The sequence below is a fragment of the Streptomyces sp. NPDC013317 genome, from assembly GCF_055563155.1.
In genome coordinates, this window is sequence record NZ_JBVHDX010000027.1 from 1 (window position 1) to 49,463 (window position 49,463).

Sequence of the window (49,463 nt, forward strand, 5' to 3'; positions counted from 1 at the left end):
CCGGACTCCTCAAGCAGCCCGACCTCGCCGGCATCTACGACCTGAAGCCCCTCAACAAGGTGCTGAAGGCCGCGGGCAGCCCCGAGGTCTCCGACGCCGGCCTCGGCGTCAAGTGAACACGTCCGCCGCTCATACCCAGGAGGTGACGACCATGGCCACGACCGCGACGCTCGCCAAGGCCGAGGACCGTGCGACGGTGACGCACGCCGCCCGCATCGCCCATGTCTCGAAGTCCTTCGGCGGTCCCGCCGGAGGCCAGCTCGTCCTCGACGACATCTCGCTCGACGTCGCCCCGGGCGAGTTCGTCACGCTCCTCGGCGCGTCCGGGTGTGGCAAGTCGACCCTGCTCAACCTGGTCGCCGGACTCGACCGGCCGTCCACGGGGTCCATCGAGACCCCCGGCGGCCGTCCCGCCCTGATGTTCCAGGAGCACGCCCTCTTCCCGTGGCTGACCGCGGGCAAGAACATCGAACTGGCGCTGCGGCTGCGCGGCGTGCCGAAGTCCGAGCGGCGCCCGGAGGCCGAGCGCCTGCTCGACCTGGTCCGGCTCGGCGGCTCGTACCGCAAGCGGGTGCACGAGTTGTCCGGTGGCATGCGACAGCGCGTCGCGCTGGCCCGTGCGCTCGCCCAGGACAGCGACCTGCTGCTGATGGACGAGCCGTTCGCGGCGCTCGACGCCATCACGCGGGACGTGCTGCACGACGAGCTGACCCGGATCTGGCGCGAGACGAACCTCTCGGTGCTGTTCGTGACCCACAACGTGCGCGAGGCCGTGCGCCTGGCCGAGCGCGTGGTGCTGCTGTCGTCCCGTCCCGGGCGGATCGCCCGGGAGTGGACCATCGACATCCCGCAGCCGCGTCGTATCGAGGACGCCGACGTGGCGGAACTGTCCGTCGAGATCACCGAAGAACTGCGTGGGGAGATCCGCCGCCATGGCCAGCACTGACACGACGGGCCCGAAGGCCACGACGGCCTCGAAGGCCGACGACCTGGCCGGTCTGGAGGCGGGCCTCGACGCGCTGGACGCGGTGCAGGTGCGCCGTACGCCGGTGCGCGAGGTACTGCTGAAGAAGGTCCTGCCGCCGGTCCTGGCCGTGGTCCTGGTCCTCGCGGTCTGGCAGCTGCTCGTCGTGGCCGAGGTCACCGACGAGTCCAAGCTGCCCGCGCCGAAGGCCGTCTGGGACAGCCTGACCACCATGTGGCTGGAGGGCACGCTCCTCGGGGTGCTCTGGACGAGCGTGTCGCGGGCCCTGCTCGGCTTCCTGATGGCGCTCGCCATCGGTACGCCGCTGGGTCTGCTGGTCGCCCGGGTGACGTTCGTGCGCGCGGCGATCGGGCCGGTGCTCGCGGGCCTGCAGTCGCTGCCGTCGGTGGCGTGGGTGGCGCCGGCCGTGCTGTGGATCGGCCTCAACGACTCGATGATGTACGCGGTGATCCTGCTGGGCGCCGTGCCGTCGATCGCCAACGGCCTGGTGGCCGGTGTCGACCAGGTCCCGCCGCTCTTCCTGCGGGCGGGGCGCACGCTGGGCGCGACCGGACTCAAGGGTGCCTGGCACATCGTGATGCCGGCCGCGCTGCCCGGCTATCTCGCGGGCCTGAAGCAAGGCTGGGCGTTCTCCTGGCGCTCGCTGATGGCCGCCGAGATCATCGCCTCGTCGCCCGACCTGGGCCTGGGCCTCGGCCAGTTGCTGGAGAACGGCCGGAACAACTTCGACATGCCGGGGATCTTCCTCGCCATCATCCTGATCCTGCTGGTCGGTGTCGCCATCGACCTGCTGATCTTCAGTCCGCTGGAGCGCGCGGTGCTGCGCGGTCGTGGGCTACTGGTGAAGGGCTGACCATGAGTGCGCCTGTCCTCCTCGTCATCGCCCACGGCAGCCGCGATCCGCGGCACGCCGCGACCGTGCACGCGCTGGTGCGCGAGGCGGGGTCGCTGCGACCGGGGCTGCGCGTGGAGACGGCCTTCCTCGACTTCAACCTGCCGTCGGTGCCCGGGGTGCTGGACCGGCTCGCGGCCGAGGGGGTACGGGACGTGGTGGCGCTGCCGCTGCTGCTGACCCGTGCCTTCCACGCGAAGGCCGACATCCCGGCCGTACTGCGGCAGGCCCCGGCGGGCCTGCGGATCCGCCAGGCGGACGTGCTCGGCCCCTCGCCGCTGCTGGTCGCGGCGGTGCAGCGACGGCTGTTCGAAGCAGGCCTGAAGCCCGCCGACACAAGCTCGACGGACCTCTTCCCGCCCTCGGCGGGTTCCACGGACCCGGCAGCGACCGCCGCGTGGCGCCGGGCGGTCGACGAGATGAAGCGCACCACCGGGGTCGTCCTGGCCTCGGCGGGCTCCACAGACCCGGAGGCGATCGCAGCGATCGCAGAAACGGCGCGGGAGCTGCGGCGCACCGGTTGGTGCTCCGTGCGGCCTGCGTTCGCCTCCGCATCTCTCCCGCGGACCGAGGACGCGGTCCGCGCGATGCGTGCCGACGGCGTGCGCCGGGTGGCGGTGGCCCCCTACGTCATCGCCCCCGGCCGCCTGCCGGACCGCATCGCGGCCGGCGCGGCGGACGCGGACGTCCTGGCGGACGTCCTCGGCCCGTCGCCGGAACTCGCCCGCCTCCTCGTCGACCGTTACGAGGAGTGCCACGCATCGGCTCGGACGCGCCTCGCGAACCGCGCCGCGGGCTAGGCAGGGGCGGTCCGCCCCTGCCTGGCCCGCACAGGCGGCGGGTCGTCGTCGACGCTCGGCGGGCAGTCCTCAGGCGGCCAGCGCGCGTCGCACGACGGCGGCGAGTTCGGCCATCTGACGCTGCGAGACCTCGGCGGAGAGGATCGCCTGCGAGCCGTGGAAAGTGCCGGGCCACTGGTGGAGTTCGACCGGGACGCCCGCCCTCAGCAGACGCAGCCCGTACTCGACGGCCTCGTCGCGGACCGGGTCGAACTCCGCGGTGCCGACGTAGGCCGGCGGCAGGCCGGTGAGGTCGGCGGCGCGTGCCGGGGCGGCGTACGGAGTGGCGGCCTGCGCGCCGAGGTAGTACCGCCACACCGTGGCGAGCGTGTCCCGGTCCACCCAGGGGGTGTCGGTGAAGTTCCGCTGCGACCAGGTCTCCTGCCGGTCGTCGAGCGCGGGCTGGTTGAGGAGCTGGAAGCGGATCGGCGGGCCCTGCTCGTCACGTGCCCGGAGCGCCGTCGCCGCGGCGATGCAGGCGCCTGCGCTGTGCCCGCCGACCGCGATCCGCTCCGGGTCGATGCCGAAGTCGGCCGCGTGCTCGGCCGTCCAGTTCAGGACGGCGTACGTGTCGTCCAGGGCGGCCGGGAACGGGTGCTCGGGAGAGAGGCGGTAGTCGACCGAGATCACCATCGCGCCGGAGCCGAGGGCGATGCGGGTGGCCCACGGGTGCTCGGTGACCAGGTTGCCGAAGACGAATCCGCCGCCGTGCAGCCAGATGACGGCGCCTTGTGCCTGCTGCGGTCGGTATATCCGTACGCCCACGTCCGGATCGCCGGGGACCGTACGGTTCTCGACCTCCATGCCGGAGGTGTCCGGCACGGGGAACGTTGCGGCGCGTTCCGTGAAGGCCTTGCGCGTGGCGACCGGATCGGAGTAGTCCGGCTTCGGGACGAACGGGAGGAATGCTTCGAGTTCGGGATCCATGACGGCCATCCTCGCCCCCGTCCCCCGCCGGGCGTCAGCGCCTTTCGTCGCGCTTCCGGCCCCGTTCGCGCGCCGAACGGCGCACCCCGTCCTCCTATCCTTCTCCCATGGAGGCACTGGCCGTTCGTCTGTCAGGACTTGATCCGTACGTCGAGGGTGCGCTCAGGGTCGTCGCGTTCTACGACACGCTGATGCGCCGCCGGGTGGATCTCCCCGCCCTCGCCCGGGCCTCGGCCGGCCTGGCGGAGTGTGTGGCGGGCGTACGGCTCCACGGTACGGACCGGACGATCCGGGTCGCGCCCGACGGCGCGGAGGCGTCCGCCCGGACCGTGCCCGCGTCCACCTCGGTGCCGATCACCCTCGACGGGGAGGAGGTCGGCGTGGTCTGGCTGGAGCGGCCCGGCCCGCCGGGGCCGCTCGACGCGGTGCTGCTCGACCGGTTCGCCCTCGCCGCCGCGGCAGTCGTCGAGCGGTACGGCCCGGCCACGACCACGATGGCGGACCCGGCGCTCGTCGAGCTGGTCGTCAGCTCGGACACCGACGAGGCCGCCAGGGCGCGGGCGTTGCGTCTCCTGGGCTTCGCCGCCGATCAGCCGGTGCGTGTCGCCGCCGTACGGTCCCGGCTTCCGCTCGACCGGATCGGCGGCCTGGTCTGCCCGGCCCGGCTGGTGAAGGCGGCTCCGCTCGCCGATGTCGGCGTCGTCCTGGCCACGACCGTGGACCCCGAGCGGTTTCCGGAGGGGGTACGGGCGGGGATCGGCGGCGCCGGGAGCCCGGACCGTTCCTGGCGGGAGGCCCGCACCGCCCTCCGCTTCACCACCGGGCGTGAACCCGTCGTCCACCACGACGACCTGGGCGCCCTCGCGCTGTTGGCGGAGGTGCCCGAGGACGTGTCCCGCGGCAATGCCGACGTGTGCGCGATGGCGCGCATCACGGGCAACTCGGACGATGTGGAGACTCTGGAGGCGTACGTCGCCACCGGCTCGCTGCGTCAGGCCGCCGACCTGCTCCATCTGCATCACAGCAGCGTCGCCCGCCGGATCGAGCAGATAGGGCGGACGCTGGGCGTCGACCTCGCCACGCCGTCGGGGCGGACGCGGGCCGGCATCGCGCTCGTCGCGCGCCGGCTGCTCGACGACGGCCGGGCGGCCGAGGAGCCCACCGGCTCCCCGGTCAGCCGAGGTCGAGCCCGCCCGTCCGGGTCCGCTTGATCTCGAAGAGGTCGGAGTGGCCGGCGAGCACCCGGAAGCTGTCGAAGAGGCCGGCCGCCTCCTCACCGCGCGGGATGGCCCGCAGGACCGGTCCGAACCAGACCGTGCCGTCGACGTGCAGGGTCGGCGTGCCGACGTAGCCCTCCGCGTCGGGGTCCTTCCCGGCGTCGTGGCTGCGCCGGACCGCCTCGTCGTACGACGGGTCGTGGGCCGCCGCGGCGAGGTCGGCGGGGAGGCCGGTCTCCGCGAGGGACTCGGCGACCACGGCGTCGAAGTCCGTCCTCTTCTCCCGGTGGATCCGGGTGCCGTAGGCGGTGTAGAGGTCGCGCAGGACCTCCTCGCCGTGCCGCTCGGCCGCCGCTGCCGCCACCCGTACGGGCCCTATGGACGCGTCGACCAGCTCCCGGTACCAGTCGGGGAGTTCGTTGCCGAGGTTGTGGAGGTACAGGCTCATCACCCGGAAGCGCAGCTCGATGTCGCGGTGCCGCTCGACCTCCAGCATCCAGCGCGAGGTGATCCACGCGAAGGGACAGACGGGGTCGAAGTAGAGGTCGACGACGGGCCTGGGCTCGGTCTCGGTGGTCATGCCGGGAAGCCTAGCCAGCCGCCGACGGCGCCGTCCGGGCCATTCGGGGCCCGTCCGTCCGGGCCATTTCGAGGGGGTGGAAGAGCCCTCCTGGCCGGGCTCAGGCCCGGGTCATCTCCGCGAGCTTGACCACGGTGTTCCAGTTGCGGCTGGTGGCCACGATCCCCTTGAAGAGAGCGGGACGGGAGAGCGCCTCGCCGAGCTTGGACCGGCCGAGCCCTTCGGGGGCGTAGAGGTAGAGCGCCCGGTCTCCGAGCCGGAACTCCTCCGGCAGGAAGGCGTCCTGGTCGATCGAGGCGAACCGCTCGGGGGTGACGGGCTCGGAGAGGTAGGTCACGTGGAGCTGCTTGCCTTCGAGCTCCGCGGCCGGGAACGGGCAGGCGTCGACGACGGCGGCGAGGTAGTCGGCGTCGCGGACGAGGCAGTCGACGCGGAAGCCGAACCGTTTCTCGACGGCCTCCTCGATCGCGGTGGTCTGCTCCTGCTCGGTCGGCCGGTCGGTGTCGGTGGTGAAGACGGCGTTACCGCTCTGCAGATAGGTCCGGACATCGCGGTGGCCGAGCTCTTCGAGCAGTGAACGGAGGTCCGCCATCGGCACTTTGCGGTGTCCGCCCACGTTGATTCCGCGCAGCAGCACGGCGTACGTCGTCGTCATGGCCCCACGATAGGGCGGCCGCCGTGCCCCGTGGGGGAGGGCACGGCGGCCGCCGGGATGCGGAGCCGCCGCTACCGGGCCGCTGGATCGCGCGGCCCGGTAGCGGCATGGTGGCTCGGCTACTCGACGATCTTGAGCAGCTTGTTCGCGGTGCCGGCGGACGGGTTGCTGATCTTGTCCGCGGTGGCGCCGTCGACGAGCGCCTTGGCGACCTGGTCCGGCGTGGCGTCCTTGTGCGCCGCGAGGTAGACGGCGGCGGCGCCGACCACGTGCGGGGTGGCCATCGACGTGCCGGAGATGGTCTTCGTGCCCTCGTCGCTGTCGTTCCACGCCGAGGTGATGTCCGAACCCGGGGCGTAGAGGTCCACCACGGAGCCGAAGTTGGAGAAGTCGGACTGCTGGTCCTCCTTGGTGGAGGAGGCCACGGTGATGGCTTCCTTCACGCGGGAGGGGGAGCCCTGGCCGGCGTCCGAGGACTCGTTGCCCGCGGCGACACCGAAGGTGACACCGGCGGCGATGGCCTTCTGCACGGCCTCGTCGAGGGCGGGGTCGGCACCTCCGCCCAGACTCATGTTGGCGACCGACGGGCCCTGGTGGTTCTTGGTGACCCAGTCGATGCCGGCGACGACCTGCTCGGTCGTGCCCGAGCCGTTGTCGTCGAGGACACGGACGGCGACGATCTTCGCCTTCTTGGCGACACCGTGCGCGGCGCCGGCGATGGTGCCGGCGACGTGCGTGCCGTGGCCGTTGCCGTCCGAGGCGTCGTCGTCGTTGTCGACCGCGTCGAAGCCCGAGGCGGCGCGACCCTCGAAGTCCTTGTGGGTGATGCGGACCCCGGTATCGATGACGTAGGCGGTGACACCCTCGCCCGCGCCGTCCGGATAGGTGTACTTGGAGTCGCCGGCCGTGTCGGCCTGGTCGACCCGGTCCAGGCCCCAGGACGGCGGGTTGTCCTGGGTCGCGTTGATGGTGAACTTCTTGTTCTGGACGACCTTGGCGACGGCCGGGTCGGCGGCGAGGCGCTTGGCCTCGGTCTCCGAAAGGCCGTTCACCGAGAAGCCGTTGACGGCGGAGTCGTAGCTGCGGCGCAGGGTGCCGCCGTACTCCTCGGCCAGATCGCCCTTGTCGGCCTTCTCGTCCAGCAGAACGATGTAGCTGCCTGCGACGGCGCCTTCGACGCCGAGTCCGTGGACCGTTCCGAGGGCGGGTGCGGGGGCCGCGCCGGCGAACGGGCTGACGATGACGGTGACTCCGGCCGCTGCTGCGATCGCGGTCGAGACGGCGATGAGCTTGGTCCGGCGGACACGCTTGTGTATTGCCATGAAGAGGGGTCTCCTCGTCAGGATTTGTGGGGGGTCGAGCCTCCGGAAGGAAACTCTCCGGCGGCTGCCTCGAAACCCTTGCTCATTGACGAGTGCAAATCAAGACCTTCATACATCTGTGATTTACACAACAAGTCTTCGTAATAATCAATGGGGCATCTCGCCCCAACTCGGCTCACACGTAAGGCCCCTGGGACTTTCCCAGGGGCCTTCATCAGAGTTTCGTCACAGCAGTTCGGCCTCGATCAGGTCCGCGGCACGGTGCGTTCCGCCCTCGTTCGCCATTCGCTCCTGGACCTCCCTTGCACGGAGGGCCACTTGGGGATCGCTCACGAGGCCGAGGACGGCCTCGCGCAGGCGCCCGGGAGTCACCTCCGCCATCGGCAGGTGCCGCGCCACGCCCAGCGACTGGAGCATGTCGGCGTTGCCGAACTGGTCGGTGGCCAGCGGAACCGCGACCATCGGGGTGGCGGTGGCCAATCCCTCCTGGCTTCCGCCCGCCCCGGCGTGGGTGATGAAGGCGTCCGCCTGCCTCAGGATCGCCAACTGGGGTACCCAGGGGTGCACTTCGACGTTGGCGGGAAGCTCCCCCAGCTCGGCCGGGTCGACGAACGCGCCGATCTGGAGCACGACGTGCCAGCCCGGCAGGTCGCCGAACGCGGCGACGCACGCCCGGTAGAAGTCCGGCTGCTTGGTGAAGGCCGACCCCAACGAGACCAGGAGGACCTTCTCCGCGTCCGCCGGCCGCCGCCACTCGCCCTGGTCGGCACGGTCGCCCTGACAGGCGCCGACGAAGGTGAAGACGGACTCGTCGACGCGGTCGGCGTACGGCTGGAGGGCGCGCGGGATGAGGACGATCGCGCGGCGGGGGTGGGCGACGAGCCGGTCGGGGTGGGTGTCGATGCCGTGCTCGGCCAGCCAGTTCTCGAAGCGCGCGTAGTACGCCCTGCCCCGCTCGGAGGCCTTGAGCTCGGCGAACATGGGCTCGGCCACCTCCTCCTCGTACCCCTTCCATGGGACGAGATTCGGCCAGAGTCCCACGACGGGCACACCCCACCCGTGTGCGAGGACGGGTGCCGGGTAGGCGGTGATGTCGTGGAGGACGAGGTCCGGCCGGTCACCGTCGAACGCGGCGGCGAGCTGGGGCAGCGCCTGGATCGCGTCGCGGAGGAAGGGCTCGATGTTGTCGATGAGTTCGGTGCCCCATGCGTCCGGGTCCTCGTCGGTCGGGAGCGTGGAGGTGTAGACGACGGGGGTGGCACCGGTGGCGGCGACCTTGTCGGCGAAGGAGGCGGGGATGGCGTAACTGACGCGGTGCCCGCGGGCGACGAGCTCGCGGATCACTTCGAGGCTCGGGTTCACATGGCCGTGGGCGGCGATCGAGAACATGGCGATGTGGGCGGGGCGCGGGGTCGTGGGCATGCCCTCACATTAAACGAGACGAGACGTCTCGTCCATTCTGAAGGGCGCGCGGAGGCATCTCAGGGTCAGGTGTGACTCAAGACGGACGCCCTGGGGCCAGGCGTCGGCTCAATCGCGCTGGTAGCGGGCGAGAACGAGGTTCCCGTCCTCCTCCAGACGTTCGCGCAGCTCCGCCGCGTCGATCGCCCCGCTGTAGTACTCCTGGTAGGCCGGGGTGGCCACCTTGTCCTTCCACTCCGGGTAACCGCGGACCGACTGCGCGGGCGCGGAGCGCAGATGCTCGGCCACGGCGGCGCCGGTCGCCCAGCCGTCCTTCGGGGTGTGGAGCGAGGGGTCGGCGAGGGCCGCGGTCCCGGTGGGCAGCATCCAGTCGCCGCGGGCGAGGCGGACCATGTTCGCCGGATGGAGGAAGAAGTCGAGGAACCGCGCCGCCTCCTTCTTGTGCGGGCTGTCCTCGGCGAGGGAGAGCGTCTGCGGGCTGACGCCCTGCGCGAGTCCGCTCGCACCGGCGGGCGCGGGCAGGACGATCCACTCGAAGCCCTTCGGCGCCTGCTGGGTGATCTGCTGGCGGTACGAGAAGCCGAGCGGCACCATCGCGTACTTGCCGCCGAAGAACCCCGGCAGCGCGTCGGAGCCGCCGGTGCCGAGCGTCGAGCGCGAGGCGCTGAGGTCGGTGTTGACCTGGTCGTGGACGGTCCCGGGCACGATGTCGTCCTGCTCGGTGAAGCGGATGGTCACCTTGCCGTCCTCGCCGCGATGGAAGAGCTGTCCGCCGGCCGAGAGGCCCAGGTTGAGGCTGACCGAGACCGGCTCCTTGAGCGGCCAGGCGACCGCGTACCGCCCCTTGCCCATGACGGCCGTCAGGTCCTTGGCTATCTGCCGGAACTCCTCCCAGCTCCAAGGCTGTTCGGGCGTCGGCAGGCGAACGCCCGAGGACTCCAGGATCTGCTTGTTGGCCATGATCACACGCGGCTCCTGGAGGAACGGCACGCCGTAGATCCCGCCGCCGAAGGTCGTGGTCTCCCAGCTGCGCGCCGGGATGTCGGCCTTGAGCCGCCCAGGCAGGAGGTCGGTCAGATCGGCCAGATAGCCGCCGTACGCGAAGTCGGCGAGGTCGTCCGATGCGTCATGGATGATGTCGGGAGCCTCGCCGCCCTCGAAGGAGGTGAGGAGCTGGTCGTGGACGGAGTCCCAGCTGCCCTGGACGTAGTCGACCTGGATGTCGGGGTGGGCCGCGTTCCACTCCGCGACCAGCTCCCTGTTGGCGTCGACGGACTCCTGCTGCCAGGCCAGGGACTGGAACCGCAGCCGTACGGTTCCGTCATCGGGCTCGTCCCCTGCCGAGCAGCCGGTCAGGAGCAGCGCGACGGCGGCGACGGCGGCCGTGAACGTCCGTACGCGCATCAGGACTTCACCGCCCCGGCCAGCATCCCGCCCGTGATGCGCTTCTGGATGACCGCGAAGATCACGAGCGAGGGGATCGTGGCGAGGAAGGCGGCCGCGGCCAGGGGCCCGAGGTCGGCCACCCCCTCCGCGCCGAGGAAGTGGGTGAGGACGACCGGCAAGGTCTGCTTCTCCGGGGTCTTGAGCAGGACGAGCGCGAAGAAGAACTCGTTCCACGCGGTGATGAAGGCGAAGAGCGCGGTGGCGACGATGCCAGGGGCGAGCAGCGGGGCGGTGACCGAGACGAGCGTGCGGAGCCTTCCCGCGCCGTCGACGGCCGCGGCCTCCTCCAGTTCGGCGGGCACGGCCCGGACGTAGCCGGTCAGCATCCAGAGCGCGAACGGCAGCGACCAGACGACGTAGACCAGGACGAGCCCGAAGAGGCTGTTGATCAGGTGGAGGTTCTTCAGGACGAGAAACAGCGGGATGATCACCAGGACGAACGGGAACGCCTGGCTGACCACGACCCAGCCGGTCGCGGCGGTGGAGAGCCGGCCGCGGTGCCGGGCCATCACATAGGCCATGGGCGTCGCCACGACGACGGCGATCAGGGCCGCGGCGAGGGCGGCGGTCAGGCTGTTCGCGGCGGCCCGGAGCAGCGGCTGCTCGTCGAAGGCCTGCCGGAAGTTGGCGAGGGTCGGATCTTCGGGGATCCAGGTCGGATGGAGCGAGCCGAGCTCGGTCGCCGGCTTGAAGGCGGTGGAGATCAGCCAGAGGAACGGGAAGGCGAGGAAGACCAGGTACGCGAGGAGCGCGAGGTACTGGCCGAACCGCGCCGGTCCGCTGGTACGGAGCGTGCTCACCGGTCCTGTTCCCCCTTCAGCCGGCCGACGAGGTAGAGGGCGAGGAGTACGGAGACGACGGCGACCATGACGCAGCCCATCGCGGCGGCGTAGCCGAACTGGCCGTAGCGGAAGGCCTCCTCGTAGGCGAAGAGCATGGGGAGCCGCGTGCGGCCGCCGGGTCCGCCGTTGGTCAGCACGTAGACCAGGGCGAACGAGTTGAAGTTCCAGATGAAGTTGAGGGCCGTGATGGCGAGGGCGACCGGCTTGAGGGCGGGCCAGGTGACGGTACGGAAGCGGCGCCAGGCGCCCGCGCCGTCGAGGGCGGCGGCCTCGTGGAGTTCGTGCGGGGTGTTCTGCAGGCCGGCGAGGAGGGCGACCGTGGTCTGCGGCATTCCGGCCCAGATGCCGACGAGGATCACGGCGGGCAGGGCGGTGGCGAGTCCGGTGAGCCAGTCACGGCCGTCGCCCAGGCCGAGGTCCCGGAGGGTCTCGTTGAGGATGCCGGCGTCGGGGTTGTAGACGAGCCGCCACATGATGCCGACGACGACCTCCGGCATGGCCCAGGGGATGATCGCGAGCGCTCTGGCCAGCCAGCGGAAGCGAAGGTTCTGGTTGAGCAGGAGCGCGAGGCCGAGGGCGAGCAGGAACTGCGGGACGGTGACGCCGACGGCCCAGAGCAGGCCGATCCGGAACGAGTCCCAGAAGAGCGTGTCGTGGAGCAGGTCCTGGAAGTTGAGCGTGCCGACCCATCGGGTGGCCTGGGTCCGGCCGGACTGCGCGTCGGTGAAGGCGAGCGCGATGCCGTAGAGCAGGGGGCCGACGCTGAGGACCAGGATGGGCAGGAGCGCGGGCAGTACCAGGAACCAGGCGCCGTGGTCCCTCCCGGCTCCGGGTCTCCTGCCGGCGGCCGCTGTTCCGCCGGATCGCTTCACCGCGGTCGCCACACTCACGCTTCGACCCCTTGTGTGCCTTTTGCCACGCCGAACCGGCCTCCGTCATGGTCCTGACAGGCCGTCGGTCCGTCAAGACAACCTGCGGGGATGCGAGACTTTGGCTGATTCGCCACAGGCATCGGGGACAGCTGGGAGAGACGGATGGACGAGGCGCGGGCACGGGAGATCCTGGCCGCCACGGGGCTGTCGACGGACGCCGCGGGGATGTCGACGGACACCGCCGACGGCGCCCCGGGCGGCCGCCCGGACAGGTCCGGCGCGCGGCTCCTCGCCCTCGGGGAGAACGCGGTCTTCGCCCTGGACGAGCTCGTGGTGAAGATCGGCCGGGACGCCGACCTGCTCCCCCGTGCCGAGCGAGAGCTCGCGCTCGCGGACTGGCTGGCGGAGACCGGCATTCCGGCCGTACGGGCGGCGGAGCCGAAGCCCCGTCTGGTCGACGGCCACCCGGTCACCCTCTGGCACCGTCTCCCCGAGGCCGTGCGCCCGGCCGAACCGCGGGACCTGGCACCCCTGCTGCGGCGGATCCACGCCCTGCCGGAGCCGGAGGGCCTCACCCTGCCGCACCGCGACCTGCTGGGCGGGGTCGAGCGGTGGCTGCGGCTCGCGGGCGACGCCGTCGACCCGGCCGACGCGGCTTTCCTTCGCGAGCGGCGCGACGCCTTCGCCCCTGCGGCCGCCGCGCTCACCCCGCACCTCACGCCCGGCCCGATCCACGGCGACGCCCTCCCCCGCAACGTCCATGTCGGCCCGGACGGGCCCGTCCTGGTGGACCTGGAGACCTTCTCCTCCGATCTGCGCGAACACGACCTGGTGGTGCTCGCCCTCTCCCGCGACCGGTACGGGCTCGACCCCGCCGCCCACGACGCCTTCACCGAGGCGTACGGCTGGGACGTGCGGGAGTGGGAGGGGTGTGCGGTGCTCCGCGGGGCCCGGGAGACCGCGAGCTGCGCCTGGGTCGCCCAGCACGCGCCGACGAACCCCAAGGCGCTGGCCGAATTCGAACGACGGGTGGCATCGCTGCGAGAGGGTGACACCGAGGTGCGGTGGTACCCCTTCTGACCTCAGGGGCCCCACCACACGAATTCCCACTCACGATCGGGGTGTTGTGATGCGTGTGGAACTGTCCGAGGTGACGCTCGATGTCGAGGTGAGCGGCCAGGGTCCGGCCGTTCTGCTGGTGCACGGCTTCCCCGACAGCCACCGTCTCTGGCGCCACCAGGTCCCGGCCCTGACCGCGGCCGGATACCGGTGCGTCACTCCCACTCTGCGGGGCTTCGGCGCCTCCGGACGGCCGGAGGGCGGGGCGGAGGCGTACCACCCGGCCAAGCACGTCGGCGATCTGCTGGAACTGCTCGCCCGGCTGGAGATCGACCGGGTCCATCTCGTCGGGCACGACTGGGGCTCGGGCGTGGTCCAAGGGCTCGCGCAGGCGGCACCCGAGCGGGTCGCGAGTCTGAGCATCCTGTCGGTCGGGCACTTCGGCGCCATTCGTGACGCGGGCTTCGAGCAGAAGCAGCGGTCCTGGTACATGATCCTGTTCCAGTTCCCGGGGCTCGCCGAGGACTGGCTCGCACGCGACGACTTCGCCAACCTCCGGGAGATGCTGACCGAGCACCCGGACGCGGAGGCGGTCGTCGAGCCGCTGCGGGAGCCGGGCGCGCTCACCGCTGCCCTGAACATCTACCGGGCGGGCCTGCCCGCCGAGGTCCAGTTCGGTCCCGCCTTCCCTCTCCCTCCACTGCCGGGGCCCGTCCTGGGCGTCTGGTCCAGCGGCGACCACTTCATGACGGAGCAGTCGATGTCGGGCACCGGCAAGCACGTGGACGGCACCTGGCGCTACGAGCGCCTGGAGAGCGCGGGCCACTGGCTCCAGCTGGACCGCCCGGACGCGGTCAACAGCCTGCTCCTGGAGTTCCTGGCGGAGAACCCGATCGGCTGACGGGCCCGGCCGCGCCGGGAGGTCCGTCAGCCGGCCACGGGCGCGAGTTCGCGCAGCGGCCAGGACGGGTCGACGACCGCCTCCGGGGTGCCCTTGCGGCGCAGGAAATCCTGGAAGTCCTCAGCCCAGACGCGGTACCAGCCGATCTGGCGCTCGTGCAGCTCCGCCGGGGTCAGCGTGGCCACGCGCGCGTGCCGCTCGGCTATCGCGACCGCCACCCGCACGGCGGCGAGCGCGTCCGCGGCCGCCTGGTGGGCCGCGTCGAGGACGACGCCGTACTCGGCGCAGACCGCCTCCAGGGTCCGCTTCCCCCGTCGGTACCGGTCGACGGCCCGGTCGATCGTGTACGGATCGACGACGGGGCCTATCGGGGCGCCGCCCAGCCGCTCGCTCAGCGAGGGGAGCCCGTGGCGGCGCAGCTCGGCGGAGAGGAGCGTGAGGTCGAACGAGGCGTTGTACGCCACGACCGGGACGCCCTGGGTCCAGTACCCGGTGAGCGTCTCGGCGATCTCGTCGGCCACCTCGACGACCGGCCGGCCCTCGGCGGCCGCCCGCTCGCTGCTGATGCCGTGGATCGCGGACGCCTGCGCCGGGATGCGGATCCCGGGGTCGGCAAGCCAGTCCCGCTGCCGCACCACCCGTCCGCCGTGGACGCCGACGACCGAAGCCGTGACGATCCGCGCCTCCAGCGGTTCGGTGCCGGTCGTCTCCAGGTCGAATCCGACCAGCTCTTCCCCGTGCCAAGCCATCGGGTCCTCCTTTACGTGATCTCCCCCGTGGTGCTGAACACCCTCGCACGGGCCACTGACAACGCCCCTCGGGCAGCGGCCCCCGCTCTCAGGAGACCGGGCGGGAGTCGAGCCAGACCGACTCGAACTCCTCGCGATATGTTGCGAAAAGTCCGTATTCGCCGTCACGCGCCACCTGCCCGGAACGCACCACGTTCCGGCCGCCCCCGCGCAGCACGAGCACCGGCGCCTCCATCCCCCGCGCCTTCCTCAGGTACGACTGGACGACGGCGAGCCCGTCCGGGCCGTCCCCGTCCACCAGGTACGCCGTGAACCGCGGCGTCTCGTCGAAGACATGGATCTGGAAGGCGTCCGGGTCGCGCAGCCGGGCCCGCACCCGCCGCATGTGGAGGATGTTCATCTCCACCGAGCGGCTCAACTCGCCCTTCTTCAGACCCAGCTCCCGCTCGCGGCGCTTGACGGCACTGCTCGCGGGATTCAGGAACAGCAGGCGTATGCGGCAGCCGGACTCGGCGAGCCGCACCAGCCGCCGCCCGGAGAAGTTCTGCACGAGGAGGTTCAGGCCTATGCCCGTGGCGTCGAGGCGGCGCGCCCCGCCGAAGAGGTCCTCGGCGGGCAGCTGGCGCTGCAGCCGCACCCGGTCGGGGTGGACGGAGACCACGTCCGCGTACCGGTCGCCCACCAGGTCCTCGACCGCGTCGACCGGCAGCCGGTCGGCGGACGGGACGCCCGCTCCGCTGCCGAGGATCTCCAGGAGCCGCGCGGAGGCGCGTTCGGACTGGGCGAGGACGGTGGTCGACAGGGCCCGGTTGCGGGAGACGACGTTGCGCGTCACCTCCAGCTCGTCCAGGGCGAGTTCGACCTCGCGCCGGTCGTCGAAGTACGGCTCGAAGCAGGGCCAGTGCTGCACCATCAGCTCCCGCAGCTGCGGGAGCGTGAGGAAGCTGAGGACGTTGTCGTCGGCAGGGTCGAGGAGATAGCCCTTGCGCCGCGAGACCTCACGGACGGCGACGGCCCGCTGCACCCACTCCTGCCCCGCCGGCCCCGCCGCGGCCACGACCCAGTCCTCGCCGTGCACCGGTTCGTACACGGGCCGCAGCACGGCGGCCACCACGGCGCGGAGCCGCTGCTCGACGAGATTCAGCCAGATATAGGCCCGCCCGGCCCGCTGGGCGCGGGTGCGCACCTCGCTCCAGGCCTCGGCGCCCCAGTCGAGCTCCGCCCCGATCTCCATCGGCCTGGCGACGGAGACCGCTCCGGGCGGTACGTCCACGGGGTCGGGCGAACCCCCCTCGTGACCCGCGTCACCTGGGGGCAGCTCCAGACCTCCCGAGCTCACCCGCGCACCGCCTTCTGCTGTTGGACGCCCGATCCCACCGTCTGTCGACGATCAAGGAAGGGTACTCCCCGAGCGGGAGGCGGTGCAGCAGGATCGGCAGGCTGCTTGCTCAACTCCCGCCGATCCGAGCGTCGTTCCGCTTGACGTGATGGACCGGAGTGAGCGGATTCATACCGGTGAGGCCCCTGCGCGCGAGTGCGCTTCCCCGCCGGAGGAGCACCCGCGGGCACCGGACCCCGTCCGGGGCAGCGGGAGGGAACCCCAGGTTGACCGGGAAGCGGGCACGGGCGCCGAGCCCTCCGTAAACCTTTCGACGCGTCACACATCCGAGCTGCGATCGAACACATTACCGATGAACGCGCACCCGGCAGGGCCGGGGCGAAGTCCTAGGAGGTTGCCCCTCTTTCGGGCAGGATCTGGCCGGAGTGCACCCCCACACCCGGATCAGAATGGAAGAGTCTTACCTATGCAGGTCTGGCCGGGACAGGCGTATCCCCTGGGCGCCACCTACGACGGCGCCGGAACCAATTTCGCGGTCTTCTCGGAGGCCGCCCACAGGATCGAGCTGTGTCTGATCCATGACGACGGCTCGGAGACGGCGGTGGAGCTGCGCGAGACGGACGCCTTCGTCCGGCACGCCTATCTGCCGGGAGTGATGCCGGGTCAGCGCTACGGGTTCCGGGTCCACGGTCCCTACGCGCCGGAGCACGGGCAGCGCTGCAACTCGGCGAAGCTGCTCCTGGACCCCTATGCCCGTGCGGTCTCGGGCTCGATCGGCTGGGGCGAGGCGGTGTACGGCTACCACTTCGGACGGCCGGACTCCCGCAACGACCTCGACTCGGCGCCGCACATGATGACCTCGGTCGTGGTGAACCCCTACTTCGACTGGGGCGACGACCGGCGCCCCCGCACCGACTACCACCGGACGGTGATCTACGAGGCCCATGTGAAGGGCCTGACCATGCTCCACCCGGAGCTGCCGGAGGAGCTGCGCGGGACGTACGCGGGGCTCGCGCACCCGGCGGTCATCGGACATCTGAAGGAACTGGGCGTCACGGCGCTCGAATTGATGCCGGTGCACCAGTTCGTCAACGACCACCGGCTGGTGGACGCGGGGCTCTCCAACTACTGGGGCTACAACACGATCGGCTTCTTCGCCCCGCACAACGCCTACGCCTCCTGGGGCGACCGGGGCCAGCAGGTCCTGGAGTTCAAGTCGGCGGTACGGGCCCTGCACCAGGCGGGGATCGAGGTCATCCTCGACGTCGTCTACAACCACACGGCCGAGGGCAACCACCTGGGCCCCACCCTCTCCTTCCGGGGCCTGGACAACCCCTCGTACTACCGCCTCGCGAACGACCAGCGCTACTACACGGACACCACCGGCACCGGGAACTCGCTGCTCATGCGCTCGCCGCACGTGCTGCAGCTGATCATGGACAGCCTCCGGTACTGGGTGACGGAGATGCACGTCGACGGCTTCCGCTTCGATCTGGCGGCGACACTGGCCCGCCAGTTCCACGAGGTGGACCGGCTGTCGTCCTTCTTCGACCTGGTGCAGCAGGACCCGGTGGTCAGCCAGGTCAAGCTGATCGCCGAGCCGTGGGACGTCGGCGAGGGCGGCTACCAGGTGGGCAACTTCCCACCGCTGTGGACCGAATGGAACGGCAAGTACCGGGACTGCGTACGCGACTTGTGGCGCGGCGAGCCGCGCACGCTCGCCGAGTTCGCGTCCCGGCTCACCGGTTCGTCCGACCTGTACCAGGACGACGGCCGCCGGCCGCTGGCCTCGGTCAACTTCGTCACCTGCCACGACGGCTTCACGCTGCGCGACCTCGTCAGCTACGACGGCAAGCACAACGAGGCCAACGGGGAGGGCAACCGGGACGGCGAGAGCTACAACCGGTCCTGGAACTGCGGGGCCGAGGGCGACACGGACGACATCGGGATCCGGGAGCTGCGGGCCCGGCAGATGCGGAACTTCCTCGCGACGCTGATGCTCTCGCAGGGCGTGCCGATGCTCAGCCACGGAGACGAGTTCGGCCGGACGCAGGGCGGCAACAACAACGCGTACTGCCAGGACAACGAGGTGTCGTGGGTGCGCTGGCCCGAGCCGGGCGCCTCGGAGGAGGGCACCCTGCTGGAGTTCACCCGGGCGATGGTCCGGCTCCGGCGGGACCATCCGGTCTTCCGCCGGCGCCGCTTCTTCCACGGGCGCCCGGTGGAGGGAACGCACGACGAGCTGACCGACATCGCCTGGTTCACCCCCGAGGGTGAGGAGATGACGGCCCGGGACTGGCAGGCGGCGCACGCGCAGGCGCTGTCGGTCTTCCTGAACGGCAACGCGATCTCGGAGCCGGGGCTGCAGGGGGAACGGATCGCGGACGACTCGTTCCTGCTGATGTTCAACGCCTCGGCGCAGGAGCTCGATTTCGAGGTCCCGATCAACCACGGCGAGAGCTGGCGGGTGGTCGTCGACACCTCCCACCCGGAGGGCATCCCACCCCAGGAGGGGCCCAAGGTCGCGGCCGGCGAACGGGTGACGCTGGCGCCGCTGAGCCTGACGGTACTGAAGCGGCCCGCGTAGCCGGGCACGGCGGACCGGTGCCGGGCAGGGCCGTACAGGCCCCGCCCGGCACCTCTGTCAGGCCCGCACGCCGGTCGTCAGGCCTTCACCCCGACCTCCGTCACCGCCGGACGGGTGCCGGCCGCCGGAAGCCGGGTGCGCACCGACCAGGACAGGACCGCGCACAGGGCCGCCGCCGCGACCATCACCGTGAAGGCCGCGCCCGGGCCGTGACGTTCCGCCAGGTTCCCCGCGAGCGCCAGGGCCAGCGCCTGACCGCCGACGATGCCGCTCGTCAGGAAGGCCATGGACTCGGCGAGCCGGGCCGCCGGGACCGTCCGTTCCGTGAGGCCGAAGACCGTGATCAGGTGGGGCGCGTAGGCCGCGCCGAGGACGACGACGACCGCGTACAGCGCCACGAGCGAGTCGACGAACAGCAGGGGCACGGAGAGCACGACCAGCGCGGCGGTGGCGGTCCGCCAGCGGGTCGGCAGTCCGATCCGCGCCGGAACGGCGGCCATCGAGAGGCCGACGGCCGCGCTCATCACGCCCATGGCCGCGTAGACGAGCCCCGCCTGCTCCGGCGCCCCGAGCCTCTCGGTGAGCGCGGTGATGCCGGCCTGGGACGCCCCGAACATGGCGCCCTGCAGCACCATCGTGATCCGGAGGGCGTACGCGGACCTCGGCAGCCTAGCCCGTTCGGCGGCGCCCGTACGGGTGGTGACGGCCGTGTCTCCGCCCTCGGCCACGCGCGCGGACGGGTGCAGCGCGAACGCGGTGCCGCAGGTCGCGAGAAGGGCCGAGGCGGTCAGGAGCGCCGCCGCCGGGTGGGTGAGGGCGGCGGCGAGGCCCACCAGGGCCGGACCCAGGACGAAGGACACCTCGTCGAGGGTGCCTTCGAACGAGAGGACCGTGCCGACCAGCCGGTCGTCGGCGCCGGAGCGCCGGGCCAGGGCGACCGAACGGGTCCGGGCGAGCGGTCCGACCTGGGGCACGGTCGCGCCGGCGAGCGCGCCGAGGGCGATCAGCCAACCGGTCGCCGCGTGCGCGAGGGCCGCGAGGACCAGCGCGGCGACGGCGACCGCGTTGGCGAGGGACGCCGCCAGGACCACCCCGCGCTGCCCGCGCCGGTCGGCGAGCCTGCCGATGACCGGCCCCGCGACCGTCTGCCCCGCCGCGAGCGCACCGCCCGCGAGCCCCGCCGTCGTCAGGGATCCGCTCGTCTCGGCGACCAGGATCAGGCTGCCGAGCTGACACATGGCGGTGGGCAGCCGCCCCAGGAACGAGACGACCGGCAGCACCGGCCCGAGCAGGGACAAGGTGTCGCGATACATACGGAGCATCGCCTGAACGTAACGCGATGCACCCGAACGGACGCATGAGGCGATGACACAGAAGGCTCCGCGCCGGGTACGTACGTTCGCATGACGTCCTCGCTCCCGTCCTCGCCCACCGCCCGGACCGTGCCCACCGCCACCTATCGGCTCCAGCTCCAGCCGGAGTTCCCGTTCGCGGCCGCCGAGCGGGCCGTCCCGTATCTCGCCGGACTCGGGGTGTCCCACCTCCATCTCTCGCCCGTCCTGGAGGCCGTGCCCGGCTCGACGCACGGCTACGACGTGACCGACCACCGTGCGATCCGCGCCGAGCTGGGCGGCGAGGAGGGGCTGCGGTCCCTGGCCGCCACCGCCCGGGCGCACGGCCTCGGCCTGGTCGTGGACCTCGTGCCCAACCACATGGCCGCGTCACCCACGCACAATCACGCGCTGCGCGAGGTGCTCCGCGAGGGTCCCCGGTCGCCGTACGCCCGCTGGTTCGACATCGACTGGGAGGCGGGGGACGGCCGGCTCCTGCTGCCCGTGCTACCGGGGCGGCTCCCGGAGGTACGGGAGCGGATGCGGGTCGCCGACGGCGCACTGCACCTCGACGGTCAGACGTTCCCGCTCCGCGCGGGTACGGAGGGGCTGCCCCTGCCCGAGCTGCTCGACGCCCAGTGGTACCGGCTCGCCTGGTGGCGGCTGGCCCGTACGGAGCTCAACTACCGCCGCTTCTTCACCATTTCGGAGCTGATCGGGGTTCGCGTCGAGGACCCCGAGGTCTTCGAGGCGACACACGGCACGATCGTGAGGCTGGTCGGGGACGGGGTGATCGAGGGGCTGCGGATCGACCATCCGGACGGGCTCGCCGATCCCGAGGGGTACCTGCGGCGACTGCGGGAGGCGACCGGCGGACGGTGCTGGACGGTCGTGGAGAAGATCCTCACCGGCCCGGAGCCGCTGCCCTCCGCCTGGCAGGTCGCCGGCACGACCGGCTACGACGCGCTGCGGCAGGTGGACGGCGTCTTCGTGGACGGTGTGGGAGCGGCCGAACTCTCGGACGTCTACCGGACGTTCGCGGGTCGCGCGGCGGACCGGGGCGGCGCCTGGGAGGCGACGGCCCGCCGGGCCGCGTACGAGGTGGTGACACACGATCTGGCGGCGGAGACCGCCGCCCTGACGCGGATCGCGGAGCGGATCTGTGCCGCCGATCCCGACCTGCGCGACCACGCCCCCTGGGCTCTGACGACCGCGATCCGTGAACTCCTCGTCCGTGTCCCGGTCTACCGCTCCTACCAGGAGGGCGACGAGACGGTGCTGACCCCCGAGGCCGCCCGGGGCGCGACCGCCGCCTTCGCCGTGCCGGAGGAGGCCGCGGCCGTCGACACCGTGCGCGACCTGGCGCTGGGTCGGCTCGGCGACGGCCCCGAACACCGGTCGTTCCGGGACCGTTTCGCGCAGACCTCCTCGGCCCTGCGTGCCAAGTCCGTGGAGGACACCGCCTTCTACCGCTACACCCCGCTCCTGTCGGCGAACGAGGTGGGCGGCGACCCCGGGCGTCCGGCGATCGCGCCCGAGGAGTTCCACGCGTACTGCCGGCGGCTCTCCCGGGACTGGCCCGCGACCGGGACCGTGCTGTCCACGCACGACACCAAGCGCAGCGCGGACATCCGGGCCGGGATCGCGGTCCTCTCCCAATGTCCCTCCGTCTGGCTGGAGTTGTTGGAGGAGGTGGCCGGAGTTCCGGCGCCGGATCCGCACCTGGCGTGGACGGCGTGGCAGACCGCGTTCGGCTTCGGTACACCGGACCCGGTGCGGCTCGGCCCCGCGGTCCTGAAGTCGGTACGGGAGGCGGGGCTGCACACGAGCTGGACGGAGCCGGACCCGGCGTACGAGCGGGCGGTCACCGAGTTCGTGGCGGCCGGACCCGGCCGGATCCCGCTCCGGGCGGCCTCGGAGGCCGCCTTCGCCCTGGAGCCGCACATCCGGGCCCACCAGCTGGGGGCGACGCTGGTCCAGCTGACGATGCCGGGGGTGCCGGAGCTCTACCAGGGGACGGAGCGGGAGTACCGGGCGCTGGTCGACCCGGACAACCGGGTGCCCTTCGCGGCCGGCGAGGACGACGAGAAGACGGCGGTGGTCCGCGCGGCGCTCGCGCTGCGACGACTGCACCCCGAGGCCTTCGCCGCGCCCGACTCGTACACCCCGCTGACGGTGACCGGGAGCGCGGCGCCGCACTGTCTGGCCTTCGCCCGGGGCGAGGGCTCCTCGGCGGAGGCGGTCACCGCGGTCACCCGGCTGCCGCTGCGGCTGGCGGAGACGGGCGGCTGGCAGGACACGGAACTCATCCTGCCGCCCGGCACCTGGTTCGATCTCCTCGACGGCGTACGGCGGTTCACCGGCGGGGCGGTGAAGCCGGCCGAGCTCTTCGACGCGCGTCCGGTGGCACTCCTGGGGCGCAGCCCCGCGCGGGAGGAGTGAGCCGGACGGATGAGGGGAGGGTCAGCCGCCGGGACGGACGAGGAGGCTCCGCGGGGCGCGGGTGATCAGGCCGGTCCGCTCCGGCCGGAAGCCGTGGGCGAGCCGCAGCCGGGGCATGGCTTCGAGGAGCGCCCGCACGGAGTACTCGGCTTCGAGCCCCGCGAGCAGCACGGCGGGGCAGGCGCCGCTGCCGTAGGTCAGCTGGCCCGGGTCGTCGCGCAGCGGGTCGAAGCGGTCGGGGTCCCGGAAGCGCTCGGGGTCCCGGCAGGCGGCTCCGATGAGCAGGGCCACGGGCTCCCCCGCCGGGATCGTGCCGCCGCTGACGCGCACCTCGGCGGCGGTGCGGCGGACGGCGATCTGCACGGACGGGTCGTGGCGCAGCGACTCGGTCCAGGCGCGGGCGATCTCCTCCGACGGCGCGTCGCGCAGCTGTCTCGCGCGCTCCGGGTCGGCGAGGACGTGGGCGAGGAAGGAGGCGAGGGCCTTCTCCCGTATGGAGATCTGGCTGGTGCACTGGCCGGCGAGCGCGGAGGCGGCGCGGCCGCGGACCAGGCGCATCATGTCCCGGTAGGGCACGCCGACGGCGGCGGCGACGGTACCGGCGGGAAGCCAGTGGCAGAAGTCCGCGACCAGGTCCGCGTTCGGCCGGTCGGCGATCCGGCGGGCGAGGACATGGGCGGTGCGCGCGGTGACGCTGCGCAGCTCGGCCTCGTCGACGTCGACGTGCGTCTGGGCGCAGGGCGGGTCGCCGGGCCGGTGGCCGTGGGTGAAACGGTTGTCGGTGAGGGCGGTGGCCACGTCCGCGTACCGGCTGAGGACCCAGGCGCGCAGCAGCGGGTCGAAGGTGAGCGGGAACTCCTCGCGCAGCACCCGGTGGACGCGGTACGGGTCCCGCGTGGCGCCCGGGTCGAGGGGGCTGGGCGCGACGGTGCGGCTCCGCGACGGCCCGGTGGGGGGCTGCGCGGTCCCCCGCGCGCGTCCGCCGGGCGCCTCCGCCCGGGCGCGCGGGGCGGGCCCCGGTTCCATGGGCGGCAGCTCCGCCCAGGCGTGACGCCGTATCCCCGAGTTCGACTCGTCGCTCATCGCGTCCCCTGTCGGTCCACCGTGAGTGCGTCTCCCCACCCCACCACCGAGTGGCCCCCGTCGCAGCCCGCATACCGCCGTACGGGTGAATTCGGCCTCATCGCCCGGTGAGGCGAGCGAGCAGCAGGGCTATGTCGTCGTCGGCCGACCCCGGCACGAGCATCGTGAGGAGGCTGTCGCACAGTCCGGTCAGGGACGGGTGCGGTTGGGCGAGGAGATGGACGAGTTCGGCGAGGCGTTCGTCGATGTCGCTGCCTCGGGATTCGATGAGGCCGTCCGTGTACAGGACGAGAACGCTGCCCGGTTCCAGAGTGGTCTCGCTCGTGGTGAAGCGCGTGCCGCCCACGCCGAGCGGGACGCCGGGCGGCAGGTCCAAGAGGGCGGCGGTGCCGTCGGGGCCGACCACGGCGGGCGGCGGGTGGCCGGCGCGGACGACGCGGCAGCGGCCGGTCGCCACGTCGATCACGGCGTAGAGGAACGTGGCGAGCATCGGCTCCGCGAGGTCGTCGAGCGCCGCCTCCAACTGGTGGAGAAGTTCCTCGGGTTCGAGGTCGAGCCTGGCGAGCGCCCGGACGCTCGCGGAGAGCCGTCCCATCACCGCGGCTGCCGGGGTGCCGTGGCCCATGACGTCGCCGATCAGCAGGGCCGCCTTCCCGTCCGGCAGGCTGAGCACGTCGTACCAGTCGCCGCCGACCTCGTTGACATCGCTCGCGGGCAGGTACCGGTGGGCGACCTCGATCCCCGGCGGCGGGGTGATGTGCTGGGGGAGCATGCTCCGTTGCAGGGTCAGAGCGGTGTCGTGTTCGCGGTGGTAGAGCCGCGCGTTGTCGATGCTGAGGGCGGCCCGGGTGGCGAGCTCGCCGACCAGACTCACGTCGTCGGACGTGAACGGGCCGGCCGGACGGGTCCGGTAGAAGGTCGCCACGCCGAGTACCAGGTCCCGCGCGAAGAGCGGGACCATCATGAACGAGTGGACGCCGAGCCGCAGCAGCTGCGCGGGCCTGTTCGTATGGCGGGCGGCGGGGGCGATGGCCGCCTCGTCGAGGACGGCCAGCAGGAAGGGCTGACGTCCGGCGAGGGCCCGGGTGTAGGGCGCCGTGGCCGGGAACTCGAGGGTGCGGCCCAGCGGGGCGAGGACGTCGGTGACCACGGAGCCGGTCAGCGGGGCCTTGCCCAGGCGGCGCAGGGCGACACCGCCGGTCAGGCCCATGCCGGGATCGTCGCCGCGGGCGAGGGAGTCCAGGACGTCGACGGTGACCGCGTCGGCGAGGCCGGGAACGGCGAGATCGGCGAGCTCCTGGGCGGTGCGCTCCAGGTCCAGGCTGGAGCCGATCCGGACGGACGCCTCGCTCAGGAGGGCGAGCCTGCGCCGCCCCGCCTCGGCCTCGGTGTGGGCGCGCTGCTGGTCGGTGATGTCGAGCAGGGAGGCGATGACTCCGATCGGCCGGCCCGCCGGGTCCTCCACGCGCACGTAGGAGCACGACCACACCCGGTCCCGGTCGCGGTCGGCCGGGGTGCGGCCGATGCGGCGGCGGTCCAGTACCGGCTCTCCGCTGTCCAGCACCTGCCGCATCGCCGCCTCCATGTCCTCGGCGTTCACCTGGGGCAGCAGCTCGGAGAGGCGCCGGCCGACATGAGCCGACTCCGACAGGCCGTTCATCTTCTCCAGGGCCCGGTTGACGCGGAGGAACCGCAACTGTGTGTCCAGGACGGCGATACCCACCGGAGAGCGTGCGAACAGCCCGTCCCAGACCGCCGACGATCCCCGGATCCGCCGTGCGGCGTGGGCTTCGGCGGCGAAGAGCAGGACCGCGGAGGCGTCGTCGTGCCGGTCGGGGACCGGGCTCGCCCAGATCTCCACCTCCACCGGGTGCCCGTCGCGGTGCCAGGCGGTGACCGTGCCCATGACCCCGCGCCCGCCGGCGGCGGCCTCCCACAGGGACCGGCCGAGACTCCTGTCCGCGCCCGGGTGCAGCAGCTCGGCGATGTGCCGGCCGATCACCTGCTGCGGCTTGAAGCCGAGCAGCTCTTCGGCGGCCCGGTTCCACCGCACGATCGTCCCGTCGGCACTGGTGGCCACCTGTGCCACGGGCAGCGCGCCCAGCCAGCCTCCGGCGTTCTGGGCGGCGCCGCTGACAAGCTCCTCGACCGGGTTCGGCTCGCTCATCACGCGCCTCTCCGTGGAGCGCGCTCGCCCCGCACCGTCGCGTCGAGAGGGCTGCGCGTCCTCCACGCTGTCCATGGTCACACCGGCGGCCCCGGACCGCTCTCGCACATCTGCCCGCGATCACCGCACGAGGCCGGCCGGTCACTCACCGACGTGCGTGCGCGCGAAGGTGCCCGGGGGCGCGGACGAGGACCTTCCCCTCGGCCACCGCGCCGGGCGGCGCCGTCGGCACCGGCGCCCCGGCCGGCCGCTTCGGCCACCACACACGGTCGCCGAGCAGGGCCATCGCCGAGGGGAGGATCACCGCCCGGAGCACGATGGCGTCGAAGAGGACCGCGACCGTCAGACCCACCGCGATCTGCTTCATCTCCACACGGTCGATGAAGAGGAAGCCGGCGAAGACCGAGACCATGATCACCGCCGCACTCGTCACCACGCTCGCCGAACCGGCGATCCCGTCGACGACCGCCTCCCGCGTCGGCACACCCCTCCGAGCGGCCTCCCGGATCCGGCTCACGACGAAGATCTGGTAGTCCGTGGAGAGGCCCACCAGGATCGCGAAGACCATCAGCGGTGTACGGGAGCCCACGAAGCCCAGCGACTCGAAGCCCAGCAGACCCTCCGCCCACGTCCCCTGGAAGACCAGGGTCAGCACGCCCCAGGCGACGAGGACCGCGGCAAGGTTGAGGACGGTGCCGAGCACCGCCGCCACCACCGAGCGGAACGCTCCGTACATGATCGCCAGCGTGGCGAGCGAGACGAAGAGGATCACCCAGGGGAGCCGCCGCTCCTGGTGCGCCGCGTAGTCGGCCCCGGCCGCGATCTCTCCCGAGACGGCCCACTGGAGCCCGGGCGTGCCGTCGACGGCGGCGGGCAGCAGGCGGTCGCGGACCTGGGCCAACGACCGGGCGGCCTCGGGCGAGTTCGCCGCGTACGGGACGGGCAGCGCGAGCAGCGCCGTGCGCCCGTCCTCCGCGATCCGTACGACCGGCGCCCTGTCCTGCGCGAAGAGCGCGTCACCGCGCGTCGCCGCGCCCAGCTTCCGCAGGGGCGCGGCCGGATCCTCACCCCGTACGAGTACGAGATGCGCGGGCCCCTCGGACGGGAAGGCCCGCACGAGCCGGTCGTACGCGGCGACGGCCGGGATGCTGTCGGGGAACGTCTCCTTGCCCTCGGTGCCGAGCCGCATGCCCAGCGCGGGCGCGGCCAGCGCGACGGTCGCGGCGACGCCCGCCAGCAGCGCCACGAGCGGGCGGCGCACGACCGGGCGCAGCAGCGCCGCCCACACGCGCCCTTCGCCGCCTCCGCGACGGCGGCGGGCGAGCCGGCCGCCGTCCGTCCGGTGGCCGAGCGCGGCGAGCAGCGCGGGCAGTACGGTCAGCGAGCCGCCCACCGCCACCAGCGTCACGAGGATGGCCCCCGTGGCGATCGACGAGAAGATCACGTCCCCGACGAGGTACAGCCCCGCGAGGGAGAGCGCCACGGCGAACCCGGAGTCGACGACGGCGCGTCCCGAGGTCGCGGCGGCCAGCTCGACGGCCCGGGCGTGCGAGAGCGTGCCGCCGGAACGCTCGCGCTCCTCACGGGCCCGCTTGAGGTAGAAGAGCGAGTAGTCGACGCCGACCGCCATGCCCATCATGAAGATCACGCTGAGCGCCGCGCCGCCCGCGTCCGGGAAGACCCAGGAGGCGAGCCCGTACAGACCGACCGCGCCGGCGAAGGAGAGGAGCGCGAGGAGGACGGGGATTCCGGCGGCGAGGATCGCGCCGAAGACGACCAGGAGGATGAGGAAGGTGACCGGGAGGCTGATCATCTCGGTCCGCCGGAGCTCCTGGCCCTGCCGGTCGTTGACCGCGACGGAGACGGAGGCGCTGCCGGTCTGTTCGATCGACAGACCGGGGTGGTGGCGCCGGACCTCGGCGGTCTGTGCGAGGAGCGAGTCGACGTCCCTCTTCGCGGTCTCCCGGTCGCCGCGCAGGGTGACCGCCACCCGTACCGCCTCGCCGCCGCGCGAGACGACCGGTGCGTCGACCTTCTCGACGGCCGGGAGCACCTCCATCCGCCGGCGGATCTCCCCGGCGGCGGCCGAGGGTTCGTCCCCGGCCGTCCGGGCCGTGCGCTCGATCAGCACCTGCTCGACCGGCGGCGGGGTCAGTCCGCTGCCCGAGGCCATCGCCTCCGCCCGGCCCGCCTCACCGATCCAGAAGTCGGCGAACGTCCCCTTGTTCGTGCCCACGGCCGCCCCGGCGCCGATGCATACGGCGAGGAGGAGCACCCAGCCGGCGATGGCCTTCCCCGGGTGCGTCGCACACCACCGGGCGGTCCGGACCGTGACCGGCACCGTGCCGCCCTGGGACCTCGGGGCCGTCGGGGGCTGCTGACCTGTTCTTCTCATGGTGGTCAGCCTCCCGTCGGAGGTGCCGTGCGGTCACTGGTGGACTCCGGTGGACCGCAGGGGGGCTAGCCCCACCCGTAGGGGAATTCCCCGACGGACAGCGGGGAGTTCAGGGACGGAGGAGGTTCGGACGGGCTGCGACCGTCAGCGCAAGGAGAGCCGGAAGGACATCTGTCCGAAGCCGACCATGTCCCCGGCACGGACGGCCACCGCGCCCGTGACACGGCGCCCGTTCACGACGGTGCCGTTGGTCGAACCGAGGTCGCGCAGCACCCAGAACCCGTCCTGGAGGGAGAGTTCGGCGTGCATCCGGGAGACCGTCTCGTGGCTGAGCCGGAGCCCGTTCACCGGATCACGGCCGATCCGCAGCGGGTACGGACCCGGCTCGGGCAGCAGCAGCTTCGGCAGCCGCTCGGCGTGCCAGGCCCGGCCGAGCCTGGCCGTGAACGCGGACATCTTCTCCACGGCGCCCACCACCCGCCGCGTCCAGCCGGACTCGGTCCTCAGATCGGCCGTGAGGAGGGCGAGTTCGTCCGGGCTCTGGGCGACGAGCGCCCGCTCCATCCGGAACACGAAGGTGTCGTGCGAGATCCTGCCCTGGGCGGCACCCTCACGGAGCAGCACCAGCGCACGGTCCCGCTCGGCGTCGGAGAGCCGAGCGGGGTGCGTGGAGAACTCGAAAGGCGTCGTCACAACGTGATTGTCCGTCCGACGGGCCCGAAGTGTCCAGAACGGCGCCGCAGCGGACCGCGGAGGCCCCGCGGACACCCGCTCCACCACCTGTGACCTGGGCCGGACCCGCCCGAGAAACCTCGTACCGACTCGGCCGGGATCGCTGCTACGGTCTGCGGACTCGACTCCCAGGGGGAACCATCACGTGACCACGTCACCGACCCGCACGCCCGACGGCGTGACCCTGCGCCCGCTCTCCGGACCGGAGGAGCTGGACCTCTTCCGCCGGCTGAGCTATGTCCTCGACCACGAACTCGAGGACGACCTCGTCGCCGGCCGCCGCCGGCCCTCCTGGATGTGGGTCGCCCTGCGCGGCGACCGCGTCCTGGCCAGGATCGCCTGGTGGACGAAGAAGGAGGGCGGCGAACCGCTCTTCCTCGACTTCTTCGACCTCGACCCCGAGCTGCCCGAGCAGGAGCGCGCCGAGACCGGACTGCGCCTGCTGGAGGCGGCGACCGCGGCGGTCGTCCCGGCGGGGGCGGCCCGCCCGGAGTTCGGCCGTTTCCTGCCGGCGGACTGGCGCGAGGTTCCCGAGACCCGCGCCCGGCTGGAGACGCTCTTCGGCGTCCTGGAGGCCTCGGGCGCCCGCCCGCTGGTCGAGCGGCTGCGCCTGGAGTGGCTCCCCGGCACGCCCGTGCCCGAGCCGACAGGCCGGCTGGAGTTCCGGCCGGTGCGGGACCGCGAGGACCTGGTCGCGCTGATGACCCCGGTCATGGAGGACACGCTCGACGCGCACGGGCAGGCCGACCTCGCGTCCGGTCTCACGCCCCGCGAGGCCGCGGAGCAGCACTACGACGAGGAGTTCGCGCACTACGCCTCGCCCCGGGAGTGGTGGCAGGTCGCCCAGCTGCCGGAGACCGGCGAGCCGGTCGGCTTCGTGGTGCCCGCCCGGAACAACTACAACCACACGATCGCCTACGTCGGTGTGCTCCCGGCACACCGCGGCCGGGGCTACATCGACGACATCCTCGCCGAGGGCACGCGCATCCTGGCCGCCCAGGACGTGCCGCGCATCCGCGCGGCGACCGATCTGGGCAACGTACCGATGGCGAAGGCCTTCGCCCGGACGGGGTACGCGACCTTCCAGCGGGCGATCGACTTCATCTGGGACACGCCGGGCGCGGCCCCCTCCTGACTGCCAGGATGGACGCCGGAGCCGCTGCGCCAGGGTCGCGGCTCACGTTGCGTGTGGTACCCATCGACGAGGGGATCGGCCGGTGCTGTTCGAGGTGTGGGCCCCGCGGGCCCGTGACCGGGTGACGCTGGAGCTGAACGGAACCGGACATCCGCTGGAGCGGGACGCCGAGCGCGACGGCTGGTGGACCGGAGTCGTCGCGGCCGGGGACGGCGACCGGTACGGCTACTCCCTGGACGGCGGGCCGGTGCTCCCCGACCCCCGGTCCCGCCGTCAACCGGACGGCCCGGACGGTCTCAGCGCGGTCGTCGACCACTCCGCGTACGTCTGGTTCAACGAGGCACCGAGGCTGCGGCTGCGCGCCGCCGTCCTGTACGAGCTGCACGTCGGGACCTTCACCCCGGACGGCACCCTCGACGCGGCGGCGGAGCGGCTCGGGGAGCTGGCGGGGCTGGGGATCACCCATGTGGAGCTGATGCCGCTCTGCCCGTTCCCGGGGCGGCACGGCTGGGGGTACGACGGCGTGGCGCCGTGGGCGGTCCACGAACCGTACGGCGGGCCGACGGCGCTGAAGAGGTTCGTCGACACGGCGCACGGGCTCGGGATGAGCGTGCTCCTGGACGTGGTCCACAACCATCTCGGCCCCTCCGGGAACCATCTGCCTTCCTACGGCCCGTACTTCACCGACACCCACCACACACCGTGGGGCGCGGCGGTGAACCTGGACGCGCCGGGCTCGGACGAGGTCCGCCGCTATCTGCTGGACAGCGCGCTCGCCTGGCTCCAGGACTACCGGATCGACGGGCTCCGCCTGGACGCCGTGCACGCGCTGGTCGACGACCGGGCGCTGACGTTCCTGGAGGAGCTGAGCGAGGCGGTGGACGAGCTGGCCCGCGAGCAGGGCCGCCAGCACTTCCTGATCGCCGAGTCGGACCTCGCCGACCCGCGGACGACGACCCCGCGGGTCGCGGGAGGGCTGGGCGTCCACGCCCAGTGGAACGACGACTTCCACCACGCCCTGCACACGGCGCTGACCGGCGAGGACCAGGGCTACTACGGCGACTTCGCGCGCGAACCGCTGGCCGCGCTCGCCAAGACGCTGACCCATGTCTTCTTCCACGACGGCACGTACTCGAGCTTCCGGGGCCGTCACCACGGGCGGCCGGTGGACCGGGTCCGCACTCCCGCGCACCGCTTCCTGGGCTACGCCCAGACGCACGACCAGATCGGCAACCGGGCGCAGGGCGACCGGCTCTCGGCGACCCTCTCCCCCGGGCTGCTCGCCTGCGCGGCGACGCTGGTCCTGACCGGGCCCTCGGTGCCGATGCTCTTCATGGGCGAGGAGTGGGGCGCGACCACGCCCTGGCAGTACTTCACCGACCACACCGACCCCGAACTGGCGGAGGCCGTACGGCAGGGCAGGCGGCGGGAGTTCGCCGAGCACGGCTGGGCGGAGGAGGACATCCCCGACCCGCAGGACCCGGCCACCCGGGACCGCTCGGTCCTCGACCGTACGGAACGCGAACGGGCGCCGCACAACCGGCTCGTGGCCTGGCACCGTGAGCTGATCGCGCTGCGCCGTACGCTGCCGGACCTGACCGACCCGGACCTGGCCGCGGTGCGGGTCGCCTTCGACGAGGAGGGCCGCTGGCTGGCGTTCCGCCGCGGGGTGCTGCGGGTCGCGGTCAACCTGGGCAAGGAGCCGGCGGAGATCCCGCTCGGCACGAACGGCCGCGACCGGGTCCTGGCCGCCTGGAGCCCGGTCGACGCCCCGGGCCCCGACGGCGTGCTGCGCCTCCCGCCGGAGTGCGCGGTGGTACTGACGGACGGCTGAGGGTCGTCCTGCGCGTCGGGGACGGGGGACGCGACCGGTCAGCGGGGCTCCTGGCCGCCGTGTCCCGGCCCCTGGGCGATGAGGCGTTCGAGCAGTTCCTGGAAGTCCTCGCCGACGACGATCCGCAGCTCTCCGCCGTCCTCGTCGTGGTCGCTGAGCTGGGTGAGCCTGCCGCCGCGCCACCAGAAGACGTACGGGCTGATGGCGCCGGGGGTGTCCTCGTAGCCCGAGGCGGCGAACGAGGCCATGGCGCCGAGCGCGGGGACGATCGTGGTGTCGCGGATCGGGTGGAAGGCCAGCTGGTGCCGGAACGGAAGGGCGACCAGAGCTCCGTGCTCGCCGAGCGGCCGCCCGGTCACGCGCCGGACCACGGCGTCCAGGTCGAGGACGCGGCTCGCGGTGTAGAAGGAGTCGCCGAGGATCACCTCGAAGCACATGCCGTCGGCGTCCCGTACCGTCTCGTGGCCCTCGACGGGCAGCCCGCGCAGGTTGGCGAGCGCCCGGTCGCGCAGCTCCCCGACGTCGCCGAGCGGTTCGAGCGCCTCGTCCGTCAGCATCATGACGCTCTCGGGGAGGTCGAGGGCGAGGATCTCGTAGAGTCCGGGCGCGACGCTGCGGGCGTACCCGAAGGTCCCCGGGTCGATGCCTTCGCCGCTGACCACCCGCGGGTAGAGCTGGGCCCGGATCTGTTCCGGCCGGAGGGTGTCGAGCGCGGAGGGGCCGTCCATGGTGCGCAGCACCAGGCCGACATGGCGGCGGATCAGCGTGGGCCAGACGCGTGGTCCGCGCCGGTCGTTGTGGCAGACGGCGGCGAGGTTGCCGAGACCGAAGGCACGGCCGTCGGAGTCGCGCACCGAGTCGGCGTAGACGGTGACTTCGAGCCCGAGTTCGGCGAAGGCCTCGCGGACGCGGCTGCGGAAGAGAGCGGCCTCGCGCTGCGAGAAGTACGAGAACTCGGGGTCCCTGGGCGCCTCGTCACCGTCACGCCTGGGTCCTCGCCGGAACAGCCCCACGTCTGCCCGCCTTCCTGCTCGCCGTGGGTCCAGCCTAGGGGGTGTGTGCGGTCACGGGGCGAGCTGTCCGGCCAACTCCGCCGCCGGACCGAAGGGTTCGGTGCCGGTGTGGAGGAGTTCCACGCGATGGACGAGGCGCGGCGCGCTCAGTGGTACGGCGACGGCTCCGGCGATCGTCGCGGCGAGGGAGACGGGGAGCAGGGTCAGGCCGTGTCCGGCGGCGGCCAGGGCGCCGATGAGCCGTGAGTCGACGCCCTCGTGGCGCAGGGCGGTGCGGAAGCCGTGGCCGGAGGGGCCGCCGTGCGCGGAGCGCAGCCGGTCGAGCGGGAGGCCCGAGTCGGGGGCGTCGAGCCAGCGGGCGTCGACGAGGTCGGCGAGCCGCAGGCCGGGGCGGCCGGCGAGCGGATGCCCGGCGGGCAGGACCACGGCGACCGGTTCCTCGGCGACGCGGACGGCGGTGAGCGGCGCGACGTCGGGGAGCCGCAACGGGTCGCTGGGGGCGGCGAGTCCGTCGACGAGGCCGAGGTCGGCCGCTCCGGTAGCTACGGCGACGGGCACCTCGTCGCGGGCCAGGGTGCGCAGGGTGACTCCGGCGGCGGGCAGAGCGGCGAGGGTACGGGGGTGCAGGGCGAGCGGGGAGGCGGCGAGGGTGAGCGTCTCGCGGGGCGCGGCGGCGAACCGGGCGAGGTCGGCGCGGGCGGCGTCGAGCCTGAGGAGGAGCGAGCCGGCGTGTTCGAGCAGCCGCTCTCCCGCCGCCGTGGGGACGACGGGCCGGCGCCCGAGGAGCGGCCGGCCGAGGTCGTGCTCGAGAGCGGCGATGTGCTGGGAGACGGCGGACTGGGTGTAGCCGAGCGCGCGGGCGGCCTCGGAGAAGGAGGCGAGCCGGACGACGGTGACGAAGGTTCGGAGGTGGTGCGGGTCCATGGGGTTCCGAGCGTAGACGTGCCCGGCGCCGGGAGCCGAACCACCGGCGCCGCATGCGCCCGCCCCGCCACCCCTCATAAGCGATCGCGATCGGGAGTGCAGGAATCATCGTTGGACGTGAACCCGCGGCTCCGACCAGCATGGTCGGCATGACGCACACCCCTTGCGTCGCCCTCGTCGGCGACCGTTCTCCCCATGTGAAGTCCCATGTCCGCGTCCCCGTCCTGCTCGACGCGCTGGCCGAGCGGGACGGCCTTGTGCTCGACGCGTACTGGATCCCGACGGGCGACGCGGAGGCGCCGGGCGCGGTGAAGGACTTCGACGCGGTGTGGCTGCTGCCGGGGAGTCCGTACGCGAGTGAGGCGGGCGCGCTGGCGGCGATCCGCACCGCCCGTGAGGAGTCCATCCCGTTCCTCGGCACCTGCGCCGGATTCCAGCACGCACTCCTGGAGTTCGCCCGGGACGTCTGCGGTCTGACGGCCGCCGCGCACGCCGAGAACGATCCGGCGGCGGCGGGCGACGACCTGCTGATCGCGCCCCTCGCCTGTTCGCTGGTCGGCCACGAGGGGCCGGTGCGCGTGACGCCGGGATCGCTCGCGGAGTCGGTGCTCGGCGCCGAACGGACGACGGAGCGCTACCACTGCGACTACGGACCGGACAGCCGGCATCTGGAGACCCTGCGCGCCCACGGCCTGCGGTTCACGGGCGAGGACGAGGACGGCAAGGTCCGCATCGCGGAACTGCCCGGCCACCCCTTCTTCCTGGCCACGCTCTTCCAGCCGGAGCTGGCGAGCGACGGGACGCAGCCGCACCCGATCGTCCGGGCACTGGCGAGGGCGGCCGCGGACCACGCCCGCCGGCCTGGCGGCTCCTCCCGCTAGCTCATGGGGACGAGGAGGTGGGCGCGGCCCCTGCCCCGGGCGACGAGGCGGGCGTTGGACTCGTCGGAGTCGCGGACCCAGCGCTCGGCATGGGCGCGGTCCTTGCCGAAGCGGACGTGCCGTTCGACGAGCCGGGGCACCCGGCGGTCGTCGTCGAGCTCCAGGAACCAGGCCTCGTCGAGCAGGGGGAGGACACCGGCCCACGCCCCCTCGTCGTGGAGCAGGTAGTTCCCCTCGGTGACGACGAGCGGGACCTCCGGCGGGACCGGGATCGCTCCGGCGACCGGCTCCTCCAGGGCTCGGTCGAAGGCCGGGGCGTAGACGGTGGTGCCGCGCTCGGGGGTGCGCAGCCGGCGGAGCAGCGCGGCGTAGCCGGCGGCGTCGAAGGTGTCCGGCGCCCCCTTGCGCTCCGCGCGGCCGAGCCGCTCCAACTCCTGCTGGGCCAGGTGGAAGCCGTCCATCGGCACGAGGGCGGCGAGCCCGTCGAGCCGGGCGACGAGCCGGGCCGCGAGCGTGGACTTCCCCGCTCCGGGCGCCCCGGCGAGCCCCAGGATCCGCCGCTCGCCGGGGACGGCGAGGAGCAGGGCGCGGTCGGTGAGCTCGGCGAGCAGCTGGGCGTCCATGCGGGGCATTGTCGCACCGCGTGGCACCCCGCCGGTCATACGTATAACCTTGAGGTATGTCCCTCATCGCACTCGTCACCCTCGTCGTCCGTGACTACGACGAGGCCCTTGCCTTCTACACCGGCCCCCTCGGCTTCGGCCTCGTCGAGGACACCCCCCGCGACGACGGCTCCCGCTGGATCGTCGTCCGCCCCGCCGGAGCCGCGGCCGGCACGGGCCTGCTCCTGGCCCGCGCGAAGAGCGCGGAGGAGGAGTCCGCCGTGGGCCGCCAGACCGGCGGCCGGGTCGGCTTCTTCCTCCACACCGACGACTTCGCCCGCGACCACACCCGCATGACCGCCTCCGGCGTCCGCTTCCTGGAGGAGCCCCGCCACGAGCCGTACGGCACGGTGGCGGTCTTCGAAGACCTCTACGGCAACCGCTGGGACCTGCTGCAGCCGAAGGACTGACCAAGCGGGCACCCGCCGACCAGGTTCCGCCACCCGGGGCCCGCCGGCTAGGCGTTCGCGCGGGCCTTGGTGAGCACCTCCGTCAGGGCCGCGATGCTGTGGTCCCCGTGGCCGGCCTCGACCGCCCGTGTCAGCAGGTCGTGGAAGGGCTTGTGCCACTCCACGTCGAGGCCCGCCTCCTCCCCGAACCGGGCGTCGTCGGCTGCTCCGGCGAGGAAGATGTTCACCGAGGACCCCGATGCCCCGTAGTCACCACGGTCGATCTCGTCGGCGAAGAGGGGCAGCACCGAATTGATCATCTCGAACCACTTGACGCTGAATCTCACCATCGAGGAGACCTCGAGCCCCCGCGCCCGGAGCGCCGCCGCGCCCTGGAAGAATCCGACGAGCGCGGGCAGGAGCGTGCCGCCCACCGCCATCTCGTACAGCGCGGCGAGGTCCGGCTCGGCGCCGAGGTAGACGGTGTCGCCGCCCAGCACCCGCAGGGTCGGCTCGAACTCCTCGAAGACAGCGCTGTCGCCGCCGTAGTAGAGGAGGGTTCCCTCCGCCCCGACGGCCGACGGCACGTTCTTGATCGCCCCGTCAAGGTACCGCACCCTGTGGGCCTCGGCCCACGCCGCCGTCCGGCGGGCACCGGCCGGGGAGCCGCTGTTGAGGGTGACCAACGCCCGCCCACCGAGGGCGACGGCGGCCGGCTCGAGGGCGACGAGGGTGTCCTCGTAGGTCGTCAGGCAGGCGACGACGAGCCGGCTCGCCGCGACCGCCTCCTCGACCGTCCGCGCGTGAACGGCCCCCTTCGCCACGAGCGGTGCGGCCTTCGACGCGGTCCTGTTCCACACGGTCGTCGGGTGCCCGGCGTCGACGAACGCGTCGGCGAGCGCGCTGCCCATCGAGCCGAGCCCGACGACGGTCACGGAAGTGGGGTGGTGCTGCCCGGCCATGTGTCGCTCCTGTCCGCGGTGTCGGTGCGACCTCGGTGCGAGGTCCGCTCCATGCTGCGGGGGCGCGAACCGGCGGACAAGTACTGACATTTTTGTCAGGTACCCACAACTTTGTAAGGAACGGCCGCACGGCCGGGGGCGGTAGGAGAGGTCAGCGTCTGCCCCTCCGCAGCCAGTTCTGCACCTTGCCGGGCTCGGGAAGCACCTCGGGGAACCTCGCCGGGCCGCCTGCGCCGTACGACGGCCCGGCGCTGTGCGGCTCGAGGTCCTTCAGGCGCGCCTGCCACGGACCGTCCGCCATCATCAGGTGGACGACGACCGGCCCCTCCGGCAGCGGCACCGTCTCCCGCCGCTTGCCGATCTCGTTCACGGAGGACCCCACGTCCGGAAGCGTGGTCGGGTCGTCGTGCCCGGCCAGTTCGTAGACGTAGATGATGAGGTTCTCGCTGCCGCGGTAGCGGATGGCGAAATCGGCCGTCCCACCGGTGTGCAGCAGGACGTCGGGGCCGAAGCCCTCCATGTCCGCCTCCGTCAGACGCCGGGCCGCCGCCAGCGGCTGCACCTGGAGCCGCCAGGGACCGTCGGCCCTGAGCCTCAGTCTGAGCCGCCCGCTGTCGGGGACCATGGCGATCACCCGGCCCCGGAAGTTGTCCTCGGTGCTGTTGATGAGGCTCGATTCCTCCTTGTTGAACCGAGTGAGGGGCCACAGGCCGGTGTACGCGTCCTTCGCGTCGACGGCCAGGTCGACCACGACCGGGCCCGGCGGGAGCCCGTTCACCGTGATCACCTCGCCGTCCCGGCCGGTCTGCGTGTACGGCTCGAAGACGGGACCGAAGGTCCGGTCCGGCGCGGGAGGCTGAGCCGCGGGCTGCGGGACAGGCTGCGGCGCGGGCTGCGGGATCGCCGCCGCAGGTGCCGACGCGGGCGCGGGCGGGGGAGGCGGCGTGAAGGCCGGCGGGGGCACGACGGGCGGCGTGCCGACCGGTGGTTGGAACGGCACCGGAGCGGAGGGCTGCGGAGCCCCGGGAACAGGGGCCTGGAACGGCACGGGGCCAGGGGCCTGGAACGGCACGGGGCCAGGGGCCTGGAACGGCACGGGGCCAGGGGCCTGGAACGGCACGGGGCCAGGGGCCTGGAAGGGCACGGGGCCAGGGGCCTGGAAGGGCACGGGGCCAGGGGCCTGGAAGGGCACCGGGGCCGGAGACCCCACCGGCGGCTGGAAGGGCACCGGAGCCGGAGGGAACGCCTGCGGAGGCTGGGCCGGGGCCGCCGGGGCGTGGTCCGCGACGTCGACGCCGTGGTCCGTCGCCAGGCCTGCCAGACCGTTCACGTAACCCTGGCCCACCGCACGGAACTTCCAGCCCCCCGCCCGCCGGTACAGCTCCCCCAGGACCATCGCCGTCTCACCTCCGGCGTCCGTCACCTCGTACCGCGCGACCGATGTGCCGTCCGGAGCGAACGCCTCCACCGACAGCCCCGGCAGGTCCCGCATCGAACCGGTCTCCGTCGACCCGACCACCAGAACCCGGGTGATCTCCCCCTCGACCGCCGTGAGCCCGGCCTCCAGCCAGACCGTGCCGCTCTCCTCCCCCAACAGCCGCACCGCGCCCGAAGGATGGACCGGCGCCCCGTGGAACACGATGTCGCCGTCCCCCCGGACCCGGCCCTGCTCCGTCAGCAGCAGGACCGCGACGTCGACCCCGTTCCGCACCGCGATCCGCAGCGGCACCGTCGGAACGAAGGCGTTGCCTCCCTTGATCATTTCCCCTCCCCAAAATGGATCACTCCTGGATCTTGCGGCCACCGTGGCCCACGGGACAAGGCCTGTGGAAAACTCACTGTGGCCGGGCACGCGCGATGTGCCACGATTCCCCGGCCATGGCTTTCCTACGACACGTCCAGTCCGCCGCGCCGGTCTCCGCCGTCGCCGCCGGCTTCCTCGCCGTACTCATCGGCGTCACCAGCTCCGTGGCCGTCGTCTTCACGGCGGCCAAGGCGGCCGGGGCGACGTCCGCCCAGCTCACCTCCTGGGTCTTCGCCCTCGGCATCGGCATGGGCGTCACCTGCATCGGTCTGTCCCTGCGCCATCGGGCTCCGGTCGTGACGGCCTGGTCCACCCCCGGCGCCGCACTGCTCGCCACCGGGCTGCAGGGTGTGACGATGGCACAGGCGGTGGGGGCGTTCCTGCTGTCCGCCGTCCTCATCGTGATCAGCGGGGTCACCGGCTGGTTCGAGCGGATCATGAACCGGATTCCCGTGCCGCTCGCCTCGGCGCTGCTCGCCGGGGTGCTTCTCCAGTTCGGCACCGAGCTGTTCACGCAGATGGAGAAGGACGGTGCCATCGCCGTCCCCATGTTCCTGGCGTATCTCGTCGGCCGGCGCTGGTTCCCCCGGTACGCGGTCGTCGCGGCGCTCGCCGCTGGTGTCGCCGCGACGGCGTGGCAGGGGTCCTGGAAGCTGGACGGCTTCGCCCTCACCCTCGCCGAACCGTCATTCGTACGCCCCGAGTTCGACTGGCAGGTTCTCGTCGGCGTGGGTCTGCCGCTCTACGCCGTGACGATGGCGTCGCAGAACCTGCCGGGGGTCGCGGTGCTGCGCAACGCCGGCTACTCCACGCCGGTCTCACCGCTGCTGACGTGGACGGGCGCGGTCAACACCGTGCTCGCGCCCTTCGGTTGCTTCGGCCTGAACCTGGCCGCGATCACCGCGGCGATCTGCAGCGGCGAGGCCGCTCACCCCGATCCGCGGAAGCGGTACGTCGCCGGTGTCTGGACGGGCGTCTTCTACCTGCTGGTCGGCCTCTTCGGCGGAATGGTCGGCTGGCTGCTGACCGCGATGCCGCCCGCCCTGGTCCTCGGGATCGCGGGCATCGGCCTGCTGGGCACGATCGGAGGCTCCCTCACCTCCGCCCTGAAGGACGACCGCCTCCGCGAGCCCGCCGTGGTAACCCTGCTCGCGACGGCCTCCGGGTTCACGCTCTTCGGTATCGGCTCGACGTTCTGGGGGCTCCTGGCGGGCGTCCTCACCCTCGCGGTGGCCGACCTCGCCCGGCGCGGGAAGCCACCCGAGGAGCCGTCGCCGGTCGCCGCCGAGGAGGTCGCCGCCGCCGATGAAGCCGCCGCCGAGGAGGCGCCGACTTCCGCGAAGACCCGCTGAGGCCCTTAGCAGCCGCGGACGCGCGCTCAGATCCCCTGGGCCTCAGAGCGAGCGCGCTCAGATCCCCTGCGCCTCAGAGCGAGCGCGCTCGGATCTGCTGGCGGCCTCAGAGCGAGCGCGCCAGCTCCGCCGCCCGTGCCAGGTGCGCGGCTCTGAGAGCCGGCCATTCCCCCGCGCCCGCGGTCGCCGAACCTCCAAGGACGACGAACTCGCTCGCCCTGGCCCGCCCGCCGATCCGGTCGGTGAGCATGACGGTCCGCATCGCCTCGTAGCAGCCGGAGGCGTCGAGTTCGGCGATGTCGTACCCGGCCGTGCAGAGCACCAGCGCCTTGTCGGCCACCATGGGGGGTCCGGTGGTCTTCCGGGCGAAACCCACGGTCCACACCCGGTCGAACCAGCCCTTGAGCCGGGCCGGACAGTCCGCCCACCACACGGGATAGACGAACACCCATGCCCCGGCGGCGGCGAGCGCGGCCTGCTCGGCGGCGACGTCGTCGGGCACGGGTGCGTCGGGGCGCCGTCCTGACTCGCGCTCGTACTCGGCGTGGGTCAGTTCCGAGCGGAACTCCATCGCGTACAGGTCCGAGACCGTGTACGTGTGGCCGGCGTCGGCCAGCCCGCCCAGGAACGCGTCGAGGACCTCGCGCGTGAGGCTCTGCTCTCCGGGGTGCGCGTACACGACGTGCACGTGGGTCCTCCGCGGACCTTCCTCACCGCCTGCGTACGTCCGCATACCGATGGCGTTCTCGCCGCACGCCAGGCCGGTCTCCGCGCCCACCCGGCGGATCACCGCCTCGGTCCGTCCGGGATCGGCGCCCGCACCCTCGGCCGGCTCCGGAACTCCGCCGAACGACACAGTCCCAGCGAGGTGTGCGGCTCCCTCGGGAGCCGCTCGGCGTGGTGCGACGTCATGCGTCACACCCTGTCACCGCCTCGCCGGGACCTCCACCGGTTATCCGGCGGCGCCCGCTCAGCCCTCGTCGGGCGTCAGCTTCAGCGAAATGCTGTTGATGCAGTACCGCTGGTCCGTCGGGGTCGGGTAGCCCTCGCCCTCGAAGACATGGCCCAGGTGCGAACCGCAGCGCGCGCAGCGGACCTCGGTGCGGACCATGCCGTACGAGCGGTCCTCGATCAGCTCGACCGCCGCGCTGTCCTTCGGGTCGTAGAAGGACGGCCAGCCGCAGTGGGACTCGAACTTCTCGGTCGACGTGAAGAGCTCGGCGCCGCACGCCCGGCAGGAGTAGACGCCCTTGGTCTTCGTGTCCGTGTACTCACCGCGGAACGCGGGTTCCGTGCCCGCCTGCCGCAGCACCTGGTACTCCGCCGGGGTCAGCTCCGCGCGCCACTGCTCGTCGGGCTTCTCGACCTCGTACGCCGTCATCACATGCTCCTCAGCTCGAAAGACGGGCCAGGATCAGAGGACCGAGGTCCGTGACGTCACCCGCGCCCATCGTCAGAACGAGATCACCGGCCCTGGCCATTCCCGCGACGACGTCGGGCACCGAGGCCTTGTCGTGGACCGGGGTGACGTCCGCGCCGGCCGCGCGCGCCGCGTCGATGATCAGCTCGCTGGTGATGCCGGGGATCGGGTCCTCACGCGCCGGGTAGATGTCCAGGACCACGGAGGCGTCGGCGAGGGCCAGGGCGTCGCCCATCTCCGTGCCGAGCTCCTGGGTGCGGGAGAAGAGGTGCGGCTGGAAGACCACGAGGAGGCGGGCCGCACCGGCGGCGCCGCGCATGGCCTCCAGGTCGGCCGTCATCTCGGTGGGGTGGTGGGCGTACGAGTCGATGACCTGGACACCGGCCGCCTCGCCCTTGAGCTGGAGGCGGCGGCCGACACCGGTGTACGCGGTGAGGGCCTGGGCCAGCTCCGCCGGGTCGATGCCCACGCGGGAGCCGGCGGCGAGGGCCGCGGCGGCGTTGTGGGCGTAGTGGCGTCCGGGCACGGAGACCGTGAAGGTGTGCTCGACGCCGTCGAGGACGACGACGACCTCGCTGGTCATGCCGTTCGGGACGATCGAGCGGATCCAGACGTCGGAGGTCTCGGACTCGCCGACGGTGATCACGTGCAGGTCGCGGTTGCCGGAGACGCGGGCGGCCAGCTCACGCGCGCCCGCGTGCTCCCCGACGACGAGGGTGCCGCCGGGGCGGATCTTGGCGGTGAAGGCCTCGAAGGACTCGTAGATCTCGTCCATGGAGGCGTAGTTCGCGTGGTGGTCCAGCTCGACGTTGAGGACGATCGCGACCTCGGGGTCGTACTTCTGGAAGCTGCGGTCGCTCTCGTCGGCCTCGGCCACGAAGACCCGCCCGTCGCCGTGCCGGGCGTTCGTGCCAGGTCCCGCGAGGTCGCCGCCGATGGCGTACGAGGGGTCGAGGCCGAGCTCGGTGAGCGCGACGGCCAGCATGGACGTGGTCGTCGTCTTGCCGTGCGTGCCGGCCACGGCGATCGCCCGCAGGCCGTCCATGAGGGAGGCGAGGGCGTCGGAGCGGTGCACGACGGGGATGCCGAGCTCGGCGGCGCGGGCCAGCTCGGGGTTGTCGGCGCGGATGGCGCTGGAGACGACGACGGCGGAGGCGTCGTCGGCGAGGTGGGCGGCGGCGTGCCCGATGTGCACCGTGACCCCGAGCGCGCGGAGCGCCTCGGCGGTCGCGGACTCCTTCGCGTCGCTGCCGGCGACCTTCGCTCCGCGCTGGGCGAGGATCTTCGCGATGCCCGACATTCCGGCACCGCCGATGCCGATGAAGTGCGGCCGTTCCATGGCGGCAGGGATGGCGGGTGCCATGAGTGTTCTCCCCGGGGGACGACGTACAGGAGGTCCCCAGCCTAGTGGCTCCCTACGACACCCCCGGGCCCCGGCGTGACGGTGTCGGCGCGCACGGTCCGCCCGGGGCCCGCGCCGCCACGGCAGGACGCCGACGGCGGTAGGGGGCGGCTGCCCGGCCGGGCAGCCGCCCCCTACCGCCGTCCTCAGGCGGGCTCCGCCTCGCTGTGGGCGAACAGCTTCAGGACCGGCACGCCGACCTTGTGGCGGGCCCGCGACGCCCAGTCCCGGTGGAAGAACTCCTCCACGTAGTGCGGTGCCGTCAGGACGATCACCTCGTCCGCGTCGGACTCCTCGACCACCGACTTCATCTTGTTCAGGGGGTGGTCCTCGACCACCTGTCCGACCGCCTCGCAGCCGGCGTTCCGCAGTGCCTGCAGTGAGTACTCCAGGGCCTGCTCGGCGGGGACACGGGCCGCCTTGCCCTCCGGTTCCTCGCCCTCGCGGGTCGCTTCCTTGAGTTCGCCCATGGCGACGTCGTCGATGGCACGCAGCAGGACATCGGCCTGGTCACCCCGGGGCTGCATCAGCACGATGAACGACACGTTCTCCTCGCCGTGCAGGGTGGTGACGAACTCCACGTCGACGGACGTGAGGGGCTTCTCGATCATCAGAACGCTTGTGAACACCTCAGGAGCCCTTCTGCGGAAACCATCCTTCCCCGTGCCCGCACGGGGTCTACGGGGGTAAGTGTGCCCAGCGGAAGCTAACCGGAACGACAAATTCCGCCGATTGTCAGATCCGACGGTAGCGGGTGAAAAGGAACCCGGCCTCCTCCAGCACGGACGCCACGGCGAACCGTTGCGGCACGGCCACCGACGGCCCTCCGGCGATGCGCTGCGCGGCGCCCGCCGTCATCGTCGGCGAGACCGTCAGACACAGCTCGTCGAGGACCCCGGCCGCCACGAACTGCCCCAGGAGCCGGGGACCGCCCTCGGTCAGCTGACGCCGCAGGCCACGCTCCGCGAGCGCCGCCACCGCACGGGCCGGCTCGACCCCGGGCCCGTCCCCCGCGATCACCACCTCCGCCCCCGCCTTCCCCGCCTCGGCCACCCGGTCGGCGGGTGCCGCCGCCCCGGTCAGGACGAGGGTCGGGACCAGCGGCTCGGTGAACAGCGGCGCGGAGAAGTCCAGGTCGAGCGAGGCGCTGACCACCGCGATCACCGGCGCGGGGCCCTGCCCGGCCGCCTCCCGGCGGGCCGCGAAGGCCTCACGCGCGCGTGCCGGGCGGTACCCCTCCTGCCGTACCGTCTGCGCCCCCACGACGATCACGTCCGCAAGACCCCGCAGCGTGCCGAAGATCCGCATGTCGCTGTCGGAGGAGAGGGGCTGGGAGCGGCCGTCGTGCTGTCCGGCGCCGTCGAGGGAGGAGACCATGTTGGCGCGCAGCCAGGTCTCATCCGGGGCGAGAGCGGGGTACGCGTAGGCGTCGGCGAGCTCGTCGAGTGACCACTCACTGTCACCGAGCGCGTGCCGACCGGCGTCGTCGGTGGCTGTCATGTCCGTCACAGGGAACAGGCGTCGCATCCTCGCAGTCTGACACGGCGCATAGAGTGGGGAACTGTGTCGACCCGTGCCTCCCACGCCTCCCGCGCCATAGCCGAAGCGGCTTCCACCGAAGCCGCCCCGGTCTCCCTCTGTGCCCGGGAGCCCCGTGTCCCCGCCGACCGCCTCGTCGCGGAGATGGTTCCGCCGCCCCGGTTCGACTCGGTGCGCTTCGACACGTACATCCCGGACCCGAACCAGCCGAGCCAGACCGACGCGGTCAGGGCCCTGAGCTCGTTCGCCGAGGGGCTCGGCGGCGCCCACGCCACCGGCGCCGGCAAGCGCCCTGCCCTGAGCCGCTGGTTCGCGAAGAAGCCGGCCGCCCCCAGCGGGCCGCGCGGCGTCTACCTCGACGGCGGTTACGGCGTCGGCAAGACCCACCTGCTCGCCTCCCTCTGGCACGCCACGCCCGCCGAGCCCGGGCTCAAGGCCTTCGGCACCTTCGTGGAGCTGACCAACCTGGTGGGCGCGCTGGGCTTCCAGCAGACCGTGCGCACGCTCAGCGGCCACCGGCTGCTCTGCATCGACGAATTCGAACTGGACGACCCGGGCGACACCGTCCTCGTCTCCTCGCTCCTCAGCCGGCTCGTCGAGGAGGGTGTGGCGCTCGCCGCGACCTCCAACACCCTGCCGGGCAAGCTGGGCGAGGGCCGGTTCGCCGCCGCCGACTTCCTGCGCGAGATCCAGGGCCTCTCGGCCCACTTCCGTCCGCTGCGGATCGACGGCGAGGACTACCGCCACCGCGGGCTGCCCGAGGCGCCCGCCCCGTACTCCGAGGAGCAGGTGACCAAGGCGGCGTACGCGACGCCGGGCGCCTCGCTCGACGACTTCCCGCACCTCCTCGACCACCTGGCCAAGGTCCACCCCAGCCGCTACGGCGCGCTCACCGACGACCTGACGGCGGTCTGCCTCACGGACGTACGGGCGGTCCCGGACCAGTCGACGGCGCTGCGGCTCGTCGTCCTCGCCGACCGTCTGTACGACCGCGAGGTCCCGGTGCTCGCCTCGGGACTCCCCTTCGACCGTCTGTTCAGTGAAGAGATGCTGAAGGGCGGGTACCGCAAGAAGTACTTCCGGGCGATCTCCCGGCTCACGGCCCTGGCACGAGACGCGAAGGCCTTGGTCGAGCAGTAGGTTGGGGGCCATACCCGATCGAAGGGATACACCATGGCCACCGTCCGCCACGCCCACACCGTCTGGGAGGGCGACCTCCTCAAGGGCAAGGGCGTCGTCACCCTCGACTCCTCCGGCCTCGGCGAGTACCAGGTCTCCTGGCCTTCGCGCGCCGAGGAGCCGAACGGCAAGACCAGCCCCGAGGAGCTGATCGCGGCCGCGCACTCCTCCTGCTTCTCGATGGCGCTGTCCCACGGCCTGGCCGGGGCGGGCAACCCGCCCACCCGCCTGGAGACCAAGGCCGATGTCACCTTCCAGCCCGGCGAGGGCATCAAGGGCATCCACCTGACCGTACGCGGCGAGGTCCCCGGCCTGGACGCGGAGCAGTTCAAGGCGGCGGCCGAGGACGCCAAGAAGAACTGCCCGGTGAGCCAGGCGCTCACCGGCACGACGATCACGCTGGACGCCGATCTCGCCTGATCGCGCCCTGCCTGCTGCCCGGGGCTGATCGCACGCCGATCGCACGTCGATCGCACGTCGACGTCCGACCGATCGCAGACCGGTCGGACGCTGATCACCCGCGCCACATGAGGCCGTTGTGGCCCGCATGGTTCACCTGTCACCACCTTGCGTGGTACACACATGCGGGTCACACGTCACAGCACACACCTGTCCGCCAACAGGAACAGTGGGTTGCCTCATGTCCGCAACACGACGTCAGATCCTGTCCCGCACCGGCGCGTCCGTCGCCGGCATCGCCTTCGCGGGCTCCTTCACCGAACTCTTCGCCGGTACGTCGGCCGCTCGCGGCCACTCCGGCTACGGTCCGCTGGTCCCCGACCCCGACGGCCTCCTCGACCTCCCCGAGGGCTTCCGCTACACCGTCCTCTCCCGCGAGGGCGACCTCCTCCGCTCCGGCGAGGGCCCCGTCCCGAGCAACTTCGACGGCATGAGCGCCTTCGCCGGCCGTCGCGGGCGGGTCCATCTGGTCCGCAACCACGAGAACCGGGCGACCGGCCGCATCGGGGTACCGACCGTCGCCGGGCTGACGTACGACCCCGCAGGGAAGGGCGGCTGTACGGCGCTCACGCTCGACGGCCGCGGCAACGTCCTCGGCGAGCGCGTCGCGATCGCGGGCACCGCGGTCAACTGCGCCGGCGGGCCCACCCCTTGGGGCACCTGGCTCACCTGCGAGGAGACCGAGGACAGGGCCGGGACCAACGGGTACACCAAGGACCACGGCTTCATCTTCGAGGTCGACGGAGCCGACCCGCACCGCACCGGAGCCGTACCGCTCACGGCCATGGGCCGCTTCCAGCACGAGGCGATCGCCGTCGACCCGCACAGCGGGATCGTGTACGAGACGGAGGACGCGTTCGAGCGGCCGTTCGGGCTCTTCTACCGCTTCCTGCCCGAGGTGCCGATGGGCGGACACGGTTCGCTGCGCGCGGGCGGGGAGCTGCAGGCGATGCGGGTGCCGGGAGTGCCCGACCTCTCGGTGATCCAGGAGACCGGGGCGAGCTTCGACCGCGTCGAGTGGGTGCCGGTGCCGGACCCCCTGGCCGTCGAGACGCCCATCAGACACCAGGACTTCGGGCCGAGGGGCATCACGCACGCGCAGAAGCTGGAGGGCTGTTACTGGGGCGGGCGGTCCGTCTACTTCGTCTCGTCCTTCGCCCGCACCGGCGACGGCTCCGGCGCGACCCACTTCGGCCAGGTGTGGAAGTACGAGCCGCACCGGCGCCGTCTGACGCTCGTCGTCGTCTTCGGTCCGAGCACCGACATCCAGCTGCCCGGCGAGTCGCCGGACAACATCTGCCTCGCCCCGAGCGGCGGGCTGATGGTCTGCGAGGACGGCAACGGAGCCCAGCACGTCTACGGGCTGAGCCGCCGGGGCGAGGTGTACGCGGTGGCACGAGGGGCGCAGAACATCGGCAGCCCTGAGGCGCCGGAGTGGGGCGAGTTCGCGGGCGTCACCTTCTCCCCGGACGGCCGGACGATGTACGTCAACTGCTACACACCCGGCACGACGTTCGCGGTGACCGGCCCGTGGTGCTGACGTAGCCACCGGCCAGCGGTCGCGCGTCCCCCCGTTCCGTCGCAGGATCGGGGGGAAGGCGCGGGGTGGACGGGAAGGGTGGCGAGGTGGCGAAGAAGGACCGGAAGCAGGAGAAGGAGCCCGGCGAGAAGCAGAAGAGCCGGGCGAAGAAGGACGGGTCGAAGAAGGACCGGTCGAAGAAGAGCGCGTCGAGGACGGACGGGTCGAAGACCGGCGCGTCGGAGCACGGATCAGGACAGCTCCGGCCGCGGAAGCAGCCGGTCCTGCGTGACCTGCTGCGCGTGCCCGTCGGGAAACACGTCGACCTCGCCGCGTACTCCGCCTCGGACATCCCCGGCGGACCGGCGGGGAAGGCGGCGGGGATCGAGGCGACCGCCCTGCTCGCACCCCGCCTCGCCGCGTACCAGGAGCGTCTGTACGCGGCGAGCACCGCCGGCGACCGCCGCCGGCTGCTGCTCGTCCTCCAGGGCATGGACACCAGCGGCAAGGGCGGCACGGTCAAGCATGTGATCGGCCACTTCAACCCCTCCGGCTGCCGCATCCGCGCGTTCAAGGCGCCCACGGCCGAGGAGCGCGGCCACCCGTTCCTCTGGCGGATCGCGCGGGCCCTGCCGGTGCCGGGCGAGATCGGCATCTTCGACCGCTCGCACTACGAGGACGTCCTCATCGCCCGCGTCCGCGAGCTGGTGCCGCGCCGTGACCTCGGCCGCCGCTACGGCCAGATCAACCGCTGGGAGGAGTCCCTCGTCGACGACGGCGTGACGGTCGTCAAGGTCTTCCTGCACATCTCGTACGAGGAGCAGCGCACCCGGCTCCTGGAGCGCCTCGACAACCCCGAGAAGCACTGGAAGTTCAACAGGGGCGACATCGAGGAGCGCGCGCTGTGGCCCGCGTACCAGGAGGCGTACGAACTGGCCCTGGAACGCTGCTCGACCGAGGCTGCGCCCTGGTACGTGGTCCCGGCCGACCGCAAGTGGTACCGCAACTGGGCCATCAGCGCGCTGCTCCTGGAACACCTGGAGGCCCTCGACCCCCGGTACCCGCCGGGCGACTTCGACGTGGCGGAGAGCCGGAGGCTGCTGCTCGCGAGCTGAGCTTCCGCTCGCGTGGACTCGTGCCCGGTTGGTGTCGAGCCGTCATCGTTGCACCCCGGCGATCGGATAACTTCCGTTCGTGACCACTTCTGTACGAAAAATGTCGGCGCTTGCTGTGCTGGGTGCCGTACTCGTCGGCTGCGGCGGGGGCGCCGCCGACACGGCGGCGGCTCCCGACCGTCCGTCCGCCTCACCGTCGAGCGCGTCGTCCGGGGCGAGCCCGAGCGCGAGCGCCAGTGCCGGTGCCGCTCCCGGGCAGCCGGCCGTCGTGCGCAAGGCGCCGCCGACGATGGCTCCGGGGCCGGGAGGGCTCACCCCGGTCTTCGAGCGGGCCCCGAGAACCGGAGGCGACAGCACGGACAAGGTCGTCGCGCTCACCTTCGACGCCGACATGACGGCCGACCAGGGGCCGCGGGCGGCGGGCGGCGAGCGTTTCGACAATCCGCAGCTGATCGAGACCCTGCGGAGGCTGAAGGTCGACTCGACGGTCTTCATGACCGGCCGGTGGGCCGAGGAGTACCCGGACCAGGCCCGGGCCATCGGCACCGACCCCCGATTCGAGATCGCCAACCACTCGTACAGCCACTACGCCTTCGCCGCACCCTGCTACGGCCTGCCGACGGTGGCGAAGCAGGACATGGCCGCCGATGTGAAGCGGGCCTTCGTGGCGTTCCGGAAGGCCGGGGCGCGCAACGTCGTCCCGTACTTCCGCTTCCCGGGCGGCTGCTACGACGACCGGGCGCTGCGGGCGCTCGCGCCCGCGAAGGTCACGGCCGTGCAGTGGGACGTGGTCAGCGGCGACGCCTTCGCGAAGGACGGCGACGCGGTGGCCGAGCAGGTCCTCGACGGGGTGAGACCGGGCTCGCTGGTGGTCATGCACTGCACCCGCAGCGCGGCCCCCGTCACGGAACAGGCGATCCGCCGGATCGTCCCCGCGCTCCGGGCCAAGGGCTACCGCTTCGTGAAGGTCTCCGAGCTGATGGCGGAACGGGAGTCCTAGGGCGTGTTGCGAAAGTAGCGCCGTCCGCCCGAAGGGCGGGCCCCGCGGCGTCTGGTGCGTGCGATCGCAAGGCGGAGGGTCGTCCTCGTA

General features: G+C 72.5%; 43 protein-coding genes and 1 pseudogene. 19 read left to right on the top strand and 25 right to left on the bottom strand.

All coding sequences use genetic code 11. The features are described from left to right. The 4 genes and pseudogenes from ACZ3IJ_RS35585 to ACZ3IJ_RS35600 all read left to right on the top strand — a co-directional run. Positions 1 to 116 (top strand): annotated as a pseudogene (locus ACZ3IJ_RS35585) (sulfate ABC transporter substrate-binding protein); the annotation flags it as partial. Positions 117 to 151: 35 nt separating this feature from the next. Further along, positions 152 to 946 carry an ABC transporter ATP-binding protein gene (locus ACZ3IJ_RS35590; protein WP_467475268.1) on the top strand — a complete coding sequence of 265 codons (795 nt, stop codon included), beginning with the start codon at positions 152 to 154 and terminating at the stop codon, positions 944 to 946. Then, positions 933 to 1,838, top strand: a complete 906-nt coding sequence (locus ACZ3IJ_RS35595; protein ID WP_467475270.1) for an ABC transporter permease — start codon at positions 933 to 935, stop codon at positions 1,836 to 1,838. The genes ACZ3IJ_RS35590 and ACZ3IJ_RS35595 overlap by 14 nt, the downstream gene beginning before the upstream one ends. A gap of 2 nt (positions 1,839 to 1,840) precedes the next feature. Next, complete coding sequence (locus tag ACZ3IJ_RS35600) at positions 1,841 to 2,677, top strand: sirohydrochlorin chelatase (RefSeq protein ID WP_467475272.1); 837 nt, start codon at positions 1,841 to 1,843, stop codon at positions 2,675 to 2,677. A gap of 69 nt (positions 2,678 to 2,746) precedes the next feature. On the opposite strand, the gene ACZ3IJ_RS35605 is transcribed toward ACZ3IJ_RS35600, so the two are convergent. After that, positions 2,747 to 3,643: an alpha/beta hydrolase gene (locus tag ACZ3IJ_RS35605; RefSeq protein ID WP_467475274.1), complete on the bottom strand. Its 897-nt coding sequence runs from the start codon at positions 3,641 to 3,643 to the stop codon at positions 2,747 to 2,749. Between the two features lie 107 nt (positions 3,644 to 3,750). Here ACZ3IJ_RS35605 and ACZ3IJ_RS35610 point away from each other — a divergent pair, with 107 nt between their 5' ends. Beyond that, on the top strand, positions 3,751 to 4,854 hold the full coding sequence (locus ACZ3IJ_RS35610; RefSeq protein ID WP_467475276.1) for a PucR family transcriptional regulator: 1,104 nt from the start codon (positions 3,751 to 3,753) through the stop codon (positions 4,852 to 4,854). Here ACZ3IJ_RS35610 and ACZ3IJ_RS35615 read toward each other — a convergent pair. The 7 genes from ACZ3IJ_RS35615 to ACZ3IJ_RS35645 form a co-directional block, all read right to left on the bottom strand. Continuing rightward, on the bottom strand, positions 4,817 to 5,440 hold the full coding sequence (locus ACZ3IJ_RS35615) for a mycothiol-dependent nitroreductase Rv2466c family protein (RefSeq protein WP_467475278.1): 624 nt from the start codon (positions 5,438 to 5,440) through the stop codon (positions 4,817 to 4,819). The genes ACZ3IJ_RS35610 and ACZ3IJ_RS35615 overlap by 38 nt on opposite strands. A 100-nt stretch (positions 5,441 to 5,540) precedes the next feature. Then, positions 5,541 to 6,095: a DUF1697 domain-containing protein gene (locus tag ACZ3IJ_RS35620; protein WP_467475280.1), complete on the bottom strand. Its 555-nt coding sequence runs from the start codon at positions 6,093 to 6,095 to the stop codon at positions 5,541 to 5,543. A 119-nt stretch (positions 6,096 to 6,214) separates the two neighbouring features. Then, positions 6,215 to 7,417 carry a S8 family peptidase gene (locus tag ACZ3IJ_RS35625; RefSeq protein ID WP_391801759.1) on the bottom strand — a complete coding sequence of 401 codons (1,203 nt, stop codon included), beginning with the start codon at positions 7,415 to 7,417 and terminating at the stop codon, positions 6,215 to 6,217. Between the two features lie 225 nt (positions 7,418 to 7,642). After that, positions 7,643 to 8,839: a macrolide-inactivating glycosyltransferase gene (gene mgt, locus ACZ3IJ_RS35630; RefSeq protein WP_467475282.1), complete on the bottom strand. Its 1,197-nt coding sequence runs from the start codon at positions 8,837 to 8,839 to the stop codon at positions 7,643 to 7,645. Positions 8,840 to 8,947: 108 nt separating this feature from the next. Further along, complete coding sequence (locus tag ACZ3IJ_RS35635; protein ID WP_467475285.1) at positions 8,948 to 10,243, bottom strand: ABC transporter substrate-binding protein; 1,296 nt, start codon at positions 10,241 to 10,243, stop codon at positions 8,948 to 8,950. After that, entirely contained in the window at positions 10,243 to 11,085 is an 843-nt protein-coding gene (locus ACZ3IJ_RS35640) for a carbohydrate ABC transporter permease (protein WP_467475287.1), read from the bottom strand. The genes ACZ3IJ_RS35635 and ACZ3IJ_RS35640 overlap by 1 nt, the downstream gene beginning before the upstream one ends. After that, entirely contained in the window at positions 11,082 to 12,011 is a 930-nt protein-coding gene (locus ACZ3IJ_RS35645) for a carbohydrate ABC transporter permease (RefSeq protein WP_467475345.1), read from the bottom strand. The genes ACZ3IJ_RS35640 and ACZ3IJ_RS35645 overlap by 4 nt, the downstream gene beginning before the upstream one ends. Before the next feature lie 150 nt (positions 12,012 to 12,161). Between ACZ3IJ_RS35645 and ACZ3IJ_RS35650 the strand changes: the two genes are divergently transcribed. Continuing rightward, a complete protein-coding gene (locus ACZ3IJ_RS35650) occupies positions 12,162 to 13,079 on the top strand; it encodes a phosphotransferase enzyme family protein (protein ID WP_467475289.1) in 918 nt (305 codons plus the stop codon). Positions 13,080 to 13,128: 49 nt separating this feature from the next. Then, positions 13,129 to 13,959: an alpha/beta fold hydrolase gene (locus tag ACZ3IJ_RS35655; RefSeq protein ID WP_467475291.1), complete on the top strand. Its 831-nt coding sequence runs from the start codon at positions 13,129 to 13,131 to the stop codon at positions 13,957 to 13,959. A gap of 26 nt (positions 13,960 to 13,985) precedes the next feature. Here ACZ3IJ_RS35655 and ACZ3IJ_RS35660 read toward each other — a convergent pair whose 3' ends face one another. Then, positions 13,986 to 14,708 carry an exonuclease domain-containing protein gene (locus ACZ3IJ_RS35660; RefSeq protein ID WP_467475293.1) on the bottom strand — a complete coding sequence of 241 codons (723 nt, stop codon included), beginning with the start codon at positions 14,706 to 14,708 and terminating at the stop codon, positions 13,986 to 13,988. Between the two features lie 88 nt (positions 14,709 to 14,796). After that, complete coding sequence (locus tag ACZ3IJ_RS35665; protein ID WP_467475295.1) at positions 14,797 to 16,047, bottom strand: SAV2148 family HEPN domain-containing protein; 1,251 nt, start codon at positions 16,045 to 16,047, stop codon at positions 14,797 to 14,799. A gap of 466 nt (positions 16,048 to 16,513) precedes the next feature. On the opposite strand from ACZ3IJ_RS35665, the gene glgX reads away from it, so the two are divergent. Then, entirely contained in the window at positions 16,514 to 18,634 is a 2,121-nt protein-coding gene (glgX, locus tag ACZ3IJ_RS35670; RefSeq protein ID WP_391801751.1) for a glycogen debranching protein GlgX, read from the top strand. A gap of 77 nt (positions 18,635 to 18,711) precedes the next feature. Here the strand turns inward: glgX and ACZ3IJ_RS35675 are convergent, their stop codons facing one another. Next, positions 18,712 to 19,947: an MFS transporter gene (locus tag ACZ3IJ_RS35675; RefSeq protein WP_467475347.1), complete on the bottom strand. Its 1,236-nt coding sequence runs from the start codon at positions 19,945 to 19,947 to the stop codon at positions 18,712 to 18,714. A 90-nt stretch (positions 19,948 to 20,037) separates the two neighbouring features. Here ACZ3IJ_RS35675 and treY point away from each other — a divergent pair, with 90 nt between their 5' ends. Then, the gene (gene treY, locus ACZ3IJ_RS35680) at positions 20,038 to 22,407 is read left to right on the top strand and encodes a malto-oligosyltrehalose synthase (protein WP_467475299.1); all 2,370 of its coding nucleotides are present in this window, start codon (positions 20,038 to 20,040) and stop codon (positions 22,405 to 22,407) included. Positions 22,408 to 22,428: 21 nt separating this feature from the next. Here the strand turns inward: treY and ACZ3IJ_RS35685 are convergent, their stop codons facing one another. The 4 genes from ACZ3IJ_RS35685 to ACZ3IJ_RS35700 form a co-directional block, all read right to left on the bottom strand. Continuing rightward, entirely contained in the window at positions 22,429 to 23,490 is a 1,062-nt protein-coding gene (locus ACZ3IJ_RS35685) for a cytochrome P450 (protein ID WP_467475301.1), read from the bottom strand. A 97-nt stretch (positions 23,491 to 23,587) separates the two neighbouring features. Beyond that, positions 23,588 to 25,657 (bottom strand): SpoIIE family protein phosphatase, encoded by a 2,070-nt coding sequence (locus ACZ3IJ_RS35690; RefSeq protein ID WP_467475303.1) that lies wholly within the window; start codon positions 25,655 to 25,657, stop codon positions 23,588 to 23,590. A 145-nt stretch (positions 25,658 to 25,802) separates the two neighbouring features. Beyond that, positions 25,803 to 28,052, bottom strand: a complete 2,250-nt coding sequence (locus ACZ3IJ_RS35695) for an MMPL family transporter (RefSeq protein WP_467475306.1) — start codon at positions 28,050 to 28,052, stop codon at positions 25,803 to 25,805. A gap of 144 nt (positions 28,053 to 28,196) precedes the next feature. Next, a complete protein-coding gene (locus ACZ3IJ_RS35700; protein WP_467475308.1) occupies positions 28,197 to 28,745 on the bottom strand; it encodes an FHA domain-containing protein in 549 nt (182 codons plus the stop codon). A gap of 184 nt (positions 28,746 to 28,929) precedes the next feature. Here ACZ3IJ_RS35700 and ACZ3IJ_RS35705 point away from each other — a divergent pair, with 184 nt between their 5' ends. After that, positions 28,930 to 29,919, top strand: coding sequence for a GNAT family N-acetyltransferase (locus ACZ3IJ_RS35705; protein ID WP_467475310.1), 990 nt, complete (start codon positions 28,930 to 28,932; stop codon positions 29,917 to 29,919). Positions 29,920 to 30,001: 82 nt separating this feature from the next. After that, a complete protein-coding gene (gene treZ, locus ACZ3IJ_RS35710) occupies positions 30,002 to 31,753 on the top strand; it encodes a malto-oligosyltrehalose trehalohydrolase (protein ID WP_467475312.1) in 1,752 nt (583 codons plus the stop codon). A gap of 38 nt (positions 31,754 to 31,791) precedes the next feature. On the opposite strand, the gene ACZ3IJ_RS35715 is transcribed toward treZ, so the two are convergent. Both ACZ3IJ_RS35715 and ACZ3IJ_RS35720 read right to left on the bottom strand, forming a co-directional pair. Next, the gene (locus tag ACZ3IJ_RS35715; protein WP_391801743.1) at positions 31,792 to 32,766 is read right to left on the bottom strand and encodes a DUF1444 domain-containing protein; all 975 of its coding nucleotides are present in this window, start codon (positions 32,764 to 32,766) and stop codon (positions 31,792 to 31,794) included. Between the two features lie 51 nt (positions 32,767 to 32,817). Further along, a complete protein-coding gene (locus ACZ3IJ_RS35720; RefSeq protein ID WP_467475315.1) occupies positions 32,818 to 33,690 on the bottom strand; it encodes a LysR family transcriptional regulator in 873 nt (290 codons plus the stop codon). A gap of 149 nt (positions 33,691 to 33,839) precedes the next feature. On the opposite strand from ACZ3IJ_RS35720, the gene ACZ3IJ_RS35725 reads away from it, so the two are divergent. Next, positions 33,840 to 34,571: a CTP synthase C-terminal region-related (seleno)protein gene (locus ACZ3IJ_RS35725; protein WP_467475317.1), complete on the top strand. Its 732-nt coding sequence runs from the start codon at positions 33,840 to 33,842 to the stop codon at positions 34,569 to 34,571. Here ACZ3IJ_RS35725 and ACZ3IJ_RS35730 read toward each other — a convergent pair. Further along, positions 34,568 to 35,203 carry a nucleoside/nucleotide kinase family protein gene (locus ACZ3IJ_RS35730; protein WP_467475319.1) on the bottom strand — a complete coding sequence of 212 codons (636 nt, stop codon included), beginning with the start codon at positions 35,201 to 35,203 and terminating at the stop codon, positions 34,568 to 34,570. The genes ACZ3IJ_RS35725 and ACZ3IJ_RS35730 overlap by 4 nt on opposite strands. 47 nt (positions 35,204 to 35,250) lie before the next feature. Between ACZ3IJ_RS35730 and ACZ3IJ_RS35735 the strand changes: the two genes are divergently transcribed. Then, positions 35,251 to 35,643: a VOC family protein gene (locus tag ACZ3IJ_RS35735; protein WP_467475321.1), complete on the top strand. Its 393-nt coding sequence runs from the start codon at positions 35,251 to 35,253 to the stop codon at positions 35,641 to 35,643. 47 nt (positions 35,644 to 35,690) lie between these two features. Here the strand turns inward: ACZ3IJ_RS35735 and ACZ3IJ_RS35740 are convergent, their stop codons facing one another. Together ACZ3IJ_RS35740 and ACZ3IJ_RS35745 are read right to left on the bottom strand one after the other, a co-directional pair. Further along, the gene (locus ACZ3IJ_RS35740) at positions 35,691 to 36,674 is read right to left on the bottom strand and encodes an NAD(P)-dependent oxidoreductase (RefSeq protein WP_467475323.1); all 984 of its coding nucleotides are present in this window, start codon (positions 36,672 to 36,674) and stop codon (positions 35,691 to 35,693) included. Between the two features lie 61 nt (positions 36,675 to 36,735). Beyond that, positions 36,736 to 38,346: a TerD family protein gene (locus tag ACZ3IJ_RS35745; protein WP_467475325.1), complete on the bottom strand. Its 1,611-nt coding sequence runs from the start codon at positions 38,344 to 38,346 to the stop codon at positions 36,736 to 36,738. 116 nt (positions 38,347 to 38,462) lie between these two features. Here ACZ3IJ_RS35745 and ACZ3IJ_RS35750 point away from each other — a divergent pair, with 116 nt between their 5' ends. After that, positions 38,463 to 39,740, top strand: coding sequence for a benzoate/H(+) symporter BenE family transporter (locus tag ACZ3IJ_RS35750; protein ID WP_467475327.1), 1,278 nt, complete (start codon positions 38,463 to 38,465; stop codon positions 39,738 to 39,740). A gap of 106 nt (positions 39,741 to 39,846) precedes the next feature. On the opposite strand, the gene ACZ3IJ_RS35755 is transcribed toward ACZ3IJ_RS35750, so the two are convergent. From ACZ3IJ_RS35755 to ACZ3IJ_RS35775, 5 genes are all read right to left on the bottom strand, one after another. Next, the gene (locus ACZ3IJ_RS35755) at positions 39,847 to 40,596 is read right to left on the bottom strand and encodes an NAD(P)H-dependent oxidoreductase (protein WP_467475329.1); all 750 of its coding nucleotides are present in this window, start codon (positions 40,594 to 40,596) and stop codon (positions 39,847 to 39,849) included. Between the two features lie 114 nt (positions 40,597 to 40,710). Continuing rightward, positions 40,711 to 41,121, bottom strand: a complete 411-nt coding sequence (gene msrB / locus ACZ3IJ_RS35760) for a peptide-methionine (R)-S-oxide reductase MsrB (RefSeq protein ID WP_467475331.1) — start codon at positions 41,119 to 41,121, stop codon at positions 40,711 to 40,713. 10 nt (positions 41,122 to 41,131) lie between these two features. Continuing rightward, positions 41,132 to 42,523, bottom strand: a complete 1,392-nt coding sequence (gene murC / locus ACZ3IJ_RS35765; protein WP_467475333.1) for a UDP-N-acetylmuramate--L-alanine ligase — start codon at positions 42,521 to 42,523, stop codon at positions 41,132 to 41,134. Between the two features lie 185 nt (positions 42,524 to 42,708). Beyond that, on the bottom strand, positions 42,709 to 43,191 hold the full coding sequence (locus ACZ3IJ_RS35770; RefSeq protein WP_467475335.1) for an indole-3-glycerol phosphate synthase: 483 nt from the start codon (positions 43,189 to 43,191) through the stop codon (positions 42,709 to 42,711). A gap of 106 nt (positions 43,192 to 43,297) precedes the next feature. After that, positions 43,298 to 44,089 (bottom strand): pyrimidine reductase family protein, encoded by a 792-nt coding sequence (locus ACZ3IJ_RS35775; RefSeq protein ID WP_467475337.1) that lies wholly within the window; start codon positions 44,087 to 44,089, stop codon positions 43,298 to 43,300. A 36-nt stretch (positions 44,090 to 44,125) separates the two neighbouring features. Between ACZ3IJ_RS35775 and zapE the strand changes: the two genes are divergently transcribed. The 5 genes from zapE to ACZ3IJ_RS35800 all read left to right on the top strand — a co-directional run bounded on the left by zapE (position 44,126) and on the right by ACZ3IJ_RS35800 (position 49,373). Continuing rightward, a complete protein-coding gene (zapE, locus tag ACZ3IJ_RS35780; protein WP_467475339.1) occupies positions 44,126 to 45,241 on the top strand; it encodes a cell division protein ZapE in 1,116 nt (371 codons plus the stop codon). Between the two features lie 33 nt (positions 45,242 to 45,274). Continuing rightward, positions 45,275 to 45,700, top strand: coding sequence for an OsmC family protein (locus ACZ3IJ_RS35785; protein WP_467475341.1), 426 nt, complete (start codon positions 45,275 to 45,277; stop codon positions 45,698 to 45,700). A gap of 220 nt (positions 45,701 to 45,920) precedes the next feature. Then, a complete protein-coding gene (locus tag ACZ3IJ_RS35790; RefSeq protein ID WP_467475343.1) occupies positions 45,921 to 47,279 on the top strand; it encodes an alkaline phosphatase PhoX in 1,359 nt (452 codons plus the stop codon). A gap of 263 nt (positions 47,280 to 47,542) precedes the next feature. Continuing rightward, positions 47,543 to 48,373 (top strand): PPK2 family polyphosphate kinase, encoded by an 831-nt coding sequence (locus tag ACZ3IJ_RS35795; RefSeq protein WP_467475349.1) that lies wholly within the window; start codon positions 47,543 to 47,545, stop codon positions 48,371 to 48,373. A 100-nt stretch (positions 48,374 to 48,473) separates the two neighbouring features. Then, the gene (locus ACZ3IJ_RS35800) at positions 48,474 to 49,373 is read left to right on the top strand and encodes a polysaccharide deacetylase family protein (protein WP_467475351.1); all 900 of its coding nucleotides are present in this window, start codon (positions 48,474 to 48,476) and stop codon (positions 49,371 to 49,373) included. The last annotated feature ends 90 nt before the right edge of the window (positions 49,374 to 49,463 follow it).

Bases quoted from the DNA above. Each gene is read 5' to 3' on its own strand.
- ACZ3IJ_RS35590 (WP_467475268.1), top strand. From the start codon at position 152: ATGGCCACGACCGCGACGCTCGCCAAGGCCGAGGACCGTGCGACGGTG.
- ACZ3IJ_RS35595 (WP_467475270.1), top strand. From the start codon at position 933: ATGGCCAGCACTGACACGACGGGCCCGAAGGCCACGACGGCCTCGAAG.
- ACZ3IJ_RS35600 (WP_467475272.1), top strand. From the start codon at position 1,841: ATGAGTGCGCCTGTCCTCCTCGTCATCGCCCACGGCAGCCGCGATCCG.
- ACZ3IJ_RS35605 (WP_467475274.1), bottom strand. From the start codon at position 3,643: ATGGATCCCGAACTCGAAGCATTCCTCCCGTTCGTCCCGAAGCCGGAC.
- ACZ3IJ_RS35610 (WP_467475276.1), top strand. From the start codon at position 3,751: ATGGAGGCACTGGCCGTTCGTCTGTCAGGACTTGATCCGTACGTCGAG.
- ACZ3IJ_RS35615 (WP_467475278.1), bottom strand. From the start codon at position 5,440: ATGACCACCGAGACCGAGCCCAGGCCCGTCGTCGACCTCTACTTCGAC.
- ACZ3IJ_RS35620 (WP_467475280.1), bottom strand. From the start codon at position 6,095: ATGACGACGACGTACGCCGTGCTGCTGCGCGGAATCAACGTGGGCGGA.
- ACZ3IJ_RS35625 (WP_391801759.1), bottom strand. From the start codon at position 7,417: ATGGCAATACACAAGCGTGTCCGCCGGACCAAGCTCATCGCCGTCTCG.
- mgt (WP_467475282.1), bottom strand. From the start codon at position 8,839: ATGCCCACGACCCCGCGCCCCGCCCACATCGCCATGTTCTCGATCGCC.
- ACZ3IJ_RS35635 (WP_467475285.1), bottom strand. From the start codon at position 10,243: ATGCGCGTACGGACGTTCACGGCCGCCGTCGCCGCCGTCGCGCTGCTC.
- ACZ3IJ_RS35650 (WP_467475289.1), top strand. From the start codon at position 12,162: ATGGACGAGGCGCGGGCACGGGAGATCCTGGCCGCCACGGGGCTGTCG.
- ACZ3IJ_RS35655 (WP_467475291.1), top strand. From the start codon at position 13,129: ATGCGTGTGGAACTGTCCGAGGTGACGCTCGATGTCGAGGTGAGCGGC.
- ACZ3IJ_RS35660 (WP_467475293.1), bottom strand. From the start codon at position 14,708: ATGGCTTGGCACGGGGAAGAGCTGGTCGGATTCGACCTGGAGACGACC.
- glgX (WP_391801751.1), top strand. From the start codon at position 16,514: ATGCAGGTCTGGCCGGGACAGGCGTATCCCCTGGGCGCCACCTACGAC.
- ACZ3IJ_RS35675 (WP_467475347.1), bottom strand. From the start codon at position 19,947: ATGTATCGCGACACCTTGTCCCTGCTCGGGCCGGTGCTGCCGGTCGTC.
- treY (WP_467475299.1), top strand. From the start codon at position 20,038: ATGACGTCCTCGCTCCCGTCCTCGCCCACCGCCCGGACCGTGCCCACC.
- ACZ3IJ_RS35685 (WP_467475301.1), bottom strand. From the start codon at position 23,490: ATGAGCGACGAGTCGAACTCGGGGATACGGCGTCACGCCTGGGCGGAG.
- ACZ3IJ_RS35690 (WP_467475303.1), bottom strand. From the start codon at position 25,657: ATGAGCGAGCCGAACCCGGTCGAGGAGCTTGTCAGCGGCGCCGCCCAG.
- ACZ3IJ_RS35695 (WP_467475306.1), bottom strand. From the start codon at position 28,052: ATGAGAAGAACAGGTCAGCAGCCCCCGACGGCCCCGAGGTCCCAGGGC.
- ACZ3IJ_RS35720 (WP_467475315.1), bottom strand. From the start codon at position 33,690: ATGGACCCGCACCACCTCCGAACCTTCGTCACCGTCGTCCGGCTCGCC.
- ACZ3IJ_RS35725 (WP_467475317.1), top strand. From the start codon at position 33,840: ATGACGCACACCCCTTGCGTCGCCCTCGTCGGCGACCGTTCTCCCCAT.
- ACZ3IJ_RS35730 (WP_467475319.1), bottom strand. From the start codon at position 35,203: ATGCCCCGCATGGACGCCCAGCTGCTCGCCGAGCTCACCGACCGCGCC.
- ACZ3IJ_RS35735 (WP_467475321.1), top strand. From the start codon at position 35,251: ATGTCCCTCATCGCACTCGTCACCCTCGTCGTCCGTGACTACGACGAG.
- ACZ3IJ_RS35740 (WP_467475323.1), bottom strand. From the start codon at position 36,674: ATGTCAGTACTTGTCCGCCGGTTCGCGCCCCCGCAGCATGGAGCGGAC.
- ACZ3IJ_RS35745 (WP_467475325.1), bottom strand. From the start codon at position 38,346: ATGATCAAGGGAGGCAACGCCTTCGTTCCGACGGTGCCGCTGCGGATC.
- ACZ3IJ_RS35750 (WP_467475327.1), top strand. From the start codon at position 38,463: ATGGCTTTCCTACGACACGTCCAGTCCGCCGCGCCGGTCTCCGCCGTC.
- msrB (WP_467475331.1), bottom strand. From the start codon at position 41,121: ATGACGGCGTACGAGGTCGAGAAGCCCGACGAGCAGTGGCGCGCGGAG.
- murC (WP_467475333.1), bottom strand. From the start codon at position 42,523: ATGGCACCCGCCATCCCTGCCGCCATGGAACGGCCGCACTTCATCGGC.
- ACZ3IJ_RS35775 (WP_467475337.1), bottom strand. From the start codon at position 44,089: ATGCGACGCCTGTTCCCTGTGACGGACATGACAGCCACCGACGACGCC.
- ACZ3IJ_RS35785 (WP_467475341.1), top strand. From the start codon at position 45,275: ATGGCCACCGTCCGCCACGCCCACACCGTCTGGGAGGGCGACCTCCTC.
- ACZ3IJ_RS35790 (WP_467475343.1), top strand. From the start codon at position 45,921: ATGTCCGCAACACGACGTCAGATCCTGTCCCGCACCGGCGCGTCCGTC.
- ACZ3IJ_RS35800 (WP_467475351.1), top strand. From the start codon at position 48,474: ATGTCGGCGCTTGCTGTGCTGGGTGCCGTACTCGTCGGCTGCGGCGGG.